Source organism: Streptomyces sp. NPDC052299, assembly GCF_040679335.1.
Lineage (GTDB): Bacteria > Actinomycetota > Actinomycetes > Streptomycetales > Streptomycetaceae > Streptomyces.
This window is the reverse complement of sequence record NZ_JBFAUP010000016.1, coordinates 114,401-170,926: the sequence shown is the minus strand read 5'-3', so window position 1 is coordinate 170,926 and position 56,526 is coordinate 114,401. Positions and strand designations below refer to the sequence as shown.

At 71.6% G+C, this 56,526-nt stretch carries 53 protein-coding genes and 1 riboswitch (2 of these 54 only partly in view); of the genes, 35 read left to right on the top strand and 18 right to left on the bottom strand.

Annotated elements, in window-relative coordinates:
- The 5 genes from AB0L33_RS26030 to AB0L33_RS26010 form a co-directional block, all read left to right on the top strand.
- Positions 1-725: the 3' portion of a PspA/IM30 family protein gene (locus AB0L33_RS26030; RefSeq protein ID WP_365685271.1), read on the top strand. It extends 52 nt beyond the left edge of the window; only the last 725 of its 777 coding nucleotides appear in the window; its start codon lies off the left edge, out of view; the stop codon is at positions 723-725.
- 9 nt (positions 726-734) lie between these two features.
- The gene (locus AB0L33_RS26025) at positions 735-1,013 is read left to right on the top strand and encodes a hypothetical protein (protein WP_018103572.1); all 279 of its coding nucleotides are present in this window, start codon (positions 735-737) and stop codon (positions 1,011-1,013) included.
- Positions 1,014-1,147: 134 nt separating this feature from the next.
- Positions 1,148-2,416, top strand: coding sequence for a histidine kinase (locus tag AB0L33_RS26020; protein WP_365685269.1), 1,269 nt, complete (start codon positions 1,148-1,150; stop codon positions 2,414-2,416).
- Positions 2,413-3,108, top strand: a complete 696-nt coding sequence (locus AB0L33_RS26015) for a response regulator transcription factor (protein WP_365685267.1) — start codon at positions 2,413-2,415, stop codon at positions 3,106-3,108. The genes AB0L33_RS26020 and AB0L33_RS26015 overlap by 4 nt, the downstream gene beginning before the upstream one ends.
- 174 nt (positions 3,109-3,282) lie before the next feature.
- Positions 3,283-6,432 (top strand): efflux RND transporter permease subunit, encoded by a 3,150-nt coding sequence (locus AB0L33_RS26010; protein WP_365685265.1) that lies wholly within the window; start codon positions 3,283-3,285, stop codon positions 6,430-6,432.
- An 88-nt stretch (positions 6,433-6,520) separates the two neighbouring features.
- On the opposite strand, the gene AB0L33_RS26005 is transcribed toward AB0L33_RS26010, so the two are convergent.
- The 4 genes from AB0L33_RS26005 to AB0L33_RS25990 form a co-directional block, all read right to left on the bottom strand.
- Positions 6,521-8,746, bottom strand: coding sequence for a tetratricopeptide repeat protein (locus AB0L33_RS26005; RefSeq protein WP_365685263.1), 2,226 nt, complete (start codon positions 8,744-8,746; stop codon positions 6,521-6,523).
- 150 nt (positions 8,747-8,896) lie between these two features.
- A complete protein-coding gene (locus AB0L33_RS26000) occupies positions 8,897-9,091 on the bottom strand; it encodes a DUF397 domain-containing protein (RefSeq protein WP_365685261.1) in 195 nt (64 codons plus the stop codon).
- Between the two features lie 13 nt (positions 9,092-9,104).
- Positions 9,105-9,299 (bottom strand): DUF397 domain-containing protein, encoded by a 195-nt coding sequence (locus AB0L33_RS25995; protein WP_365685259.1) that lies wholly within the window; start codon positions 9,297-9,299, stop codon positions 9,105-9,107.
- Entirely contained in the window at positions 9,278-10,123 is an 846-nt protein-coding gene (locus AB0L33_RS25990; protein ID WP_365685257.1) for a helix-turn-helix transcriptional regulator, read from the bottom strand. The genes AB0L33_RS25995 and AB0L33_RS25990 overlap by 22 nt, the downstream gene beginning before the upstream one ends.
- A 177-nt stretch (positions 10,124-10,300) precedes the next feature.
- Here AB0L33_RS25990 and AB0L33_RS25985 point away from each other — a divergent pair, with 177 nt between their 5' ends.
- Positions 10,301-10,639, top strand: coding sequence for a hypothetical protein (locus AB0L33_RS25985; protein WP_365685255.1), 339 nt, complete (start codon positions 10,301-10,303; stop codon positions 10,637-10,639).
- Positions 10,640-10,722: 83 nt separating this feature from the next.
- On the opposite strand, the gene nadA is transcribed toward AB0L33_RS25985, so the two are convergent.
- The gene (nadA, locus tag AB0L33_RS25980; RefSeq protein WP_365685254.1) at positions 10,723-11,931 is read right to left on the bottom strand and encodes a quinolinate synthase NadA; all 1,209 of its coding nucleotides are present in this window, start codon (positions 11,929-11,931) and stop codon (positions 10,723-10,725) included.
- A gap of 234 nt (positions 11,932-12,165) precedes the next feature.
- Between nadA and AB0L33_RS25975 the strand changes: the two genes are divergently transcribed.
- On the top strand, positions 12,166-12,522 hold the full coding sequence (locus AB0L33_RS25975) for an iron-sulfur cluster assembly accessory protein (RefSeq protein ID WP_018103583.1): 357 nt from the start codon (positions 12,166-12,168) through the stop codon (positions 12,520-12,522).
- 78 nt (positions 12,523-12,600) lie between these two features.
- On the opposite strand, the gene AB0L33_RS25970 is transcribed toward AB0L33_RS25975, so the two are convergent.
- Positions 12,601-14,016: a hypothetical protein gene (locus AB0L33_RS25970; protein WP_365685252.1), complete on the bottom strand. Its 1,416-nt coding sequence runs from the start codon at positions 14,014-14,016 to the stop codon at positions 12,601-12,603.
- 113 nt (positions 14,017-14,129) lie between these two features.
- A complete protein-coding gene (locus AB0L33_RS25965; RefSeq protein ID WP_365685250.1) occupies positions 14,130-14,324 on the bottom strand; it encodes a hypothetical protein in 195 nt (64 codons plus the stop codon).
- A gap of 156 nt (positions 14,325-14,480) precedes the next feature.
- Between AB0L33_RS25965 and AB0L33_RS25960 the strand changes: the two genes are divergently transcribed.
- The gene (locus AB0L33_RS25960; protein WP_365685249.1) at positions 14,481-15,455 is read left to right on the top strand and encodes a carbohydrate kinase family protein; all 975 of its coding nucleotides are present in this window, start codon (positions 14,481-14,483) and stop codon (positions 15,453-15,455) included.
- A gap of 8 nt (positions 15,456-15,463) precedes the next feature.
- Here AB0L33_RS25960 and AB0L33_RS25955 read toward each other — a convergent pair whose 3' ends face one another.
- Positions 15,464-16,846 (bottom strand): aminotransferase class V-fold PLP-dependent enzyme, encoded by a 1,383-nt coding sequence (locus tag AB0L33_RS25955; protein WP_365685247.1) that lies wholly within the window; start codon positions 16,844-16,846, stop codon positions 15,464-15,466.
- A 267-nt stretch (positions 16,847-17,113) separates the two neighbouring features.
- Between AB0L33_RS25955 and coxB the strand changes: the two genes are divergently transcribed.
- From coxB to AB0L33_RS25935, 4 genes are all read left to right on the top strand, one after another.
- Complete coding sequence (gene coxB, locus AB0L33_RS25950) at positions 17,114-18,076, top strand: cytochrome c oxidase subunit II (RefSeq protein ID WP_365685245.1); 963 nt, start codon at positions 17,114-17,116, stop codon at positions 18,074-18,076.
- The gene (ctaD, locus tag AB0L33_RS25945) at positions 18,073-19,809 is read left to right on the top strand and encodes a cytochrome c oxidase subunit I (protein WP_365685243.1); all 1,737 of its coding nucleotides are present in this window, start codon (positions 18,073-18,075) and stop codon (positions 19,807-19,809) included. Before coxB ends, ctaD begins: the two co-directional genes overlap by 4 nt.
- The gene (locus AB0L33_RS25940; protein ID WP_161211143.1) at positions 19,806-20,204 is read left to right on the top strand and encodes a cytochrome c oxidase subunit 4; all 399 of its coding nucleotides are present in this window, start codon (positions 19,806-19,808) and stop codon (positions 20,202-20,204) included. The genes ctaD and AB0L33_RS25940 overlap by 4 nt, the downstream gene beginning before the upstream one ends.
- A 125-nt stretch (positions 20,205-20,329) precedes the next feature.
- Positions 20,330-21,586: an Ig-like domain-containing protein gene (locus AB0L33_RS25935; RefSeq protein WP_365685242.1), complete on the top strand. Its 1,257-nt coding sequence runs from the start codon at positions 20,330-20,332 to the stop codon at positions 21,584-21,586.
- A gap of 23 nt (positions 21,587-21,609) precedes the next feature.
- On the opposite strand, the gene AB0L33_RS25930 is transcribed toward AB0L33_RS25935, so the two are convergent.
- Positions 21,610-22,011 carry a hypothetical protein gene (locus AB0L33_RS25930; RefSeq protein ID WP_365685239.1) on the bottom strand — a complete coding sequence of 134 codons (402 nt, stop codon included), beginning with the start codon at positions 22,009-22,011 and terminating at the stop codon, positions 21,610-21,612.
- Positions 22,012-22,213: 202 nt separating this feature from the next.
- Between AB0L33_RS25930 and AB0L33_RS25925 the strand changes: the two genes are divergently transcribed.
- From AB0L33_RS25925 to AB0L33_RS25900, 6 genes are all read left to right on the top strand, one after another.
- Positions 22,214-22,834, top strand: coding sequence for a heme-copper oxidase subunit III (locus AB0L33_RS25925; RefSeq protein ID WP_026171689.1), 621 nt, complete (start codon positions 22,214-22,216; stop codon positions 22,832-22,834).
- 62 nt (positions 22,835-22,896) lie between these two features.
- Entirely contained in the window at positions 22,897-23,706 is an 810-nt protein-coding gene (locus AB0L33_RS25920) for a c-type cytochrome (protein WP_365685236.1), read from the top strand.
- A complete protein-coding gene (locus AB0L33_RS25915) occupies positions 23,703-24,758 on the top strand; it encodes a Rieske 2Fe-2S domain-containing protein (RefSeq protein ID WP_365685234.1) in 1,056 nt (351 codons plus the stop codon). The genes AB0L33_RS25920 and AB0L33_RS25915 overlap by 4 nt, the downstream gene beginning before the upstream one ends.
- Positions 24,755-26,401, top strand: a complete 1,647-nt coding sequence (locus AB0L33_RS25910; protein WP_365685233.1) for a cytochrome bc complex cytochrome b subunit — start codon at positions 24,755-24,757, stop codon at positions 26,399-26,401. The genes AB0L33_RS25915 and AB0L33_RS25910 overlap by 4 nt, the downstream gene beginning before the upstream one ends.
- A 122-nt stretch (positions 26,402-26,523) precedes the next feature.
- Positions 26,524-27,588: an anthranilate phosphoribosyltransferase gene (gene trpD / locus AB0L33_RS25905; protein ID WP_365685231.1), complete on the top strand. Its 1,065-nt coding sequence runs from the start codon at positions 26,524-26,526 to the stop codon at positions 27,586-27,588.
- A gap of 82 nt (positions 27,589-27,670) precedes the next feature.
- A riboswitch (SAM riboswitch) is annotated at positions 27,671-27,788 on the top strand.
- A 176-nt stretch (positions 27,789-27,964) separates the two neighbouring features.
- Entirely contained in the window at positions 27,965-29,341 is a 1,377-nt protein-coding gene (locus tag AB0L33_RS25900) for an aminotransferase class V-fold PLP-dependent enzyme (protein WP_365685229.1), read from the top strand.
- A 54-nt stretch (positions 29,342-29,395) separates the two neighbouring features.
- On the opposite strand, the gene AB0L33_RS25895 is transcribed toward AB0L33_RS25900, so the two are convergent.
- Together AB0L33_RS25895 and AB0L33_RS25890 are read right to left on the bottom strand one after the other, a co-directional pair.
- Positions 29,396-29,677: an Lrp/AsnC ligand binding domain-containing protein gene (locus AB0L33_RS25895; RefSeq protein ID WP_143622607.1), complete on the bottom strand. Its 282-nt coding sequence runs from the start codon at positions 29,675-29,677 to the stop codon at positions 29,396-29,398.
- A complete protein-coding gene (locus AB0L33_RS25890) occupies positions 29,674-30,420 on the bottom strand; it encodes a rhomboid family intramembrane serine protease (protein ID WP_365685227.1) in 747 nt (248 codons plus the stop codon). Before AB0L33_RS25890 ends, AB0L33_RS25895 begins: the two co-directional genes overlap by 4 nt.
- Before the next feature lie 159 nt (positions 30,421-30,579).
- Here AB0L33_RS25890 and AB0L33_RS25885 point away from each other — a divergent pair, with 159 nt between their 5' ends.
- The 5 genes from AB0L33_RS25885 to AB0L33_RS25865 all read left to right on the top strand — a co-directional run bounded on the left by AB0L33_RS25885 (position 30,580) and on the right by AB0L33_RS25865 (position 36,070).
- Positions 30,580-30,822: a hypothetical protein gene (locus AB0L33_RS25885; protein WP_018104398.1), complete on the top strand. Its 243-nt coding sequence runs from the start codon at positions 30,580-30,582 to the stop codon at positions 30,820-30,822.
- A 38-nt stretch (positions 30,823-30,860) separates the two neighbouring features.
- Entirely contained in the window at positions 30,861-32,222 is a 1,362-nt protein-coding gene (locus AB0L33_RS25880; RefSeq protein WP_365685310.1) for an NYN domain-containing protein, read from the top strand.
- Between the two features lie 285 nt (positions 32,223-32,507).
- Entirely contained in the window at positions 32,508-33,533 is a 1,026-nt protein-coding gene (locus AB0L33_RS25875; protein ID WP_365685225.1) for an NlpC/P60 family protein, read from the top strand.
- A 235-nt stretch (positions 33,534-33,768) separates the two neighbouring features.
- Positions 33,769-34,800 (top strand): NlpC/P60 family protein, encoded by a 1,032-nt coding sequence (locus AB0L33_RS25870; RefSeq protein ID WP_365685223.1) that lies wholly within the window; start codon positions 33,769-33,771, stop codon positions 34,798-34,800.
- 28 nt (positions 34,801-34,828) lie between these two features.
- Positions 34,829-36,070 (top strand): hypothetical protein, encoded by a 1,242-nt coding sequence (locus tag AB0L33_RS25865; protein ID WP_365685221.1) that lies wholly within the window; start codon positions 34,829-34,831, stop codon positions 36,068-36,070.
- Here AB0L33_RS25865 and AB0L33_RS25860 read toward each other — a convergent pair.
- A complete protein-coding gene (locus AB0L33_RS25860) occupies positions 36,027-37,289 on the bottom strand; it encodes a glycosyltransferase family 87 protein (protein WP_365685220.1) in 1,263 nt (420 codons plus the stop codon). The genes AB0L33_RS25865 and AB0L33_RS25860 overlap by 44 nt on opposite strands.
- 108 nt (positions 37,290-37,397) lie before the next feature.
- Here AB0L33_RS25860 and AB0L33_RS25855 point away from each other — a divergent pair, with 108 nt between their 5' ends.
- The gene (locus AB0L33_RS25855) at positions 37,398-38,540 is read left to right on the top strand and encodes a glycosyltransferase family 4 protein (RefSeq protein ID WP_365685218.1); all 1,143 of its coding nucleotides are present in this window, start codon (positions 37,398-37,400) and stop codon (positions 38,538-38,540) included.
- Positions 38,541-38,597: 57 nt separating this feature from the next.
- Here the strand turns inward: AB0L33_RS25855 and AB0L33_RS25850 are convergent, their stop codons facing one another.
- Positions 38,598-40,394 (bottom strand): AMP-dependent synthetase/ligase, encoded by a 1,797-nt coding sequence (locus AB0L33_RS25850; RefSeq protein ID WP_365685216.1) that lies wholly within the window; start codon positions 40,392-40,394, stop codon positions 38,598-38,600.
- 265 nt (positions 40,395-40,659) lie between these two features.
- Between AB0L33_RS25850 and AB0L33_RS25845 the strand changes: the two genes are divergently transcribed.
- The 6 genes from AB0L33_RS25845 to AB0L33_RS25820 all read left to right on the top strand — a co-directional run bounded on the left by AB0L33_RS25845 (position 40,660) and on the right by AB0L33_RS25820 (position 45,758).
- The gene (locus tag AB0L33_RS25845) at positions 40,660-41,439 is read left to right on the top strand and encodes a metallophosphoesterase (RefSeq protein WP_328899797.1); all 780 of its coding nucleotides are present in this window, start codon (positions 40,660-40,662) and stop codon (positions 41,437-41,439) included.
- A 99-nt stretch (positions 41,440-41,538) separates the two neighbouring features.
- Positions 41,539-41,988, top strand: coding sequence for an SRPBCC family protein (locus AB0L33_RS25840; RefSeq protein ID WP_018104407.1), 450 nt, complete (start codon positions 41,539-41,541; stop codon positions 41,986-41,988).
- A 4-nt stretch (positions 41,989-41,992) separates the two neighbouring features.
- Positions 41,993-43,192, top strand: a complete 1,200-nt coding sequence (locus tag AB0L33_RS25835) for an ArsA-related P-loop ATPase (RefSeq protein ID WP_365685214.1) — start codon at positions 41,993-41,995, stop codon at positions 43,190-43,192.
- A gap of 83 nt (positions 43,193-43,275) precedes the next feature.
- Positions 43,276-43,734: a DUF5304 domain-containing protein gene (locus tag AB0L33_RS25830; protein ID WP_365685212.1), complete on the top strand. Its 459-nt coding sequence runs from the start codon at positions 43,276-43,278 to the stop codon at positions 43,732-43,734.
- Between the two features lie 74 nt (positions 43,735-43,808).
- Positions 43,809-44,750 (top strand): ROK family glucokinase, encoded by a 942-nt coding sequence (locus tag AB0L33_RS25825; RefSeq protein WP_365685210.1) that lies wholly within the window; start codon positions 43,809-43,811, stop codon positions 44,748-44,750.
- 249 nt (positions 44,751-44,999) lie between these two features.
- A complete protein-coding gene (locus AB0L33_RS25820) occupies positions 45,000-45,758 on the top strand; it encodes an endonuclease/exonuclease/phosphatase family protein (RefSeq protein ID WP_365685208.1) in 759 nt (252 codons plus the stop codon).
- Here AB0L33_RS25820 and AB0L33_RS25815 read toward each other — a convergent pair.
- Both AB0L33_RS25815 and AB0L33_RS25810 read right to left on the bottom strand, forming a co-directional pair.
- Entirely contained in the window at positions 45,755-46,426 is a 672-nt protein-coding gene (locus AB0L33_RS25815; RefSeq protein WP_365685206.1) for a hypothetical protein, read from the bottom strand. The two genes, AB0L33_RS25820 and AB0L33_RS25815, sit on opposite strands and share 4 nt — an antisense overlap.
- Positions 46,419-47,210 (bottom strand): alpha/beta fold hydrolase, encoded by a 792-nt coding sequence (locus tag AB0L33_RS25810; protein ID WP_365685204.1) that lies wholly within the window; start codon positions 47,208-47,210, stop codon positions 46,419-46,421. The genes AB0L33_RS25815 and AB0L33_RS25810 overlap by 8 nt, the downstream gene beginning before the upstream one ends.
- A 240-nt stretch (positions 47,211-47,450) precedes the next feature.
- Here AB0L33_RS25810 and AB0L33_RS25805 point away from each other — a divergent pair, with 240 nt between their 5' ends.
- The 4 genes from AB0L33_RS25805 to AB0L33_RS25790 all read left to right on the top strand — a co-directional run bounded on the left by AB0L33_RS25805 (position 47,451) and on the right by AB0L33_RS25790 (position 51,200).
- Entirely contained in the window at positions 47,451-48,176 is a 726-nt protein-coding gene (locus AB0L33_RS25805; RefSeq protein ID WP_365685309.1) for a lysophospholipid acyltransferase family protein, read from the top strand.
- 30 nt (positions 48,177-48,206) lie between these two features.
- The gene (locus AB0L33_RS25800) at positions 48,207-49,433 is read left to right on the top strand and encodes a DUF5931 domain-containing protein (RefSeq protein WP_365685202.1); all 1,227 of its coding nucleotides are present in this window, start codon (positions 48,207-48,209) and stop codon (positions 49,431-49,433) included.
- The gene (locus tag AB0L33_RS25795; RefSeq protein ID WP_365685200.1) at positions 49,430-50,122 is read left to right on the top strand and encodes a response regulator transcription factor; all 693 of its coding nucleotides are present in this window, start codon (positions 49,430-49,432) and stop codon (positions 50,120-50,122) included. Before AB0L33_RS25800 ends, AB0L33_RS25795 begins: the two co-directional genes overlap by 4 nt.
- 73 nt (positions 50,123-50,195) lie before the next feature.
- Positions 50,196-51,200 carry a 2-hydroxyacid dehydrogenase gene (locus AB0L33_RS25790; protein WP_365685308.1) on the top strand — a complete coding sequence of 335 codons (1,005 nt, stop codon included), beginning with the start codon at positions 50,196-50,198 and terminating at the stop codon, positions 51,198-51,200.
- Positions 51,201-51,209: 9 nt separating this feature from the next.
- Here the strand turns inward: AB0L33_RS25790 and AB0L33_RS25785 are convergent, their stop codons facing one another.
- The 3 genes from AB0L33_RS25785 to AB0L33_RS25775 all read right to left on the bottom strand — a co-directional run bounded on the left by AB0L33_RS25785 (position 51,210) and on the right by AB0L33_RS25775 (position 56,154).
- Positions 51,210-53,078 carry an anthranilate synthase family protein gene (locus AB0L33_RS25785; RefSeq protein WP_365685198.1) on the bottom strand — a complete coding sequence of 623 codons (1,869 nt, stop codon included), beginning with the start codon at positions 53,076-53,078 and terminating at the stop codon, positions 51,210-51,212.
- 97 nt (positions 53,079-53,175) lie between these two features.
- Positions 53,176-53,232, bottom strand: a complete 57-nt coding sequence (locus AB0L33_RS25780) for a trp operon leader peptide (protein WP_073735655.1) — start codon at positions 53,230-53,232, stop codon at positions 53,176-53,178.
- A 93-nt stretch (positions 53,233-53,325) separates the two neighbouring features.
- Positions 53,326-56,154, bottom strand: coding sequence for an N-acetylmuramoyl-L-alanine amidase (locus AB0L33_RS25775; protein WP_365685196.1), 2,829 nt, complete (start codon positions 56,152-56,154; stop codon positions 53,326-53,328).
- A gap of 168 nt (positions 56,155-56,322) precedes the next feature.
- Between AB0L33_RS25775 and AB0L33_RS25770 the strand changes: the two genes are divergently transcribed.
- Positions 56,323-56,526 carry the 5' portion of a class II 3-deoxy-7-phosphoheptulonate synthase gene (locus AB0L33_RS25770; protein WP_365685306.1) on the top strand. Its footprint extends 1,143 nt past the window's final position, so only the first 204 of its 1,347 coding nucleotides appear in the window; the start codon lies at positions 56,323-56,325; its stop codon lies off the right edge, out of view.

Sequence of the window (56,526 nt, the reverse complement as noted above, 5' to 3'; positions counted from 1 at the left end):
GGGCCGAGGATCCGCGCGAGACCCTTGATTACTCGTACCAGAAGCAGCTGGAGCTGCTTCAGAAGGTGCGCCGCGGAGTCGCCGACGTGGCGACCTCGCGCAAGCGGCTGGAGCTGCAGCTGAATCAGCTGCAGGGCCAGTCCTCGAAGCTGGAGGACCAGGGACGCAAGGCGCTCGCGCTCGGCCGCGAGGACCTGGCCCGCGAGGCGCTGTCGCGCCGCGCCGCCCTCCAGCAGCAGGTCACCGACCTGGAGACGCAGCACACCACGCTCCAGGGCGAGGAGGAGAAGCTCACTCTCGCGGCCCAGCGGCTTCAGGCCAAGGTGGACGCCTTCCGCACGAAGAAGGAGACCATCAAGGCCACCTACACCGCGGCCCAGGCGCAGACCCGGATCGGGGAGGCGTTCTCCGGCATCTCCGAGGAGATGGGCGACGTCGGCCTGGCGATCCAGCGGGCCGAGGACAAGACGCAGCAGCTCCAGGCCCGCGCCGGTGCCATCGACGAGCTGCTGGCCTCCGGCGCCCTGGACGACCCGACCGGCACGGCGAAGGACGACATCGCCGCCGAGCTGGACCGGATCTCCGGTGGTACGGATGTGGAGCTGGAGCTTCAGCGCATGAAGGCCGAGCTGGCCGGCGGGTCCTCCTCGCAGCAGGCGATCGAGGGCGGCCGGCAGGACGCCCAGCAGCAGAACAGCCAGTCGCACAAATTCGACAAGAACTGAGGCGGCGTCATGATCGTACGGATCATGGGGGAGGGCCAGGTGGTCCTGGCCGACAGCCATCTCGCCGAGCTCGACAAGCTCGACGACGCCCTGCTGGCCGAGATGGAGCGCGGTGACGGGCCGGGCTTCCGCACCACGCTCCACGCGCTCCTGGCCCGGGTCCGCGAGCTCGGCTCACCCTTGCCGGACGACTCCCTGGAGCCGTCCGAGCTGATCCTCCCGTCGCCGGACGCGACCCTCGAAGAGGTGCGCGCCATGCTCAGCGACGACGGCCTGATCCCCGGCTGACGCCGACCGCACTCCAGCACCCGCACCCGTGCCCCGCGCCCGCCCGACGGACGCGGGGCACGGGCGCGTTCCGGGCCCTCCCGCCGATCACGGCCGGACCGGGCCGCGTCCGGCACGCCGTAACGTAGCCCGACGTGACCACCCTCGGAACCGGGGTCCTGCGCGTCCGCCACTGGCTGCGCGCCCACCCCCTCGCGCTGGACGGCGCGCTCGCCCTCGGCGTGCTCGTGGCCATGGTCTTCGCGTCGTTCGTGGACCCCGGCGGCCACGACGGGCCCACCTTCGGCGCCCGCACCCCCGCCGCGAGCAGCCTGCTGCTGATGCTGCTCAGCGCGCTGGCCCTGATCCGGCGGCGCCGCGAACCGATGGCGGTGCTCGCCGCCACCGGGGCGCTGACCGTCGTGGAACTGGTCACCGCGGACCCGCCGGCCCCCGTCGTGATGAGCTCCGTCATCGCGCTGTACACCGTCGCCGCCCGCACCGACCGGCCCACCACCTGGCGGGTCGGGCTGCTCACCATGGCCGCGCTCACCGCCGCCGCCATGCTCTTCGGCTCGCCGCCCTGGTACAGCCAGGAGAACCTGGGCGTCTTCGCCTGGACCGGGATGGCCGGGGCGGCGGGCGACGCGGTCCGCTCACGGCGCGCCTTCGTCGACGCGATCCGGGAGCGCGCCGAACGGGCCGAACGGACCCGCGAGGAGGAGGCCCGCCGCCGGGTCGCCGAGGAACGGCTGCGCATCGCCCGCGACCTGCACGACGTCGTCGCCCACCACATCGCCCTGGTCAACGTGCAGGCCGGGGTCGCCGCCCACGTCATGGACAAGCGCCCCGACCAGGCCAAACAGGCCCTCGCCCACGTCCGCGAGGCGAGCCGGTCCGCGCTCAACGAGCTACGGGCCACCGTCGGCCTGCTCCGCCAGTCCGGCGACCCCGAGGCGCCCACCGAACCGGCCCCCGGCCTCGCGGTCCTCGGCCAGCTCGTGGAGAGCGTGCGCCAGGCGGGGCTGCCCGTCGAGGTGGCCTGCGCCGCCGAGGGCGAGCCGCCGCTGCCCTCGGCCGTCGACCTGGCCGCGTACCGGGTGATCCAGGAGGCGCTGACCAACGTCCGCAAGCACGCGGGCCCGGGCGCCAAGGCGGAGGTGAGCGTCGTACGGGTCGGGACCACGGCCGAGGTCATGGTCCTGGACAACGGCCGCGGGAACGCCGCGGGCGCCGACTCCTCCTCCGGCGGCGGCCACGGCCTGCTCGGGATGCGGGAACGCGTCACCGCCCTGGGCGGCACCCTCACCGCGGGTCCCCGCTACGGGGGCGGATTCCGGGTCCATGCGATCCTGCCCGTCGAGGCCCGCGCGCAGGAGCCCGGTCGGCCGGGCACGGCGGGCCGGACGGGGGAGAACGCATGACACCGGCCATCAAGGTCCTGCTCGCCGACGACCAGGCGCTGCTGCGCAGCGCGTTCCGGGTGCTGGTCGACTCGGAGCCCGACATGCGGGTGGTGGGCGAGGCGGCGGACGGGGCCGAGGCCGTGGAGGTGGCCCGCGCCGAGCGGCCCGACGTGGTGCTGATGGACATCCGGATGCCCGGCACGGACGGACTCGCCGCCACCCGCATGATCAGCGCCGACCCGGACCTCGCGGACGTCCGCGTGGTCATGCTCACCACCTTCGAGGTGGACGAGTACGTGGTGCAGTCGCTGCGCGCCGGGGCCTCGGGCTTCCTCGGCAAGGGCGCCGAGCCGGACGAACTCCTCAACGCGATCCGGATTGCCGCGGGGGGCGAGGCGCTGCTCTCACCGGCCGCGACCAAGGGCCTGATCGCCACGTTCCTCGCGCAGGGCGGCGGCGGGGCGGGCGAGGGGCCGGGGGCGGCTGCGTACGCGGAGCGGCTGGCGGCCCTCACCACCAGGGAGCGCGAGGTGCTGGTCCTGGTCGCGGGCGGGCTGTCCAACGACGAGATCGCGGAGCGCCTGGTCGTCAGCCCCCTCACCGTGAAGACCCACGTGAACCGGGCGATGGCGAAGCTGGGCGCCCGGGACCGCGCACAACTCGTGGTAATCGCGTACGAATCGGGCCTGGTGCGCCCACGGGTGGAGTGAGGGTGCAGCCGGGGCGTACTCCACCTGCGGTATGCGCGGCGTGAGAAAGCGACCCTGGGGCCGAGGACTTTCGTCCCGGGCATCGGCGATCGTATAGGCGGGCGGGATCTGTCCCCCGGGCACGACCCGGCATCCCGCCCGCCTGCCGCGTAAGCCACAGAAAGAGACCCACCCATGTCCTGGCTGTCCAGATTCAGCCTCGCGCAAAGGGCCCTGATCGGTCTGATCTCGATCGTCGCGCTCGTCTTCGGAGCGATCGCGATCCCGCAGCTCAAGCAGCAGCTGCTGCCCACCATCGAACTGCCGATGGTGTCGGTGCTCGCCCCCTACCAGGGTGCGTCCCCCGATGTGGTCGAGAAGCAGGTCGTCGAACCGCTCGAGAACTCCATCAAGGCCGTCGACGGCGTCACCGGCATCACGTCGAAGGCCAGCGAGGGCAACGCCGTCATCATGGCGACCTTCGACTTCGGTGACGAGGGCACCAAGCAGCTCGTCGCCGACATCCAGCAGGCCGTGAACCGGGCCCGCATCCAGCTGCCCGACGACGTCGACCCGCAGGTCATCGCCGGTTCGACGGACGATATCCCGACCGTCGTCCTCGCCGTCACCTCGGACAAGGACCAGCAGGCGCTGGCCGACCAGCTGGACCGCACCGTCGTCCCCGCCCTGGAGGACATCGACGGCGTCGGCCAGGTCTCCGTCGACGGTGTGCGCGACCTCCAGGTCACGGTCACCCCGGACGACAAGAAGCTCGCCGCGGCCGGACTCAACGCCACCGCGCTCTCCCAGGCCCTCCAGGCGGGCGGCGCGACCGTCCCCGCCGGTGCCTTCTCGGAGTCCGGCAAGAGCCGCACCATCCAGGTCGGCGGCGCCTTCACCACGCTGAAGCAGATCGAGGACCTGCGGGTCACCGGTCAGAACCCGGCCACCGGCAAGCCCGGCAAGCCGGTCCGCCTCGGTGACATCGCGACGGTGAAGCAGGAGCCCGCCACCGCGGACTCCATCACCCGCACCAACGGCCGCCCGAGCCTCGCCGTGATGGCGACGATGGACAAGGACGGCAGCGCCGTCGCCATCTCGGACGCCGTCAAGGACAAGCTCCCGGACCTGCGCCAGGACCTCGGCTCCGGCGCCGAGCTGACCGTCGTCTCGGACCAGGGCCCGGCCGTCTCCAAGGCGATCTCCGGCCTGACCACCGAGGGCGCGCTCGGCCTGGTGTTCGCGGTCATCGTGATCCTGGTCTTCCTGGCCTCGCTGCGCTCCACCCTGGTCACCGCGGTCTCCATCCCGCTCTCCGTGGTCCTCGCGCTGATCGTGCTCTGGACCCGCGACCTGTCGCTCAACATGCTGACGCTGGGCGCGCTCACCATCGCGATCGGCCGGGTCGTGGACGACTCGATCGTCGTCCTGGAGAACATCAAGCGCCACCTCGGCTACGGCGAGGAGCGCCAGTCGGCGATCATCACCGCGGTCAGGGAGGTGGCCGGAGCGGTCACCTCGTCCACCCTCACCACCGTCGCCGTCTTCCTGCCGATCGGTCTCGTCGGCGGCATGGTCGGCGAGCTGTTCGGTTCGTTCTCGCTGACCGTCACCGCGGCCCTGCTGGCCTCGCTGCTGGTCTCGCTGACCGTGGTCCCCGTCCTGTCGTACTGGTTCCTGCGCGCCCCCAAGGGCACCGCCGAGGACCCGGAGAAGGCGCGGCGCGAGGCCGAGGAGAAGGAGGCGCGCAGCCGCCTGCAGCGGATCTACGTGCCGGTGCTGCGGTTCGCCACCCGGCGCCGTATCACCAGTATTGTCATCGCCTTCGTCGTCCTCTTCGGCACGTTCGGCATGGCGCCCCTGCTGAAGACCAACTTCTTCGACCAGGGCGAGCAGGAAGTCCTGTCCATCAAGCAGAAGCTCGACCCGGGCACCAGCCTCGCGGCCTCCGACGAGGCGGCGAAGAAGGTCGAGAAGCTCCTCGCCGACGACGAGGGCGTCAAGGACTACCAGGTCACGGTCGGTTCGTCCGGCTTCATGGCCGCCTTCGGCGGCGGCACCGGCTCCAACCAGGCGTCCTACCAGGTCACCCTGAAGGACTCCGCCGAGTTCGAGGCCACCCAGGACCGCATCGAGAAGGGTCTCGCCGAGCTCGACGGCATCGGCGACACCACCATCAGCGCGGGCGACGGCTTCGGCAGCCAGGACCTGAGCGTCGTGGTGAAGGCCGCCGACGCGGACACCCTGAAGAAGGCGTCCGAGCAGGTCCGCGCCGAGGTCGCCAAGCTCAAGGACGTCACCGACGTCCAGAGCGACCTGGCGCAGAGCGTCCCGCGGATCGCGGTCAAGGCCAACGAGAAGGCCGCCGACGCCGGTTACACCCAGGCCACGCTCGGCGCGGCCGTCGCCGGAGCGGTGCGGGGCACCCCCTCCGGCAAGGCGATGATGGACGACACCGAGCGCGACGTCGTCGTGAAGTCGGCCCACCCGGCCACCACCATGCAGGAGCTGAAGGACCTTCCGCTCGGCAAGGTGAAGCTCGGCACCATCGCCGACGTGAAGCTGGTCCCCGGCCCGGTCTCCATGACCCGGATCGACGGCCAGCGCGCGGCGACCATCACCGCCCGGCCCACCGGCGACAACACCGGTGCGGTCAGCACCACGCTCCAGACGAAGATCAAGGCCCTGGACCTCCCGGACGGCGCCACCGCCACCATCGGCGGTGTCTCCGAGGACCAGGACGACGCCTTCAAGAACCTGGGCCTGGCCATGCTGGCGGCCATCGCGATCGTCTTCATGCTGCTGGTCGCCACCTTCCGGTCGCTGATCCAGCCGCTGATCCTGCTGGTCTCCATCCCGTTCGCCGCCACCGGCGCGATCGGCCTGCTCGTCGTCACCGGCACCCCGATGGGCGTTCCGGCGATGATCGGCATGCTGATGCTGATCGGCATCGTGGTCACCAACGCGATCGTGCTGATCGACCTCATCAACCAGTACCGGGCCCGGGGCCTGGGCGTGGTCGAAGCGGTCGTGGAGGGCGGGCGCCACCGTCTGCGCCCGATCCTGATGACGGCCCTGGCGACGATCTTCGCCCTGCTCCCGATGGCGCTCGGCGTCACCGGCGAGGGCGGCTTCATCTCGCAGCCGCTGGCCGTCGTCGTCATCGGCGGTCTGATCACCTCGACCCTGCTGACGCTCCTCCTGGTGCCGACGCTGTACGCGATGGTGGAGCTCCGCAAGGAACGCCGCCGGAACAAGAAGGCCGCCAAGCGGGCCGCGAAGGCCGGCGTCCCGGCCCCGGCGGAGGCGCGGGAGTCCGGCGAACCGGAGCCGACGAGGGCCTGACCGGCCCGGCCCGATTCACCCGGCGACACCAGGGGCCCGGCCCGCACGCTCGTGCGGACCGGGCCCCTTCGCGTGGTGCGGATGACCGTCAGGCCGCCCCGCCGAGCGCCTTGATCATGCGGAGCCACAGCTCCCCGTACGGCTCGGCGTACCGGACGCTGAGGTCCGCGATCTCCCGCACCAGCCGGGCCCGGATCTCCTCCGGCGCACGCGGGATCAGCTCGGCCAGCTCCTCCGGCTCGATGCCCTGGACGGCCCCCGAGAGGACCATGCTCACCTGGGCGTGCGTGAAGGAGGACAGCCGGTCCTCGAAGACCTGCCCCTCGATGGCGGCCGCGTGCATCAGGGACGTGCCGTCACCGGCCTCCAACGACCGCTCCACGTAGGCCTGGAGCGCGTCCCGGTCCTCCACCAGCGCATAGGCGGCGTCCATCCCCTCCGTACGGGAGACGTCCAGGACGGCGACGTGCGACAGCGGGGTGTCCGGGGACGGCCGGACCTGGAGCAGGCGCGGGTGGTCCTCCAGGTAGGCCCGCGACTCGGCCCAGGACGCGCAGCCCACCCACTCGGTGAGCTGCCCCGAGAGGATCAGCGGATCGTAGGCGGAGGTCACGCCGTGGTCGAGGACGAACTCGCGGAGCGCGGCGTGCTGCTGGGCGGTGGCCGGGTCGAGGAGCGCCAGTTCTTCGAGCGCCGCCGCGGCCTCCTCGCTGCCGAGCGTGTCGGCGTACCGGGACCAGAGATCGCGCGACGCGGTCCAGTCGGGCGCGAACATCCAGGTGCCCACCGCCTCCAGCGTCGCGGCGGACAGCGAGAGCCAGTCGGGCGCGGGGCCGTGCGTCTCCGCCTCCCAGGCCGCACGCACCGCCTCCCGGTCGCCGTGGGCGCGCAGTGCCCGCCGGGCCCGTACGGTGACCAGGTCCGGGCCGTCCTCCGGTTCGAGACCGGCGTCCCGCCCGAGGAACGACACGAGTGCGCGTACGCCCTCCGAGGGCAGCGGGTCGGGGCAGTCCAGCAGGAAGATGCTCCGCTCGACGCCGAGGCGCCGGGTGGTCACGGGATGGGTCCCGGCGAACTCGGCCGCGGTGCTCGTGTACGCCTCGGCCGCCGAGGCGTGGTCACCGGTACGGGCGAGCGCGCGGGCCAGGTCCCCGACCGTGTGCGCCAGGTCGTCCGCGAAGGCGCGCGGGTTCTCCACGGTCACGGCGCGGTACGCGGCGACCGCCTCCCGTGCCGTGTCCACGGCGCCTTGGTGGTCCTCGTTCATCCCGCGCAGCTTGGCGAGGTTCCGCAGGGCGAGCGCCAGCTCGGGGAGGTGGGCGCCGCTCTGCTCCTCCGCGAGGAGGCGCCAGAGGTCCACCCCTTCCCGGGCGGCCGGCAGAGCCTCTGCCGGGCTGCCGGTGTCGGCGAGATTCTGGGCCAGGGCGCCGAGGGCTCCCGCGAGGGTGGGGCGCAGGCCGGGCGCTTCCGGGACGAGTTCACGCAGGAGCGCGACGGCCTCCCTCGCGACCGACAGCCCTTCGTCCGGCTCCCCGACCCGGTTCAGGTGGGCGGCGAGGTCGGCGAACGCGGTGGCCAGCTCCGGGCGGTGGACGGCGGGTTGCAGCACGGCGAGTTCCCGGCGGCAGGCGACCGTCTTCAGGCCCGCCGAGACCGCCCCCGACAGATCGCCCAGGTGTGCGCGGTGGTTGCCGACGGTGCGGAGGACCGTCGCGTACTCCGGGAGGAACGCCTCCCGGTCCTCGGCGACGAGGCGTTCGTAGAGCCCGGCGGCCTCCTCGGCGTGCGTCAGGGCCTCCGCGGGCTCACCGTCGGCGGTCAGATGCGTCGCCAGGCCGCTGAGCATCGCGGCCAGCCCGGGGAGGCCGGCCGAGGGCGTGCTCTTGACGACTTCGCGCTGGAGCTGGATGGCCTGGCGCGCGAAGAGCACCGCCGTGGTGCGGTCCCCGGTGGCGGCGGTCTTGTCGGCCATGGACGTCAGGGACCGGGCGAGATCCGGGCGGAAGAGCTCCGGGTCCTCCTGGGAGAGTGCGGCGAACGTACGCGCGGCCTCGCGTGCGTGGGCGAGCGCGCCCTCGTGGTCCCCGGTGGCCGAGAGCCGGTCGGCCAGATCGTGGAGTGCCGTGGCCAGTTCCTGCCGGTGCGCGGCGGCCGGGTCGCGCGCGGCGAGCTCCCGGCAGATCTCCACGGCCTCCCGCGCGGGCGCCACGGCTCCCGCGAGATCGCTCCGCGCCGTTCCTACGGGCTCGCGCTCCCCGCCATCGACCGTTCCCACCTCATACGCCATCCCGGCGCCCGCCTTTCCGTGACTCATGCCGCCGAAGAGGACAGCAGCGTAGGCACGGATGGGGCGCCTCGGGGCCGGTCCGGACAAACGTGGCTCTTTCCGGTGCTCGGGTGATAAGGAGACGGCCTGTCCCGCACGCGCGTGTGGGACAGGCCGCCGATGTGCTTTTCCAGGGCCCTACTTGAGGGACGAGACGAACCCGCTCCAGGCGGCGGCCTTGACGACGAGCGCGGGGCCGGTTGGGTTCTTGCTGTCGCGGACGGGGACGAGGCCGGGGAAGTCGTCGCTGATCTCGACGCATTCGCCCCCGTTGGAATTGCTGTAGCTGCTGCGGCGCCAGTGGGCGGAACTCAGCTCGGGGGAGTGAGTCATGGTCCGAAATCCTCTACTTCAGAGACGAGACGAACCCGCTCCACGCGGCGGCCTTGACGACGAGCGCGGGGCCCTGCGGGTTCTTGCTGTCGCGGACGGGGACGAGGCCGGGGAAGTCGTCGCAAATCTCGACGCATTCGCCCCCGTTGGCGTTGCTGTAGCTGCTACGGCGCCAGCGGGCGGAACTCAGCTCGGGGATGTGTCGCACGGTTCGTAGTCCTCCATGATGGTCCGGATCATCTGCGCCGACTCGCGGAGCGAGAGGGCGTTGGCGCGCTGGACCTCGTAGTGCCGCTGCCACTGTGCCACCTTCTCACCGTCCTCGTAGAGGTGCCCTGCCTCGATGCCTTCCTCGTACGCCACTTTCGTGCCGTCGGCGAGGGTGATCAGCGTCAGTGCGCTGCCCATGAGGTAGTGAAGGCCCGCGCTGAACGGCATGACCTGGATACTGCTCTTCGGCGTATCGGCCTGTGCGAGCAAGGAGGCCAGTTGCTCGCGCATCGCGGCAGGGGAGCCCATCCGCCGCCGTAACGCGGCCTCGTCGATGATCGCCCATCGGAAGGGGGCCGAGGCCGACTTCAGCCTCTCCTGCCGCGACATCCGTGCGGCTACACGTTCCTCCACCTGCTCGGTGGTCAAGTCGCGTTGGCAGCGCAGGAATTCGCGCGCGTACGCCTCGGTCTGGAGTAGCCCTGGCAGAGCCTGTGCACCGTACTGCTCTATGAGTACTGCCTGGGCCTCGAAGTTCATGTACCGCCTGTACTTGTCGGGGTGGATCTCCTGCTTGGCGAGCCCGTAGAGCCCCGTGAAGTGCCGGTCCGTCCCGAAGGCGACGTCCAGACAGCTGGGCATGTCCGGCGGGGGCATGAGTTCCGCCGTCTCGATCCGGGCGAGCGTGCTCTTGCTGGAGTTGACGATGTCCGCCAACTGCACGAGGGAGAGGTTCGCGCGCTCGCGATGGCGGCGCAGCTCCGAGCCGAAGTAGTGGCGTGCGGAGGTGAAGGGGGAAAGCGGCTGGGGCCTGAACGTCATGGAGCGGGCCTTCCGTGTGTCCCGGGTTGAACGTCGGGACGCGGCGGCCCTGTTGGGAGGTCCCGCCACAGCGCGACGATTGCGGCACACACCGTAACCAGCGGGTGCGGCCGGGAGCCAGAGTGCTCCCCGAACGGAGGCGGAGACGAGATGATGTTCGATGCGCAGGGGGGCCCGATGCGGTTGCTCCCCTGGGTCGGCGAGAGCGGGACGCCGTGCTACCTGAGCAGCGACGACCCCGGCGGCCGGATGTCGCGGCTGGCCGACGAGGTGGAGACGGACCTGCTCGACTCGGCCCAGTACGTGTTGCGCGAGGCGCGGGCGCTCCTGGCCGAAACGGCCGTGGGCACGCGCGAGTTGAGGTTCACCGGGGTCCGGCTCGCGGAGTCGTTGCAGGACGCCCTGCGGATCGCGGAGAGCCGGGGATACCGATTGGCTCCCGCCTTCACGCCTGCGGAGGCCGGGGAAGCCAGGGCGTGCACGGCGGGCCCGGGGGCCGGTACCGGCGGGGCTTGAACCACTGGCGGCGGAGGCGGCCCGCCTCCGAGGCCGCCGCGCCGGTGTCCCGGGCGCGGCGGCCGTCCGGGCGGGGGCGGCCGTTACGGCAGCGCCAGCATCCGCTCCAGCGCCAGCTTCGCGTACTTCTCCGTCTCCGGGTCCACCACGATCCGGTTGACCTGCTTGCCCTCGGCGAGGGATTCCAGCGTCCAGACCAGGTGCGGCAGGTCGATGCGGTTCATCGTGGAGCAGAAGCAGACCGTCTTGTCGAGGAAGACGATCTCCTTGCCCTCGGGGGCGAAACGGTTCGCCAGGCGGCGGACGAGGTTCAGCTCGGTGCCGATCGCCCACTTCGATCCGGCCGGGGCCGCTTCCAGGGCCTTGATGATGTACTCCGTCGAGCCGACGTAGTCCGCCGCGGCCACGACCTCGTGCTTGCACTCGGGGTGCACCAGCACGTTGACGCCCGGTATGCGCTCGCGGACGTCGTTGACCGAGTCGACCGAGAAGCGGCCGTGCACCGAGCAGTGGCCGCGCCACAGGATCATCTTCGCGTTCCGCAGCTCCTCGGCGGTCAGGCCGCCGTTCGGCTTGTGCGGGTTGTAGAGGACGCAGTCCTCCAGGGACATGCCCATGTCCCGCACGGCGGTGTTGCGGCCCAGGTGCTGGTCGGGCAGGAAGAGCACCTTGGCTGCCGAGGGCTCCCCCTGCTCGAAGGCCCACTCCAGGGCGCGCTTCGCGTTGGACGAGGTGCAGATCGTGCCGCCGTGCCTGCCGGTGAACGCCTTGATGTCGGCGGACGAGTTCATGTACGAGACGGGCACGACCTGCTCGGCGACACCGGCCTCGGTCAGCACGTCCCAGCACTCGGCGACCTGCTCGGCGGTGGCCATGTCGGCCATCGAGCAGCCCGCCGCCAGGTCCGGCAGCACGACCTTCTGGTCGTCGGTGGTCAGGATGTCCGCCGACTCGGCCATGAAGTGCACACCGCAGAAGACGATGTACTCCGCCTCCGGGCGGGCCGCGGCGTCCCGGGCGAGCTTGAAGGAGTCACCGGTCACGTCCGCGAACTGGATGACCTCGTCGCGCTGGTAGTGGTGACCCAGGACGAAGACCTTGTCGCCCAGCTTCTCCTTGGCCGCGCGGGCGCGGGCCACCAGGTCCGGGTCGGACGGGGAGGGCAGGTCGCCGGGGCACTCGACACCGCGCTCGCTCCTGGGGTCGGCGTCGCGGCCCAGCAGGAGCAGGGCGAGCGGCGTCGGCTGGACATCGAGATCCTGGACGGGGTGGGCCGTGGTCACGTCACGCACCCTTTCTTCTGCGGACTTCTCTGTGGAGAAAGCCTTTTCGTCTAATTGACGCTATCTATCATAGCCGCTTCACGTCACTTTGACGATGCCGAAAGCGTCAATGTGACGCATCCGCCCACAGGACGGGTGTGCGAGCATGAAGGGAACAGGCAAGCGCTCGGCCCGGAATGAATCCGCGGCCCCGACGGTTGCAACGTCGGCAAGCAGTCTCCGTACAACCCGGGAGAGAAGCAGATGTCCGTATCGGACGAGACCACCACCGTGAGCGACGGCATCCTCCTGTCCGACGCCGCCGCAGCCAAGGTCAAGGCCCTGCTGGAGCAGGAAGGCCGTGACGACCTGGCGCTTCGCGTCGCCGTCCAGCCCGGCGGCTGCTCGGGCCTGCGCTACCAGCTCTTCTTCGACGAGCGCTCCCTCGACGGCGACGTCGTCAAGGACTTCGACGGCGTGAAGGTCGTCACCGACCGCATGAGCGCCCCGTACCTGGGCGGTGCCTCGGTCGACTTCGTCGACACCATCGAGAAGCAGGGCTTCACCATCGACAACCCGAACGCCACGGGTTCCTGCGCCTGCGGCGACTCCTTCAGCTGAGCCGCGCCACGGCCTCACGACGGCGGCCCCGGGACCTCGGTCCCGGGGCCGCCGTCGGCGTATGTCCTACCGGGCGGCTCAGGCGCGCGGCACCACGGAGCCCGACGCCTCGTCCACGACCTTCCGGCCGTCCAGCGGCCGTTCCAGCGTGACCGTGCGGGTCAGCTCCTTCGCGATCATCACGCAGACCTTGCCCGGGTCCTTCTTCTCCGTCACGGTCACCCGGACCGTGTTTTCGTCCTCACGCGCCGCGGCGGTGTAGGTGCTGCACACCCCGCCCCAGAACGTCACCGCGAGCGTCCGCCCGTCCGCGCTGTACGACTGGACCGCCCGGTCCTTCGTCGTACCGCCGCCGCCCGTGGACTCGCCCGGCACCGGCTCCGGCTTCAGATACTGCGGGTCCACCGCCACCTGCGTGACTGTGTCACCGACGCCCCCGGCCGGCTTCACCGAGAAGATCCAGGACGGTACGAGCAGCTGCTCGCCGCCCGTCGTGTGCACCGCCAGGCCGAAGACCGCCTTCTCCACCGTCACCGTCGTCGAGGGCCGCTCCGCGCCGGTCTTCGCCCCGCAGCCGACCCCGTCCGACAGCGGGGCCGGCGAGGCGCACCCGCCGATCTCCCCGGCCGGTGGCTGCGCCGCGTTGAGCCGCTCCAGCGCCTCGGCCGCGCCGATCACCGGATAGGCGTCGCCCTTCTCCAGGGCCTTCAGCTTTCCGGCGCCCCCGGCCACCTGTCCGTCCGGTCCGACCTGGATGCCGGTCGCCCAGCCGTACGTGGGCAGCCCGTCCACCACCGGATCCGCGTTGACCACCCGGGCCGAGCCCATGACCTGACCGGCGTCCAGCGACGCGCCGCCCTGGCCCGCCGCCTTCAGGACCGGCGCGGCGGCGGCCTTCGCGGTCTTCTCGTCCACCGGCTGCCCGGAGCCGCCCGGGGCCACCGAGCACACGGCCCCCTTCTTGCAGTTGTCCGTCCCGCCGGAGCCGTACCGGGTGAAGGTCCAGCTCCCCGGCGCCTGCTTGTTCACCCGCAGCACCGGACCCGAGCCGTCCCCGTCGGACCCGACCTTCCAGGAGGTGGCCTCGGACTGCGGGGTGCCCGAGAGGCCGAGCGCCTTCGCCAGCCGGGTGACCTCGGCGGCCGTGACCGTGCCCCCGGCGCGCTGGACGGCGGCCTTCTCCGGCCCGTCCGGCAGCTTGCCGGACGCGCGGTAGACCAGCCGCCCGCCGTGCGGATCGGGCTCGCCGGGGGCGATGCCCTCGCGGGAGGGGGCGGTCGGCGTTCCGGCGTCGTCCAGGGCCAGGGGCGGGGGAGTGGAGCCGCCGTCGGCCGCCGTGCTCCGCGTCCCGTCGTCGCCGCCGTCCGCCGCGGTCGCGGCCCAGTACGCTCCGCCGCCACCGGCCAGCAGGACGGCGGCCGCCACCGAGGCCGCGACCAGCGGGGAACGCCGCCGGGTGGTGGTCACGTCGTTGTCGGGTCGCTCGGTGCTCACCGGATCGCTCCTTCGCCTGCTTCGCCGTCGTACGCCCGGCCGGCGCACGGCCCGCCGCGTGGGGCGGACAGAGCTGGGACGGATCAACGAGCCAGCTGGTTCCCGGAGTCTCCCTAGGGCCTCTCCTCCATCGCGTCGAGCAGCCGGGCGGAGGCGGGCGGCACGGTGACGCCGTTGATCAGGGCGGGCGCGACGCGGGCAGGTGCGATCCTCGCGGGGGCCACCCAGTGCGGGGCCATCCGGGCGCAGTCTCCGCGCAGCTCGGCCAGACCGGTCTCGGAGTCGCGCGGGGCGATGTGATTCGGCATACGGCACCGTAGGCACCACGGAGCCCGCGAAGAAAGCCCTACTATCGGGTAGTTTTTCCGCTTCGGGCCGAGCGGGAGCGGGTAGCGTGAACTGTCACGTCACCCCTGGGACGCGGACATCCGTTCCCCTTCGACCTCCGCAGGAGACGTCTCCCCGTGCGTATCGCAGTCACCGGCTCCATCGCCACCGACCACCTCATGACCTTCCCCGGCCGCTTCGCCGACCAGCTGGTCGCCGACCAGCTGCACACGGTCTCGCTCTCCTTCCTGGTCGACAACCTGGACGTACGCAGGGGAGGCGTCGCCGCGAACATCTGCTTCGGCATGGGCCTGCTCGGCACGAAGCCGATCCTGGTCGGAGCGGCCGGCTCCGACTTCGACGAGTACCGCGCCTGGCTCGAACGGCACGGCGTCGACACCAGCGGTGTGCGGATCTCCGAGGTCCTGCACACCGCCCGCTTCGTCTGCACCACGGACGCCGACCACAACCAGATCGGCTCCTTCTACACCGGTGCCATGAGCGAGGCCCGCCTCATCGAGCTCAAGGCCGTCGCCGACCGCGTGGGCGGCCTCGACCTGGTCTCCATCGGCGCCGACGACCCGGAGGGCATGCTCCGCCACACGGAGGAGTGCCGGACGCGCGGCATCCCGTTCGCCGCCGACTTCTCGCAGCAGATCGCCCGCATGGACGGCGACGAGATCCGCATCCTCCTCGACGGCGCCACGTACCTCTTCTCCAACGAGTATGAGAAGGGGCTCATCGAGTCCAAGACCGGCTGGACCGACGAGGAGATCCTCGGCAAGGTCGGCCACCGGGTCACCACGCTCGGCGCCCAGGGCGTGCGCATCGAGCGGGCCGGCGAGGAGCCGATCGAGGTCGGCTGCCCCGAGGAGAACGTCAAGGCCGACCCGACCGGCGTCGGCGACGCCTTCCGGGCCGGATTCCTGTCCGGCCTCGCCTGGGGCGTCGGCCTGGAGCGCGCCGCGCAGGTCGGCTGCATGCTCGCCACCCTCGTCATCGAGACCGTGGGCACCCAGGAGTACACCCTGCACCGCACCCACTTCATGGACCGCTTCACCAAGGCGTACGGCCACGAGGCCGCCGCCGAGGTCCACGCGCACCTCGCCTGAGCACCCCGTCAGGAGAGCCGGCGGACCACATAGGCCGCGCCCCGGTCCGCCGGCTCCTCGCCCACGTACTCCTGCTCGCGCATCGCGCACCAGGCCGGGATGTCCAGCCGGGCCGCCTCGTCGTCGGAGAGCACCGTCACCGTGGCGCCCACCGGCACCCCTCCGATCACCTTTGCGAGCTCGATCACCGGGACCGGGCACCGCTTGCCCAGCGCGTCGACCACCAGCGAGTCGTCCGGGGCGGGGGAGGAGGCCGGGGCCACCGGCGCGTCCAGCTTCTCGCGGACCCCGGCGACCAGGCCCGGCAGCAGCTCCAGGAAGCGGTCGACGTCCTCCTCCGCGGTGCCCCTGGGCAGCGACACGCGGACGTTCCCCTCCGACAGCACGCCCATCGCCTTGAGCACATGGCTCGGCGTCAGCGTGCTGCTCGTGCAGGACGAACCGGACGACACGGAGAAACCGGCCCGGTCCAGCTCCCCGAGCAAGGTCTCCCCGTCGACATAGAGACAGGAGAAGGTCACCAGATGCGGCAGCCGCCGCACCGGATCGCCGACCACCTCCACATCGGGCACCAGGGCGGGCACCCGGGCCCGGATCCGGTCCACCAGCGCCCGCAGCCGGGCCCCCTCCGCCTCCGCCTCCGCCCGCACCGCGCGCAGGGACGCCGCCGCCGCGACGATCGCCGGCAGGTTCTCGAACCCCGGCGCCCGCCCCGACTCCCGCTCGTCCGCGGGCCCCTGGACCGCGAACCGGACCCCCTTGCGCACCGCGAGCAGCCCGACCCCGGCAGGCCCGCCCCACTTGTGCGCGCTGCCCGCCAGCAGCGACCAGCCCTCCGGCACCGGGCCCCAGGCCAGCGACTGCGCCGCGTCCACGAGGAGCGGCACTCCGGCCGCCCGGCAGAGCGCGGCCGCCTCGGCCACCGGCTGCTCGGTGCCCACCTCGTGGCTGGCGGACTGGAGGCAGGCCAGCGCGGTGTCATCGGTGAGCGCCCGCCCGAACGTCTCCGCGTCCACCGCGCCGGTCCGCTCCACCGGGACCCGGGCGACCGTGCCGCCCCGGTCCTCGTGGTCCGCCGCCGCGTGGAGGACCGAGGAGTGTTCGACCGCCGACACCACCAGACGGCGTCCGACACGCCGACGCCCGGCGAGCGCGCCGGAAATTCCGGAATGCACCGCCCGGGTGCCCGAGGAGGTGAAGACGAGCTCGTCGGGACGGCACCCGACGGCCTCGGCCGCCGCCTCCCGGGCCGCGTCGAGGAGCAGCCGGGCACGGCGTCCCTCGCGGTACAGCCGGGCCGGATCGGCCCAGCCCTCGTCCAGTGCGGCAAGCAGCGCCTGGCGGGCGACGGGGTGCAGGGGGGCGGCGGACGCCGCGTCGAAGTAAGGCACCCGGTCACGCTAGCCCGGAGCGCGCCCGCCGCCCCCCACCGCCCGCTCCTCCAGGTGGAGGGGGCGTCAGATGGCGGCCGGAGGCGCGAATTCCACCCCTTCGGGGAGTCGGGCGGCGCGTTGGGCACCCTCCCCGCGCGACCCCAAATAGCGTCCAGTAGGGTTTGGTCCGCATAAACATCCAAACCCCTGCCCGTACAGGGTCGGCGACCGACCAGCGAGACGGCCGCGCCGACCGTGCGGGCGAGACTCTCGGGAAGGCGCTACGTGAGTCCCAACGGCTCCGACCGCTCGTCGCGGCGCCCGATGCGGCGGAAGCTGCCGCAGGTGCTGACTGCGGGCCTGATCCTGGCGACCGCCACCGGTTGCACGTACAAGGACTTCCCCCGCCTTGGTATGCCCAAGCCGGTAACGGAAGAGGCCCCACGGATCCTTTCCCTCTGGCAGGGCTCGTGGGCGGCAGCGCTCGCCACGGGCGTCCTGGTCTGGGGCCTGATCCTGTGGAGCGTCATCTTCCACCGGCGCAGCCGCACCAAGGTGGAGGTACCTCCGCAGACCCGGTACAACATGCCCATCGAGGCGCTGTACACCGTGGTCCCCCTGATCATCGTCTCGGTGCTGTTCTACTTCACCGCCCGGGACGAGACGAAGCTCCTCACGCTCTCCCCGAAGCCCGCCCACACCATCAACGTGGTCGGCTACCAGTGGAGCTGGGGCTTCAACTACATCGAGAACGTGGACGGCTCCGCCGCCACGGGCAACGAGGTCCCCAAGGAGCTCGACGCCATCCCGAACAGGTTCCGCAAGGACTTCCCCAAGGGTGCGGACGGCGTCTACGACGTCGGCATCCCGGGCGACAAGGACGTGGACACCGGTAACCCGGGTCCCACCCTGTGGCTGCCCAAGGGGGAGAAGGTCCGTTTCATCCTGACTTCCCGTGACGTCATCCACTCCTTCTGGGTGGTGCCGTTCCTCATGAAGCAGGACGTCATTCCGGGCCACACCAACGCCTTCGAGGTGACCCCCACCGAGGAGGGCACCTTCCTCGGCAAGTGCGCCGAGCTCTGCGGCGTCGACCACTCGCGCATGCTCTTCAACGTCAAGGTGGTCTCCCCGGAGCAGTATCAGGCGCACCTCAAGGAGCTGGCGAAGAAGGGCCAGACGGGCTACGTGCCGGCCGGCATCGAGCAGACTGACCCGGCCAGGAATGCGGAGACGAACAAACTGTGAGCATCCTCAACGAACCTCAGGGTGCCGCGGCAGCAGACGACTCGTACGAGGACGAGCTGCCGGTCCGGCGCAAGCAGCCGGGAAACGTCGTCGTCAAGTGGCTGACCACCACTGACCACAAGACGATCGGCACGATGTACCTGGTCACATCGTTCGCCTTCTTCTGCATCGGCGGCCTGATGGCGCTCTTCATGCGCGCCGAGCTGGCCCGGCCGGGCACGCAGATCATGTCGAACGAGCAGTTCAACCAGGCGTTCACGATGCACGGCACGATCATGCTGCTGATGTTCGCGACGCCCCTGTTCGCCGGCTTCGCGAACTGGATCATGCCGCTGCAGATCGGCGCGCCCGACGTGGCGTTCCCGCGGCTGAACATGTTCGCGTACTGGCTGTACCTCTTCGGCTCGATCCTCGCGGTGGCCGGCTTCCTCACCCCGCAGGGTGCCGCCGACTTCGGGTGGTTCGCCTACTCCCCGCTCTCGGACGCCGTCCGTTCGCCGGGTGTCGGCGCCGACATGTGGATCATGGGTCTGGCCTTCTCCGGCTTCGGCACGATCCTCGGTTCGGTCAACTTCATCACCACGATCATCTGCATGCGCGCGCCCGGCATGACGATGTTCCGCATGCCGATCTTCGTCTGGAACGTCCTGCTGACCGGTGTGCTGGTCCTGCTGGCCTTCCCGGTCCTGGCGGCCGCGCTGTTCGCCCTGGAGGCGGACCGCAAGTTCGGTGCCCATGTGTTCGACGCGGCCAACGGCGGCGCCTTGCTGTGGCAACACCTCTTCTGGTTCTTCGGCCATCCAGAGGTGTACATCATCGCCCTGCCATTCTTCGGGATCATTTCCGAAGTGATCCCGGTCTTCAGCCGCAAGCCGATGTTCGGTTACATCGGCCTGGTGGCCGCGACGATCTCCATCGCCGGCCTCTCGGTGACCGTGTGGGCGCACCACATGTACGTCACCGGCGGTGTGCTGCTGCCGTTCTTCTCCTTCATGACGTTCCTCATCGCGGTGCCCACCGGGGTGAAGTTCTTCAACTGGATCGGCACGATGTGGAAGGGCTCGCTGTCCTTCGAGACGCCGATGCTCTGGGCGATCGGCTTCCTGATCACCTTCACCTTCGGTGGTCTGACCGGCGTCATCCTGGCCTCGCCGCCGATGGACTTCCACGTCTCCGACTCGTACTTCGTGGTCGCGCACTTCCACTACGTCGTCTTCGGCACCGTGGTGTTCGCGATGTTCTCCGGATTCCACTTCTGGTGGCCGAAGTTCACCGGCAAGATGCTGGACGAGCGGCTCGGCAAGATCACCTTCTGGACGCTGTTCGTGGGCTTCCACGGCACGTTCCTGGTGCAGCACTGGCTGGGCGCGGAGGGCATGCCGCGGCGTTACGCGGACTACCTCGCCGCGGACGGCTTCACCGCGCTGAACACCATCTCGACCATCTCGTCGTTCCTGCTCGGCCTGTCGATCCTGCCGTTCTTCTACAACGTCTGGAAGACCGCCAAGTACGGCAAGAAGATCGAGGTGGACGACCCGTGGGGCTACGGCCGTTCGCTGGAGTGGGCGACTTCCTGCCCGCCGCCGCGGCACAACTTCCTCACGCTGCCCCGTATCCGCTCCGAATCCCCGGCGTTCGACCTGCACCACCCGGAGATCACCGCGCTGGAGCAGCTGGACCACGCCTCCGAGGGTGACAAGGCCCTCGCGGGCGGCAAGGAGGCGGGCAAGTGAAGATCCAGGGCAAGATGTTCCTCGGTCTGGCGCTGTTCATCCTCATCATGGCCATCACGTACGGCGTGTGGTCGAAGGAGCCCGTCGGCACCACCGCGCTGCTCCTGGCGTTCGGCCTGAGCGTCATGATCGGCTTCTACCTGGCCTTTACGGCCCGGCGGGTCGACGCGATGGCGCAGGACAACAAGGAGGCCGACGTCGCGGACGAGGCCGGCGAGGTGGGGTTCTTCTCCCCGCACAGCTGGCAGCCGCTCTCGCTGGCGATCGGCGGTGCCTTCGCCTTCATGGGCGTCGTCTTCGGCTGGTGGCTGCTGTTCTTCTCGGCGCCGCTGCTCCTGGTCGGCCTCTTCGGCTGGGTATTCGAGTACTACCGCGGTGAGAACCGCACCCAGTGAGACCGGTCCGCCGGTAGCACACCGCTCCACCTGACGGGGGGCCGACACTTCGACACGAAGTGGCCGGCCCCCCGTTTGCAGTCGTCCCGCGCGCTGAAACGGACGAATGTTCTTAGCGTGATTCCATGAACCAGACGCCGCGCTTCCGTCCCGTAGTGAGCTGCACTCTGCTGGCCGCGACCTTGGTCGCCGGGGCGGCAGCCTGCGGGAGTTCCGACGATCACCCCCTGTCGTCCCAGCCGTTCGACGCGGCCGACGAGGTGTCCTTCAACACGCCCGACGGCGGCAAGAAGGTCGACCCCGACAAACCGCTGGAGGTCCGGGTCGACGCCGACGACGGCCGGATCACCGACGTATCGGCCGTGGACGCCGCAGGACGGCACCTGGCGGGCGAACTCGACGCCGACGGACACCGGTGGCACTCCACCGCCCCGCTGGCCGCTGGGACCCGTTACACCGTCAAGGTCCGCATGGAGGACGGCGACGGGGCCCCCGGCACCCGCACGATGTCCTTCGACACCGCCAAGGCCACCAAGTTCCTCAAGGTCACCTTCGGCCCCCAGGCGGGCACCTACGGCGTCGGCCAGCCCCTCGTGGCCACGCTCAGCGCCCCCGTCACGGACAACGCCTCACGCGCCACCGTCGAGCGCGGCCTGCGGGTCCGCTCCACGCCCTCGGTCACCGGCTCCTGGTACTGGGTGGACGACAAGACGCTCCACTACCGGCCCAAGGAGTACTGGCCGGCCAAGGCCAGCATCGAAGTCAGCTCCAACCTGACCGGCATAAAGGTCACCAACTCGCTCTACGGGGCCCCCGCCAAGGCGTTGAAGATCACCACGGGGGACCGCATCGAGGCCATCACGGACGCCTCGGAGCACTCCATGACGGTGCTCCGCAACGGCGAGGTGATCAACACCATCCCAGTCACCACGGGCAAACCCGGGTTCGACACGCGCAACGGCGTCAAGGTGGTGCTCGGAAAGGAGCAGTACGTACGTATGCGCGGGGAATCCATCGGGATCGCCGCCGGGTCCTCCGACTCGTACGACCTCGACGTCTACTGGGCCACCCGGGTGACATGGAGCGGCGAATACGTGCACGCCGCGCCGTGGTCCACCGGCTCGCAGGGGTACGCCAACGTCAGCCACGGCTGCACCGGCATGAGCACCAGCGAGGCCGAGTGGTTCTTCAACACCGTGCGCGAGGGCGACATCGTCAGCGTCGTCGGCAGCGACGGCGAGACGATGACGCCCTTCGACAACGGCTACGGCGACTGGAACCTCTCCTGGGCCAAGTGGCAGAAGGGCAGCGCCCTCAACAACGACACCACCGCACCGCGGGTCGACACGGTCAAGGCGGCGCGGCTGCGCCCCCAGGTCTGACCGTGCGGCCGGTCCGTGGGGGCTCAGGCTCCCACGGACAGCCGTGTCCGCAGCAGGGCGGCCAGGGAGTCCGCGAACTCCACCGGCTCCACCGGCAGCGTCACCGCGGCGTCCGCACGGCTCCAGGTGGCCAGCCAGGCGTCCTGCGGGCGCCCGATGAGGACCAGGACCGGCGGGCAGCGGAAGACCTCGTCCTTGATCTGCCGGCAGACGCCCATGCCGCCCGCCGGAGCGGTCTCGCCGTCCAGCACGCAGACGTCGACGCCCCCGTGCTCCAGGGCGTCCAGAACGGCGGGCAGGGTGGCGCACTCCAGGAACTCCACCGGTGGCACGTCCGCCGCGGGCCTGCGCCCTGCTGCCAGCCTCACCTGCTCACGGGTGTGCGCGTTGTCGCTGTAGACCAGGACCGTGGCGGTCGGCTGCATGGTTCCTCCGTGACATCCGTGTCTTCGGGGCACTCGGGGCCCCCGGGGAACGAGAGCCGTCCGATGCGCGGATCGTACTCCGCCCGACAGCGTGTCAGCACCGGTTCGCACAGCCCTTCCATGGGCCGTTCGGGCAGGACACACCCCTCTGACACACCGAACGGCACCCCCCGGAGTGAGGGCGGGATAAGCGACCGACATAATGTCGGTCGTGGCGACAGCAACGACAGTAGAAACCGGGCACGCGCACCCGTCGGTCAATCGACCGAACCTCACCAGCGTCGGAACCATCATCTGGTTGAGCTCCGAGCTGATGTTCTTCGCGGCCCTCTTCGCGATGTACTTCACCCTGCGATCGGTGACCGGACCGGAACACTGGAAGGAAATGGCGTCCGCCCTGAACTTCCCGTTCTCGGCGACGAACACCACGATCCTGGTGCTCTCCTCACTCACCTGCCAGCTCGGCGTCTTCGCCGCGGAGCGGGGCGATGTGAAGAAGCTCCGTGCCTGGTTCGTGATCACTTTCGTGATGGGTTCGATCTTCATCGGAGGCCAGGTCTTCGAGTACACCGAGCTGGTGAAGAAGGACGGCCTCTCGCTGTCCTCCGACCCGTACGGCTCGGTGTTCTACCTGACGACCGGCTTCCACGGTCTGCATGTGACGGGCGGTCTCATCGCCTTCCTGCTCGTTCTGGGCAGGACATACGCGGCCAAGAGGTTCACCCATGAACAGGCGACCGCCGCCATCGTCGTGTCCTATTACTGGCACTTCGTCGATGTCGTGTGGATCGGCCTCTTCGCCACGATCTACATGATCAAGTAACCGGGCCCGAGCCCGAACCACATCCAGCATCGACGCAGAAGATCCTGACACCGGGGTAATCCGTGAAAAAGCTCTCCGCACGACGACGCCATCCGTTGGCGGCGGTCGTCGTACTACTCCTCGCGCTGGCGGCCACCGGGGGGCTGTACGCCGCGTTCGCGCCCGCGAGTAAGGCGCAGGCCGACGACACCGCCCAGTCCCTCGCCATCGACGAGGGCAAGAAGCTGTACTCCGTCGGTTGCGCCAGCTGCCACGGAACCGGCGGTCAGGGCACCTCCGACGGGCCGCAGCTTGTCGGCGTGGGCTCCGCCGCCGTGGACTTCCAGGTCGGTACGGGCCGCATGCCCGCGCAGCAGCCGGGCGCCCAGGTACCGAAGAAGAAGGTCATCTACAGCCAGGCCGAGATCGACCAGCTCGCGGCCTACGTCGCGTCGCTCGGCGCCGGTCCGGTCGTCCCGACCAAGAGCCAGGTCAGCCCCGAGGGCGCCGACATCGCCAAGGGCGGCGACCTGTTCCGTACCAACTGCGCGCAGTGCCACAACTTCACCGGCAAGGGTGGCGCACTGACGCACGGCAAGTACGCGCCCGACCTGGACGGCGTGAGCCCGAAGCACATCTACGAGGCCATGCTGACCGGCCCGCAGAGCATGCCGTCCTTCCCGGACTCGACCATGCCCGAGAAGCAGAAGCGGGACATCATCGCCTACGTCAAGACCGTGAACGGCTCCGAAGCGGAGTCCCCCGGCGGCCTCAGCCTCGGTGGTCTGGGTCCGGTCAGCGAGGGCCTGTTCGGCTGGATCTTCGGTCTGGGCGGTCTGATCGCAGTTGCCATTTGGGTCGCGGCCCACACCGCTAAGGCCAAGAAGTCATGAGTAGCCAAGAGATTCCAGAAGAGAACCTGCCCGAAGAGCAGGGTGCCGCGCACGGCGCGGTGGACCAGGCGCACGACGACCCGTTCGCCGACCCGGGGCTGCCGGCCCACAAGCCGCGCATCCAGGACATCGACGAGCGGGCCGCGAAGCGCTCCGAGCGCACCGTCGCGACCATGTTCCTGTTGTCCATGCTGGCGACGGTGGGCTTCATCGCCTCGTACGTCATCTTCCCGGTCGACAAGATCGTCTTCATCTTCCCGTTCGGTCATGTCAGCGCGCTCAACTTCTCCCTGGGTCTGACCCTGGGGCTGGCGCTCTTCCTGATCGGCGCGGGTGCCGTCCACTGGGCGCGCACCCTGATGTCCGACGTCGAGGTCGCCGACGACCGGCACGCCATCGAGGCGACGCCCGAGGTCAAGGCGAAGGTGCTGTCCGACTTCGCGGACGGCGCCCGGGAGTCCGCGCTCGGCCGGCGCAAGCTGATCCGCAACACCATGTTCGGCGCGCTGGCCCTGGTGCCGCTCTCCGGTGTGGTGCTGCTGCGCGACCTCGGTCCGCTGCCGGAGAAGAAGCTCCGCAAGACCCTGTGGGCCGAGGGCAAGCAGCTCGTCAACATGAACACGATGGAGCCGCTGCGTCCCGAGGACGTGGTCGTCGGTTCGCTGACCTTCGCCATGCCCGAGGGCCTGGAGGAGCACGACGAGGACTTCCAGACGCAGATCGCCAAGGCCGCCCTGATGATCATCCGCATCGAGCCGGACGACATCAAGGACAAGCGCGAGCGCGAGTGGGCGCACGAGGGCATCGTGGCCTTCTCGAAGATCTGCACGCACGTCGGCTGCCCGATCAGCCTGTACGAGCAGCAGACGCACCACGTGCTCTGCCCGTGCCACCAGTCCACCTTCGACCTCTCCGACGGCGCCCGCGTCATCTTCGGTCCGGCCGGCCACGCCCTTCCGCAGCTGCGGATCGGCGTGAACAGCGAGGGCAACCTCCAGGCGCTCGGTGACTTCGAAGAGCCCGTCGGTCCTGCATTCTGGGAGCGCGGATGAGTACTGCGACGAACACACCCGGCGCAGCGGCGCCGGGCAACCGCAAGGCGCCCGCCGGTGAGCGGGTGGCCGACTGGGCCGACGGACGGCTGGGGATCTACTCCCTCGCCAAGGCCAACATGCGCAAGATCTTCCCGGACCACTGGTCCTTCATGCTCGGTGAGATCTGCCTCTACAGCTTCATCATCATCATCCTCACGGGTGTGTACCTGACGCTGTTCTTCCACCCGAGCATGAACGAGGTCGTCTACCACGGCCCGTACGAGCCCATGCAGGGCATCCGGATGTCGGAGGCTTACGCCTCGACGCTGGACATCAGCTTCGACGTCCGCGGTGGTCTGCTGGTCCGGCAGATCCACCACTGGGCCGCGGTCATCTTCCTGGCCGGCATGTTCGTGCACATGATGCGCGTGTTCTTCACCGGCGCGTACCGCAAGCCGCGCGAGATCAACTGGCTGTTCGGCTTCCTGCTGTTCGTCCTCGGCATGTTCACCGGTTTCACCGGTTACTCGCTGCCGGACGACCTGCTCTCCGGTACCGGTGTCCGCTTCACCCAGGGCGCGATCCTGTCGACGCCGATCGTGGGTACGTACATCTCGATGTTCCTGTTCGGCGGGGAGTTCCCCGGCGGCGACATCATCGCGAGGTTCTACTCGATCCACATCCTGCTGCTGCCGGGCATCATGCTCGGGCTCGTGGTCGGCCACCTCATCCTGGTCTTCTACCACAAGCACACCCAGTTCGCGGGTCCCGGACGCACCAACAAGAACGTCGTCGGCATGCCCCTGCTGCCGGTGTACATGGCGAAGGCCGGCGGGTTCTTCTTCCTGGTCTTCGGCTTCATCGCGATCATCGCGGCGATCGCCTCGATCAACCCGATCTGGGCCATCGGCCCGTACCGCCCCGACCAGGTGTCCACGGGCGCCCAGCCGGACTGGTACATGGGCTTCGCCGAGGGCTTCGTCCGTGTGATGCCGGGCTGGGAGATCAACCTCTGGGGCCACACGCTGGTCCTGGGTGTCTTCATCCCGCTCGTCCTGTTCGGTGTGGTGCTCGGTGCGCTGGCCCTGTGGCCGTTCATCGAGTCCTGGATCACCGGCGACAAGCGCGAGCACCACATCCTGGACAAGCCGCGCAACGCGCCGACCCGGACGGCCCTCGGTGTCGCCTGGGTGACGATCTACTTCGTCATGCTGATCGGTGGCGGCAACGACATCTGGGCGACGCACTTCAGCCTCTCGCTCAACTCGATCAGCTGGTTCGTCCGTATCGCCTTCTTCGTCGGCCCGGTCATCTCGTTCATCGTGACCCGGCGGATCTGCCTCGGCCTTCAGCGCCGCGACAAGGAGAAGGTGCTGCACGGCCGCGAGTCCGGGCTCATCAAGCGCCTGCCGCACGGTGAGTTCGTCGAGGTCCACGAGCCGCTGTCGCCGGAGGCCCGGTACAAGCTCACCGCGCACGAGCAGTACAAGCCGCTCGAGATCGGCCCGACGGTCGACGAGAACGGCGTGGAGCGCAAGGTCTCCGCGGTCACCAAGGTTCGGGCGCGGCTCAGCAAGAGCCTGTACGGCGAGAACAACCAGATCGCCAAGCCCACCGCCGAGGAGTACAAGGAGATCACCAGCGGCCACGGCCACCACTGATCACCCGTTCTGATCGCCACGGCGAGAGCCCCGTCCATCCGCTGGACGGGGCTCTTTGCCGTCTCCGGGGCTCGATAGGGTGGAGCCGATCCCTTATCGGCTGTGGACCCCAGGAGCGGACCATGAACGTTGTGACCCCGGACGGCGGCGACAGCGTGGCGGCCTTCTCCTGGCCCAGCGTGCTGACCCCCCTGCTGCGCGGCGAGGACCTGAGCGCCGACGCCACCGCGTGGGCCATGGACCGCGTCATGAGCGGCGAGGCGACCGACGCGCAGATCGCCGGATTCGCGGTCGCCCTGCGCGCGAAGGGCGAGACGGTCACCGAGGTCACCGGCCTGGTCCGCGCGATGTACGAGCACGCCACGACCATCGAGGTCCCCGGCCGCACCGTCGACATCGTCGGCACCGGCGGCGACATGGCCAAGACCGTCAACATCTCGACCATGTCCGCCATCGTGATCGCGGGGACGGGCGCCAAGGTCGTCAAGCACGGCAGCCGCTCCGCCTCGTCGGCCAGCGGCTCCTCCGACGTGCTGGGCAAGCTCGGCGTGAACCTGGAGCTGTCCCCGCAGCGCGTCGTGGAGGTGGCCGAGGAGGCGGGCATCACCTTCTGCTTCGCGGTGAAGTTCCACCCCGCCCTGCGCCACGCGGCCAAGGCGCGCGCGGAGCTCGGCGCGCCGACCACGTTCAACATCCTGGGCCCGCTCACCAATCCGGCCCGGGTGCGCTCCCAGGCGATCGGGGTGGCCGACCTGCGCATGGCCCCCATCGTCGCGGGCGTCCTTGCCGAGCGGGGCAACTCCGCCCTGGTCTTCCGCGGCGACGACGGGCTGGACGAGCTGACCACCACCGCGACCTCGCGGGTCTGGGTGGCCCGGGACGGCGTGGTCCGCGAGGAGACCTTCGACCCGCGCGACGTGGGCGTCGAGCTGGTCCCGGTGGAGGCGCTGCGCGGCGCGGACGCCTCGTACAACGCGGACGTGGCGCGCCGGCTGCTGGCCGGGGAGACCGGTCCGGTGCGGGACGCCGTGCTGCTCAACTCGGCGGCGGCGCTGGTGGCGCTGGACCCGGGCGAGGGGTCGCTCACCGAGCAGATCCGGGCGGGTATGGAGAAGGCCGCCGAGGCGATCGACTCGGGTGCGGCCGGGCGGGCGCTGGAGAGATGGGTCGTCGCCAGCAACGCCTGAGCGCGTCGGTGTGCGGCAGGGCGCAGTCCGGATCGCGGACTGCGCCTTGCGCGTTCCCGTACGTATGGCAAGATGCTGCGCAGGTCATGAGTGACAGCGACTACGGCCCCGGCCCGCTGTCCGGCAACCCTCCGTCCGTGGCGGGGTGCCCCGGGTGAAGACCAGGCCGCAGGCAGCGAGGTCTGCGGCAAGCGCGGACCCCTCGACGTCGCGAGACGTCCACCCGTGGGGTCCTTGGTCCTCAGGGAGCCTCTTGTGAGCAAGCGAATGCGTTAGGGCCCGAGGCCCTTCTCCGCACACCCTTCTTCTCTTCCTCTCCGTGCCGCCACGTCTGCGTCGGCGCGCGGAATTCGCCTGCCTGTTACGGGAGTTCGCCATGTCTGTCTTCACCGCTGCCGCCGACCAGTCGCTTTGTGCCCCGCTGCCGGTTCTGGGCGAGGATGTCCTCGTCCCGCTGGTCACCGGTGGTGAGGTCGGCTACGCCGCGCTGGACTACGCGGCGAGCGCCCCGGCGCTGAAGCGGGTCTGGGACGACGTGGCCGCGTACGCCCCGTACTACGGCAGCGTGCACCGGGGTGCCGGATACCTCTCGCAGCTCTCCACGGACCTCTTCGAGTCGAGCCGGGCCACGGTGGCGGAGTTCCTGGGCTGCCGCCCCGAGGACCAGGTGGTCTTCACCCGGTCCACCACGGACTCGCTGAACCTGCTGGCCGCCGCGCTGCCCGCCGACTGCCAGGTCTTCGTCTTCGAGACCGAGCACCACGCCTCGCTGCTGCCCTGGCGCGACGCCCGCGTCACCTACCTGAACGCCCCGCGCACCCCCGCCCAGGCCGTCGCCACACTGGAGCGGGCCCTCGCGGACCGTGAGCCCCACGGCCCCGCGCTGGTCTGCGTCACCGGCGCCTCCAACGTGACCGGCGAGCTGTGGCCGGTACGGGAGCTGGCCGCCGCCGCGCACGCCCACGGTGCGCGGATCGTCCTGGACGCCGCCCAGCTCGCCCCGCACCACCCCGTGGACATCGCCGAGCTCGACGTGGACTGGGTCGCCTTCTCCGGGCACAAGCTGTACGCGCCCTTCGGCTCGGGCGTGCTGGCCGGCCGGGCGGACTGGCTGTGCGAGGCCGAGCCGTACCTGGCGGGCGGCGGCGCCTCCCGCACGGTGGCCCGGCGGGCGGACGGCGGCGTGGACGTCGAGTGGCACACCACGGCCGCCCGCCACGAGGCCGGCTCGCCCAACGTCATCGGCGTCTACTCCATCGCCTCCGCCTGCAAGGCGCTCACCGAGGCCGGATTCGACCGGCTGGTCGCCCGCGAGCAGCACCTCGTCCGCGAGGTCCTGGCGGGGCTGGCCGAGGTCCCCGAGGTGAAGGTGCTCTCGCTGTTCGGGGACGACGCGCCGAGGGTCGGCGTGATCTCGTTCGTGGTGGAGGGCTGGAACAGCTCCCACTTCGCCGCCGCCCTCTCCGCCGAGTACGGCATCGGGGTGCGCGACGGCCTCTTCTGCGCCCACCCGCTCGTGCGCACCCTGCTCGGCAGCGACCCGGGCGAGGCAGGGGAGTGCGGTGCGCCGGAGGCCCGGCCCGGCGAACGGTCCCTGAACGCGATCCGCGTCAGCTTCGGCGCCGGGACCCCGGACGAGCACGTCGAGCGCTTCCTGCGCGCGGTCCGGGAGCTGGTGAGCGACGGGGCCCGCTGGAAGTACCGCACCGAGGACGGCCGTTGCGTGCCGGACCGGGGCGCCGCTCAGGTCTGACGCGCCGGTGGGTCCGCCGGGTACGGGGTCCGTACCCGGCTTCGGCGTACGCCGTTACGCGTCCAGGCCGATGGAGAACGCGGCCTCCAGGTCGTGCTGCGAGTACGTACGGAAGGCGACGTGGGTGTCGGTCGCCTCGACGCCCTGGATCTTGCTGATCCGGCCGGGGATGACCTCGGCCAGGTCGTCGTGCTTGGCCACCCGGACCATGGCGATCAGGTCGTAGGTGCCGGTGACCGAGAAGACCTCGCTGACGCTGTCCAGCGCGGCGATGGCCTCGGCGATCTCGGGAATCCGGTCCACGCTGGTTTTGATGAGCACGATCGCGGTGATCACGGCTGTGTTTCTCCCTCGGTGGCCGTGGCTGGAGCCTTCACTCTAGGGCCTCCGGTGTCGCGCCTGTAGCGACCCCAGGCGTAGAGGAAGCCGGTCGCGAAGCCGACGACGTGGGCCAGGTACGCCACGCCCGGGCCGCTTCCCGCGCCCTCGGCCGCCAGCCACTGGAGCACGAACCAGAAGATCAGCACCACCCACGCGGGGAAGCGCAGCGGCAGGAACAGCAGGAACGGGAAGACGCTGGTCACCCGGGCCCGGGGGAAGAGGTAGAGGAACGCCCCCAGCACCGCCGAGATCGCCCCCGACGCGCCGACGAGCGTCTGGTCGGACGTGGCGTGCGCGGCGGCGTACGCGAGCAGCGCCAGATAGCCGCAGCCCAGGTAGAACAGCGCGAACTCGGTGTGCCCCATGCGTTCCTCGGCCATCGCGCCGAACACGTACAGGAACAGCATGTTGCCCAGCAGGTGCAGCCAGCTGCCGTGCACGAACAGCGCGGTGAAGGGGGTGAGCAGGGCGTGCGCCGAGCCGTCCCACAGCTCGCTCGGGATCACGCCCCACCGCTCGAAGTAGCCCGCCTGAGCGGCGAGCAGCGCGTCGGCCCCGCCGCGCACCGGAACGAAGCCGGAGAGCGGGCTGATCACGAAGACCGCGCAGCACAGGGCGATGAGGGCGTACGTCACCGGTGGCCCGCCCGAAGTGGCCGCGCGCAGGAGCCTGCCCGCGGCGGCCCGCCGATCGATCATGAACAGAGCATGACGCAAACGGAGCGAACGGGACAGACCGCCTCGCCGTGCCGGGGAGATGCGCCGAGGCCGTAGGGTGACGGGTGGACATCCGCAGTTCGACGGCGCACCGCGAGACCCTTGTCCGGCAGCTCTCGGCTCGACGAAAGAGGACGCACGATGACGACCGTTCCCCAGCCGACCGACACGACCCGCTGGCGCTGCACGCTCTGCGGGAACCTCACGCGCTTCGACGTGACGCGGTCCTCGAAGGTCGTGGAGTACGTGCACCTCGACCTGGCCGGTGAGTCGAGCGTCGAGGAACGCGAGGTGGTCAGTGAGACCATCGAGTCGGTCCGTTGTCGTTGGTGCAACGCGGTGGACCAGATCGAGCTCGTCGACAGGCCGGGTGCCGACTCCTGACGGGGCCGTGCGGAGACAACACAATGGGGTGACGGATGGTGGAGCAGCCCGAGGGCGGCGCCGCGTCGGCCAACGGGGCCGACGACGCCGTGGAGGCGCTCGACCGCCCGCTGCCCGAAGGGGTAAGGCGCCGGGTCGTCGCACTGGTCTCCGACGCGTTCGGCGGCCTCACGGTCGCCGAACTGCCCGCCCAGCTGAGGCAGTACGCCCGCTTCACGGCCTCCCGGCGCGCCAAGTTCGCCGGGACCGCCATGGCGGCCGCGGTGGCGAACGACGACGGGTTCCGCCGCCGCATCGGTGACCGGTTCCGGGAGGCCCAGCCCGAGCTGGCGGCTGCCCTGGAGTCCGGCGCGCCGCCCGCCGCCGCCGACCCGGTGGACGTGGCGGCGGCGGCGTACGTGCTGCGCCCGGACGGCTGGGTCAAGCTGGTCGCGGCGGCCGGCGAGGAGGTCCAGCGCGCGGACGCCGAGCGGGCCGGCGAGGAGAACCGGCGCGAAGTGGCGCGGCTGCGCGCGGAGCTGGCCGAGGCCAGGGCCCACACGAAGAGCGAGACGGAACGGCTCCGCGCCGAACTGGACGCCGCCCGCAAGGAGGCGGACTCCCTCCAGCGCAAGCTGCGCAGTGCGCTCAGCGAGGTCAAGCGCGGTGAGGCGGCGCTGCGCAAGGCCAGGGCCGAGACCGAGTCCGTACGCGCCGAGACGGCCGCCCAGGTGTCCGCCGCCGAGAGCGAGACCCGGCGGCTGAGGGCGCGGCTCGGGGAGGCTGAGGCGTCCGTCGAGGCGAGTCGCAGGGCGGCCCGGGAGGGGCGCTCCGTCGAGGACATGCGGCTGCGGCTGCTGCTGGACACGGTGCTCGAAGCGGCCGGCGGGCTGCGGCGCGAACTGGCGCTGCCGCCTTCCACGATGCGGCCGGCGGACAGCGCGGACGCGGTGGAGCCGGGCCGGATGTCGCCCAAGGACATCGCGGCCAGGGCCCTTTCGGAGACCGACCCGGCGCTGCTCGACCAGCTGCTGGCGCTGCCGCAGGCCCATCTGATCGTGGACGGCTACAACGTCACCAAGACGGGTTATCCGCAGATGCCGTTGGAGAAGCAGCGGCTGCGGCTGCTCGGCGGGCTCTCGGTCCTCGCGGCGCGCACGGGCGCGGAGATGACGTGTGTGTTCGACGGGGCGGAGCTGGCCGCTCCGGTGCTCCTCGCGCCGCCGCGCGGGGTGCGGGTGCTGTTCAGCAAGCCGGGGGTCACCGCCGACGAGCTGATCCGCCAACTGGCGCGCGCGGAGCCCCCGGGCCGGCCCGTGGTGGTGGTCTCCACCGACCGCGAGGTGGCCGACGGAGTGGCGAAGGCGGGGGCGAGGCCCGTTGCGTCCGCCTTGCTCCTGAAGCGGCTTTCGCGGGTTTAGCGCTCCTTGCGGAGAGTTCGCCCGAGATCAGGGAACGGACCGTCAAGTCGCCGCTACGCGCCGTGGGGTGTGGGTAAAGAAGTGCCGTGTGTGACGAGATTTTTCCTGCGAGGATTTGAACTGATCACAAGATGGTCACTAGGGTCGGGCCTCGAACCTTCGCGCGGTCGATCACCCATCCGGGGTGGCGGCGAAGGAACCGCCGAGTCCGTGACGTGCACGGAGCCGGGGACCTCCTCCCCCACAGATCCGGTAGGCGGCTCGAGGAAGAAGGAGCTCGCCTTCGTGGCGTCCCACCGTCGTCCCAAGCAGCCGAGCCGCACTCGTGTGACCGTGCTCACCGCGACCGCAGCCGCGGCCGTCGCCCTGTCCTCCCAGGCCGCCCACGCCGACCCCAAGCCGACCAAGAGCGAGGTCAAGGCGAAGGTCGACAAGCTCTACCACGAGGCCGGTGCCGCCACCGAGCAGTACAACGGGGCCAAGGAGAAGCAGGAGAAGCTCGAGAAGCAGATCGGCGCGATCCAGGACAAGGTGGCCCGCGGCCAGGAGGAGCTCAACCAGCTCCGGTCCGGCCTCGGTTCCCTCGCCGCCGCGCAGTACCGCTCCGGAGGCATCGACCCCTCCGTGCAGCTCTTCCTCTCCTCCGACCCGGACAGCTTCCTCGACCAGGCGTCCGCGCTCGACCAGCTGACGGCCAAGCAGACCGAGGCCCTGTCGAAGGTCCAGGAGAAGCAGCGGGCCCTCGCGCAGCAGCGCAAGGAGGCCCAGGACAAGCTGAGCGACCTCGCCTCCGTCCGCAAGACGCTCGGTGAGAAGAAGAAGCAGCAGCAGGAGAAGCTGGCCGAGGCCCGCCGCCTGCTGAACACCCTCACCGCGGCCGAGCGCGAGAAGCTGCGCCAGGACGAGGCCCGCGCGAGCCGCGACGCCGGCAGCCGCGTCGAGCTCGGCAACGAGGTCCCCGCCTCCGGCCTCGGCGCCGCCGCCCTCAACGCCGCCGCCACCCGGCTGGGCAAGCCGTACGTGCCCGCGGCCACCGGCCCCAACTCCTTCGACTGCTCGGGCCTGACCATGTGGGCCTACGCCCAGGCCGGCGTCAACATCACCCGCACCACCTATACCCAGGTCAACCAGGGGCACCGGATCGGCGTCAGCCAGCTGGCCCCCGGCGACCTGGTCTTCTTCAACGGCAACGAGCACGTGGGCCTCTACGCCGGCAACGGCCAGGTCCTGCACGCCCCGTACCCCGGCGCGTACGTCCGCTACGAGTCGATGAGCACCATCGGCAGCATCTACGCCGCAGTGCGCATCTGAACCGCGCCCGAACGGGCGAATTCGCGCGCCCCGTACTGACGCCCGCCCCGCCGGAGACCACAGGTCACCGGCGGGGCGTCACTGTGTGTGGCCCCCGCCGGTCCGGCGCGTCTTTGTCCGCTCCGTGATCGCGCGGCTACTGTCTGCCGTCTGTCGCGGCTCCCGTGCGTCGGTCCGCCCGCCCGGGCGGCAGGGGCCGCGCGTCTGCGTACAGCGGAAGGGAGCGCGGCGTCCTGTGGGGTCCCATCGCCGTTCCACACAGCCCGGTACCGGTCGGGGTGCCCGGGCCACCGTCCTGACGGCGGCCGCCGCGACCGCGGCCGCCACGCTCGGCGCCGCCCCCGCGCACGCGGAGCCGCACGACACCCCGCAGTCCGCCGGGGCGCGCGTCGACCGCCTCTACGCCGAGGCCGAGCGCGCCACCGAGCAGTACAACAGGGCCGGTGAGGACGTGGCCCGGCTGCGCGGCGAGTACAGCCGGGCCCAGGACCGGGCCGCCCGGGGCCAGGAACGCATCAACCGGATGCGCGAGGAGCTGGGCTCGGCAGCCCGGGCGGAGTACCGCGCGGGCGGCATCGACCCCTCGCTGGCCCTGCTGCTCACCTCGGACCCCGACAGCTACCTCGACCGGGCCTCCGCCGTCACCATCGCCGACGCCCACCGGGCCACCGCCCTCGCCGAACTGCGCAGGGCCCAGCGGGCGCTCGCCCAGACCCGGGCCGAGGCCGCCCGCTCACTGGCCGGCCTGGAGAGCCGCCGGGAGGCCGTCAGCCGCCACAAGCGGACCGTCGAGCGCAAGCTCGCCCGCGCCAGGCAGCTGCTGAAGTCGCTGCCGGCCTCCGAACGGGCCGCCCTGGCCCGCGCCTCCCGCGACGGCCGCGATCCGGGCGCCGGACTCCTGGCCGGGCTCCCGGTGGGTTCCGCCCGCGCCGCGGCGGCCGTCCTGGCCGCACAGCAGGCGCTCGGCCGGCCGTACGTGTGGGGCGCCAACGGGCCCTCCGGCTTCGACTGCTCCGGGCTGATGCAGTGGGCCTGGGCCCAGGCCGGGGTGAGCCTGCCCCGGACCTCGCAGGCCCAGCGGTACGCCGGGCACATGGTGCCGCTCTCCGAGGCCCGCCCCGGGGACCTCGTCGCCTACCGGGCGGACGCCAGTCACATCGCGATGTACGTGGGGAACGGCCAGGTCATCCACGCCCCGTACCCGGGCGCCCCGGTCCGCTACGACCCCGTCGGGATGATGCCCGTCTCCTCGGTCACCCGGGTCTGAGCCCGGCGACAGCCCGTACGCTCGTCATGTGGTCGAACGGGTGCGCATACGTGGCGGGCGGCGGCGGGCGGAGGGGGCCGTCCTCGCCGCGCTGCTGTGCGCCGCCGCCTGCTCCGCCCCGGCCGACCGGGCGCCCGACAGCACCTCCCGGGGCGTCCGCGCCACCCTGGACCGGCGCGCCGCCGCCGTGCTGCACCACGACCCGGCCGGCTACGCCGCCGCCGTCGACCCGGACGCCACCGCGCTGCGCACCGCCCAGCGCCGGGAGGTCGCCCGGCTGGCGGACGTGCCGCTCGGCTCCTGGGCGTACCGGCTGACCCGCCTTACCCCGCACGGGGCGGACCGGGTCACCGCCGACGTCACGCTCGGCTACCGGATCGCCGGCTACGACAGCGCCCCCGTCTCCGTCGACCGGGTCGTGGACCTGGCCCGGAACCCGGCGGACGGCCGCTGGTACGTCACCGCGGACCGGGCCGCCGACGGCAGCGCCGGGCAGCTGTGGGAGCAGGGCGACATCGAGGTGGTGCGCGGGAAGCACAGCCTGGTCATGGGCGTCGGCCGCTCACGGGACGAGCTGGCCGCCATCGCGGCGACGGCGGACGAGGCGGTGCCCGCGGTCTCCGCCGCCTGGCCGGAGCGGTGGGCGGGGCGCGTGGTCGTGCTGGTGCCGGACAGCGTGACGGAGATGGGCCGGCTGCTCGGGTCGCCCGCCTCGAACTACAAGGGCATAGCGGCCGTCACCACCGGTGAGACCGGCTCCACCGGGAAGGCCCCCGCCGACCGGGTGATCGTCAACCCGGAGGCGTACGCCCTGCTCGGCGGGTTCGGGCAGCACGTCGTCCTCACCCACGAGACCGCCCATGTGGCCACCCGCAGAAGGACCTCCTCGGCCACCCCGACCTGGCTCTCCGAGGGCTTCGCGGACTGGGCGGCCTACCGGGACCAGGACCGCACCGCCGAGGAGATCGCGCCCGAGCTGGCCGACGCGGTCCGGGCCGGTGACGTACCGGCCGGGCTGCCCGAGGACGAGGACTTCGCCTTCGCGGGGGAGGCGGACCGGCTGGCGCAGGCGTACGAGGGCGGCTGGCTGGCCTGCGAGCTGATCGCGGACCGCTGGGGCGAGGAGAAGCTGTTCGCCTTCTACCGGGCCGTCGGCGCCCACCACGGGCGCGACGGGGCGGTCGAGGACGCCCTGCACGAGGTCCTCGGCACCACCCCGCAGGACTTCACGGCGCGCTGGCGGGTGTATCTGCGCGACCGGCTGGGCTGAGCGCGGGCTCCGCCGCCTTCGCCGTCGCCCCGCCGCTCGGCACCCGTACGGTGTCGCGCCACAGCCGCACCGCCGCCAGCACGGACGCGGCGACCAGCAGTCCGTTGCGCAGGAACATCAGCGTCAGCCCCTGCGCGTCGCTCGTCACCACGTGGACGAAGCCGATCGGGAACTCCAGCTGCGTCACCCCCGTGGCCGCCACCACCAGCACGGCCGGCCACATCATCCGGCTCTCCCGCAGCACCAGGCACACCGCCGCGAGACCGACCAGCCACAGCATGTACTGCGGGCTGATCACCCGGCTCGTCGTGGTGAACAGCAGCACCGCCGTGAACGCGGCGTCCGCCGGCGTACTCACCCCGAACGTCCGCGCCCGCAGCCGCCACACCAGCAGCCAGCCGAAGGCGGCCACGCTCAGCCCCAGCGCCAGCGTGCTCACCAGCGGGACGTGCGGCCCCAGGAACTCCAGCGAGCCGTAGTGCAGCTCCACCCGGCCCTCCCAGCCGAACTGCCGCCACACGTGGAAGACCAGCGCCCCCAGCGACTCGACCTCGGTGCCCCGGTCCCGCTGGAAGCCGAGGAACGCCAGCGCGCCCGGCGCCGCCGCCACGCACACCAGCAGCAGCCCGGCCGCCACCGCGGCCGCCGTCCCCCAGGCCAGCCGGGTCGCGCGCCCCCGGGCCGTCCCGGCCAGCAGCAGCGCCGGCCACACCTTCAGCAGCGCCCCGAACGCGGCCAGCGCCCCCAGGATCCGGGGGTGCCGCAGCCCGGCCAGCAGCGCCGCCACCGCCACGGCCGTCACCATCACGTCGTACCGGGCGTACGCGGTCGTGCCGAGCAGCGGGACGCCCGCCACCCACACCCACACCCCGGCGGCCCGGCGGCCCGGACCGTCGCTCGCCCGCAGCAGCAGCCCCAGGACCAGCGCGTCGCACAGGAACGCCAGCACGAAGAAGGCCGTGGCGTAGTCCAGGAACGGCAGCAGGGCGGGGGAGAGGATCGCCAGGGCGGCCACCGGCGGGTACTGCCAGGTGACGTCGGACTCCGGGTAGGTGCCGGAGCGCAGCACCTCGGACCAGCCGTGGTAGATCACCGACACGTCGCTCGTCACGTCGAGCCCGGGCGGGGTGACCACCTTCGTCACCCAGAGCAGCAGCACCGCCCTGGTGAGCGCCCACACCGCGAAGGCCGCCGGACGCGTGCCGCTGGAACCCGTCATGACCTGCCCTCACCCGTCCTGTACGCCGTACGAAACAGCCATGATGCCCGTACGCCCTGTGCGCGGGCCATCAGGCACGGCCGCCGGGGCCCGGTACTGTCGGCGGCGATGGACAAGACCTTGATCGTGACCAACGACTTCCCGCCCCGCCCGGGAGGCATCCAGGCGTTCCTGCACAATATGGCGCTGCGGCTCGACCCCGACCGGGTCGTCGTCTACGCCTCCACCTGGAAGCGCGGGGCCGAGGGCGCGGCCGCCACCGCCGCCTTCGACGCCGAGCAGCCCTTCACCGTCGTCCGCGACCGCACGACGATGCTGCTGCCGACCCCGCGGGTGACCCGGCGCGCCACCGAGCTGCTGCGCGCGCACGGCTGCTCGTCCGTCTGGTTCGGCGCCGCCGCACCGCTCGGCCTGATGGGCCCGGCGCTGCGCGAGGCGGGCGCCCGCCGGCTCGTCGCCACCACGCACGGCCACGAAGCGGCCTGGGCCCAGCTGCCCGCGTCCCGGCAGCTGCTGCGCCGGATCGGCGAGGGCACCGACACGCTGACCTACCTCGGCGAGTACACCCGCTCCCGGATCGCCGCCGCGCTGAGCCCGGCCGCCGCCCGCCGCATGGTGCAGCTGCCCCCCGGGGTGGACGAGAAGACGTTCCGCCCCGACTCCGGCGGCGACGAGGTCCGGGCCCGGCTCGGGCTCACCGAACGGCCCGTCGTGGTCTGCGTGTCCCGGCTGGTGCCCCGCAAGGGCCAGGACACCCTGATCCTCGCGATGCCCGCGATCCTGGCCGCCCAGCCGGACGCGGTCCTGCTGATCGTGGGCGGCGGGCCCTACGAGGACGACCTGCGGCGGCTCGCCGCGCGCACCGGTGTGGCGGACTCCGTGCGGTTCACCGGGCCGGTGCCCTGGTCCGAGCTGCCCGCGCACTACGGGGCCGGCGACGTCTTCGCGATGCCCTGCCGGACCCGGCGCGGCGGCCTGGACGTGGAGGGCCTGGGCATCGTCTACCTGGAGGCGTCCGCGACCGGGCTGCCGGTGGTGGCCGGCGACTCCGGCGGCGCCCCGGACGCGGTGCTGGACGGCGAGACCGGCTGGGTGGTGCGCGGCGGCGAGCCCGGCGAGGCGGCGGAGCGGATCACCGTGCTGCTGGGCGACGCGGAGCTGCGGCGGCGCATGGGCGAGCGGGGCCGGGCCTGGGTCGAGGAGAAGTGGCGCTGGGACCTGCTCGCGGAGCGGCTGCGCGCACTGCTCTGACACGACGACGAGGGGGCCCGCACCACATCGGCGCGGGCCCCCTCGTCCTCGTACGTCTCACGAGCGGTAGATCGACTCCACCTCGTCCGCGAAGTCCTTCGCCACCACGTTCCGCTTCAGCTTCAGCGACGGCGTGATGTGGCCCGCCTCCTCGGTGAACTGGGCGCCCAGGATGCGGAACTTGCGTACGGACTCGGCCTTGGAGACCGCCGCGTTGCCGTCGTCCACCGCGCGCTGCACCTCGGCGATCAGCTCCGGGTCCTCGCGCAGCGACAGCGCGGTCGAACCGGCCGGCTTGCCGTGCTCCTCGGCCCAGCGGCCCAGGAACTCCTCGTCCAGCGTCACCAGCGCGCCCACGAAGGGCCGCCCGTCGCCGACCACCATGCACTCCGCCACCAGGGCGTGGCCGCGGATGCGGTCCTCGATGACGGCGGGCGCGACGTTCTTGCCGCCGGCCGTGACGATGATCTCCTTCTTGCGGCCGGTGATCGCGAGGTAGCCGTCCTCGTCCAGCGTGCCGATGTCCCCGGTGTGGAACCAGCCGTCCGCCAGCGCCTCGGCCGTCGCCGCCTCGTTGTTCCAGTAGCCGGAGAACAGGTGCTCGCCGTGGAGCAGCACCTCGCCGTCGTCCGCGATGCGCACCACGGAGCCGGGGAGCGGCTGGCCGACCGTGCCGATCTTCTGCCGGTCCCAGGGGTTGAAGGCGGTGGCCGCGCAGGACTCGGTCAGGCCGTAGCCCTCCAGGACGGTGAAGCCGATGCCCCGGTAGAAGTGGCCGAGGCGCTCGCCGAGCGGGGCGCCGCCGGAGATCGCGTGCTCGCCGCGCCCGCCGAGCACCGCGCGCAGCTTGCCGTAGACCAGGCGGTCGAAGACCTTGTGCCGGAACTTCAGGCCCAGCGAGGGGCCCTGCGGGGTGCCCAGCGCGCGGCTGTAGGCGATCGCCGTGTCGGCGGCCCGGTCGAAGATCTTGCCCTTGCCGTCGGCCTGCGCCTTGGCGCGCGCCGCGTTGTAGACCTTCTCGAAGACGCGCGGCACGCCGAGGATCAGCGTCGGCCGGAACGCGGCCAGCTCGTCGGTGAGGTTCTTGATGTCCGGGACGCAGCCGAGCTTGATCGGCGCCATCACCGAGGCCACCTCGACCAGCCGTCCGAAGACGTGGGCGGCGGGCAGGAAGAGCAGGACCGAGCACTCGCCGGTGCGGAACAGGGGCTTCAGGCGCTCCACCACGTTCCCGCACTCCGCGAAGAAGCTGCGGTGCGTCAGGACGCAGCCCTTGGGGCGGCCCGTTGTGCCCGAGGTGTAGACGATGGTGGCCGGGTCGTCCGCCCGCGCCGCCGCGCTGCGCAGGTCCACGGTCTCCTCGGAGACCCCTTCCCCCTCGGTCCGCAGCGTGTCGACGGCGCCCTTCTCGATCTGCCAGACGTGCCGCAGCCCGGGGAGCCGGTCGCGCACGGAGGCGACCGCGGCGGCGTGGACGTCGCTCTCGACCAGCACCGCGACGGCCCCTGAGTCACCGAGGATCCACTGCACCTGCTCGGGCGAGCTGGTCTCGTACACCGGCACGGTGACCGCGCCCGCGCTCCAGATCGCGAAGTCCAGCAGCACCCACTCGTAGCGGGTGCGCGACATCAGGGCGACCCGGTCGCCGGGCTCGACGCCCGCCGCGATCAGGCCCTTCGCGGCCGACCGGACCTCGGCCAGGAACTGCGTGGCGGTGACGTCCGTCCAGACGCCCGCCACCTTGCGGCTCATCACCGCGACGTCGGGATGCTGAGCGGCATTGCGGCGGATGAGATCCGTCAGGTTGCCGTCCGAGGGGACCTCGTACAGGGCCGGAAGGCTGAACTCGCGCAAGACTGCTGCTCCTCATCGGGCTCCGGTGCCACGGCTCTGTGTGACGCACCGGCGCGGTCCAAGATGGCGGGTGCTCAGTGGGGTGAGCACGACTGGACTGCCCGGACGTTACCCACCAGTACTCGGTTCCGGATAGGGGGTTCCGGCCAGATGTCTTATGCGTCACACATATCGGGACGTCCTTTCGCGCACAGTAGTCCACCCGTACACACACCAGGAAGTAACCGCAGGTCCGGGGCCTTGGCGCAGGCTCTAGGCTGTTTTCATGCGAGCAGGAGCGAACACCCGCGTCCATGTGGTCAGCGACGTGCACGGCAACACCGAGGCGCTGGCCCGCGCCGGGGACGGCGCCGACGCCCTGATCTGCCTCGGTGACCTGGTCCTCTTCCTCGACTACGCCGACCACTCGCGCGGCATCTTCCCCGACCTCTTCGGCGTCGAGAACGCCGACCGGATCGTCGCCCTGCGCACCGCCCGCCGCTTCGAGGAGGCCCGCGCCTTCGGCCGGGGGCTGTGGCAGGGCATGGACCGCAACGCCGCGATCACCGAAGCGGTCCGCAGGCAGTACGCCGAGATGTTCGCCGCGCTGCCCACCCCGACGTACGCCACCTACGGCAACGTCGACATCCCCGCCCTGTGGCCCGAGTACGCCGCCCCCGGCACCACCGTCCTGGACGGCGAGCGCGTCGAGATCGGCGGCCGCGTCTTCGGCTTCGTCGGCGGCGGCCTGCGCACGCCGATGCGCACCCCGTACGAGATCGACGACGAGGAGTACGCCGCCAAGATCGAGGCGGTCGGCGAGGTCGACGTGCTCTGCACCCACATCCCGCCCGAGGTGCCCGAGCTGGTCTACGACACCGTGGCCCGCCGCTTCGAGCGCGGCAGCCGGGCGCTCCTCGACGCCATCCGCCGCACCCGTCCCCGCTACTCCCTCTTCGGCCACGTCCACCAGCCGCTGGCCCGCCGGATGCGGATCGGCGCCACCGAATGCGTGAACGTCGGCCACTTCGCCTCCACCGGCCGGCCCTGGGCGCTGGAGTGGTGAACCGCCCCACCCTGGGACGGGCCGCCGGGCGCACGCGATAGCCTTCTGGCGGCAGGCTCCTGCCGACGTACCGGTACACCGCACTGGAGGGCCACAGCGATGGCTGAACACACCAGCTCGAGCATCACGATCGAGGCGGCGCCGGCCGACGTCATGGGTGTGATCGCCGACTTCGAGCGCTACCCGGAGTGGACCGGAGAGGTCAAGGAGGCCGAGGTCCTCGGCACCGACGAGCACGGCCGCGCCGAGAAGGTCCGACTCGTCCTGGACGCCGGCGCGATCAAGGACGACCACACCCTCGCCTACACCTGGATCGGCGACTACGAGGTCAGCTGGACCCTGGTCAAGTCCCAGATGCTGCGCGCCATCGACGGCTCCTACGCGCTCGCGCCGCTCGGCGACGGCGACCGCACCGAGGTCACCTACCGGCTCACCGTCGACGTGAAGATCCCCATGCTCGGCATGATCAAGCGCAAGGCGGAGAAGGTCATCATCGACCGCGCCCTCGCCGGCCTGAAGAAGCGCGTCGAGTCCGTCCCGAAGGGCTGAGCACGTGCGTACGGTCCTGGTCACCGGACCCGGCGGAGCCGGCCGTACCACCGTCGCGGCGGCCACCGCGCTCGCCGCGGCCCGCGACGGCGCCCGCACCCTGCTGATCTCCGCCGACCCGATACCCGGCTTCCCCGACGCCGCCGCCCCCACCCCGGTCACCGAGCGGCTGCGGTCCGTCCGGACCGACTCCGCCGCCCACTTCCGCGACGAACTCCTCGCCCTCCAGGAGCAGTTGTCGTCCGTCCTCGAACTGCTCGGCGGCAACCCGCTGGACGGCGAGGAGCTGACCGAACTCCCCGGCAGCGGCGCACTCGCCCTGCTCCACGCCCTGCGCCGCGCCACCCACGGCGACTGGTCCGACGAGGGGTACGACCTCCTCGTCGTGGACCTCCCGCCCCTGCGCGACGCGCTCCGCCTGCTCGCCCTGCCCGAACAGCTCCGCCGCTACCTGCGCCGGCTGCTGCCCCAGGAGCGCCAGGCCGCCCGCGCCCTGCGCCCGATGCTCGCCCAGCTGGCCGGTGTGCCCATGCCCGCCCAGTGGCTGTACGAGGCCGCCGCCCGGCGCGACGCCGAACTGGCCCAGGTCCAGGCACTGATCGAGGACCGGGCCACCACCCTCCGGCTCGTCGCCGAGCCGGGCCCGGCCGCCGACGAGGCCCTGAGCGCCGCCCGCACCGGCCTCGCCCTGCACGGGCTGCGCGCCGAGGCGCCGGTCGCCAACCGGATGCTGCCCGGCCACTCCCCGGACCCCTTCTTCGCCGCGCTCGCCGCCCAGCAGGAGAAGTCCCTCGGCCACTGGGCGGACGCGGGGGCCGCCCCGGTCCGGATCGCCCACCTCGGCCGCGACCCGCAGGGTCCGGACGACCTCCTGGCCCTGGCCGGTGACAACGGTGAACTCGCCGTCCCCGGCACCGGCGAGGAGGGCGGCCGGGCCCCGGACCCCTGGTGGACCGAGGAAGCGGGCGGGCCGGACGGCGACGGGATACTCGTCTGGTGCCTGCGGCTCCCCGGCGCCGTCAAGAAGGACCTCCAGCTCGTCCGGCGCGGCGGCGAACTCCTCCTGACCGTCGGCCCGTTCCACCGCATCGTCCCCCTGGAACCCGCGCTGCGCCGCTGCACCGTCTCCGGCGCGGCCCTCACCGACGGCGTGCTCCGGGTCCGCTTCACGCCCGATCCCGCGCTCTGGCCCCGGACGGGCTGAACGGCGTACCACCGTTCGGGTACCGTCGAAGGTACGTGTCCGGTATGCCGGGCCGCCGGCCACGAAGCCCCCTGGAGTCCGCCATGAGCGAAGCCACCGATCGCCCCGCCGACGACGACGCCTGGGCCGACGCGTGCGCCGAGGACCTCGCCGCCGAGCAGGCCCGCCGCCGCGCCGCCTACGGCCCGCCGCCCGGCTCCGCCGCCGAGGAGCTGCGCAAGCTGATGGACGCGGTGTCCGACAAGCTCGGCTCGTTCCAGGCGCCGCTCCTCGGACTGGCCGCGCAGGGTGCCGTGCAGCAGGTCATCCAGCAGGCCAAGGCGGTCGTGGAGCCCGTGATCGAGCGCAATCCAGACGTTTTCGATCACATCGCGGCGGCCGGTAACGAACTGCTCGCCGCCTACCGCTCGGCGGTCCAGGGCCAGGAAGGCCGCTGGACCCGGGGGGCGGGGGACCCCGCGGGCACCGAAAAGAAGGCGGAAGGCCCCGGAGGCCCCCGGGACGAGGGGCCCGGCGCCGGCGAACACATCGACCTGGACTGACCGGCGCCGGACAGGACGGGGCCCGGCCTCGGGTACGGTTGCCTCAGCGGGGCTCGACCGGAACTGAGGGATTCATGGGACTCACCATCGGCGTCGATATCGGCGGCACGAAGATCGCAGCTGGAGTGGTCGACGAAGAGGGCCACATCCTCTCGACCTTCAAGGTGCCGACCCCGCCGACGGCCGAAGCCATCGTGGACGCCATCGCGGCGGCGGTCTCCGGCGCGAGCGCCGGGCACCAGGTCGACGCCGTCGGCATCGGCGCGGCCGGATACGTGGACGACAAGCGGGCCACCGTGCTGTTCGCGCCCAACATCAACTGGCGCCACGAACCGCTCAAGGACAAGGTCGAGCAGCGCGTCGGCCTCCCCGTCGTCGTGGAGAACGACGCCAACGCCGCCGCCTGGGGCGAATACCGCTTCGGCGCCGGCCAGGGCCACGACGACGTCATCTGCATCACGCTGGGCACCGGCCTCGGCGGCGGCATCATCATCGGCAACAAGCTGCGCCGCGGACGCTTCGGCGTGGCCGCCGAGTTCGGCCACATCCGGGTCGTCCCGGACGGCCTGCTCTGCGGCTGCGGCAGCCAGGGCTGCTGGGAGCAGTACGCCTCCGGCCGCGCCCTGGTGCGGTACGCGAAGCAGCGCGCCAACGCCACCCCGGAGAACGCCACGATCCTGCTGGCGCTCGGCGACGGCACCGTGGACGGCATCGAGGGCAAGCACATCAGCGAGGCGGCCCGCCAGGGCTGCCCGGTGGCCATCGACTCGTTCCGCGAGCTGGCCCGCTGGGCCGGCGCCGGACTCGCGGACCTGGCCTCGCTGTTCGACCCGTCGGCCTTCATCGTCGGCGGCGGCGTCTCGGACGAGGGCGAGCTCGTCCTCGACCCGATCCGCAAGTCGTTCCGGCGCTGGCTGATCGGCGGCGAATGGCGCCCGCACGCGCAGGTCCTCGCCGCCCAACTCGGCGGCAAGGCGGGGCTCGTGGGCGCAGCGGACCTGGCCCGCCAGGGCTGAGCCCAGCCGCACGTCCAAAACGCCGGACGCCCGTCGCGCCCCGGGAGTGTCCGCGAAGTGGCGTCGTCCGCCCGAAGGGCGGGGCCTGCGGCGTCTGGTGCGTGCTCTCGCAAGGCGCCGGGGTGCCCTCGTAGCGGAGCTACTTGGGCACCCCGGCAACGCCGCGAGAGTGCGTGCCAGGCGTCGTGGGCCAGACGACACTTCGCGGACACGACCTGGAGCGGCGGGCGTCCGCCGTATCGTGAGGGCATGGCCACGATGTCGCTGCCCGATTCGCGCACCGAGCCGGACGGTTCGGCCGTCATCCGCGTGCTCAGCTACAACATCCGCTCGATGCGCGACGACCGCGCGGCCCTCGCCCGCGTCATCCGCGCCTGCGCCCCCGACCTGGTCCTCGTCCAGGAGGCGCCGCGCTTCTTCCGCTGGCGCAAGTACGCCGCCCGGCTCGCCGCCGCCACCGACCTGGTGATCCTCGGCGGGGGCGCCACCGCCGCCGGGCCGCTGCTGCTGTGCTCGCTGCGCGCCACGGTCGAGCGCACCGAGGACATCCTGCTGCCGCGCACCCCGGGCCTGCACCGCCGGGGTTTCGCCACCGCCGTGGTCCGGTTCGCGGGCGCCCGGGTCGGGGTGGTCAGCTGCCACCTCAGCCTCCAGCGGCAGGAGCGGCTGGCCCAGGCGGAGCGGCTGACGGAGACCGTGGACGCGCTGGGCGCGGAGCACGCCGTCGTCGCCGGTGACCTCAACGACGTACCGAGCGGGCGGGCCTTCCGGCGGCTGGCCGGGCGCTACCAGGACTGCTGGGAGACCGAGCCGCAGGGCGGCGAGTACACCTTCCCCGCGCACGAGCCGCGCCGCCGGATCGACGCCGTCTTCGCCACCGGCGGCATCGAGGTCCTCGGCTGCGGGGTCCCGGACGGGCTGCCCGGAGTGCGCGAGGCCGACCTGCGGGCGGCGACCGACCACCGCCCGGTACTGGCCGCACTCAGGGTCCCGGCGGACAGGTCCTAGACCACCGCGCCCCGCCCCGGGTCGTCGTCACCGTCGTCGTCGGAGTCCATCCGCGCCACCAGCGTCACGAAACCGCCCAGGAAGCCGCCGACGCAGACCGTCGTCAGCCACCAGGTCATCTCCCAGGACAGCAGCACCGCGAGCAGCATCAGCACCGGCCCGCCGACCACCGCGAGCCAGGCGAACTTCGCCGTGACGTCGGCCTCCGGCAGCGGCGGCGGCTCCGGCGGCACGAAGTGCCCCTCGTCGTCGTCCCCGGTGCCCGCGCCGGGCGCGTCGGGGTCGGCCGGCTCGTAGTCGCGAGGGCCCACGCCCGGCGCGAAGACCACCGAGCCGCCGAGCGGCCGGTCCTCCTCCGGCTTCGGCTTCGGCGGCCGCTTGCCGAGCCCCTTGTCCGCGGCCGGGGCGGTCAGCGGGCCGTCGTCCGGCATCGCCAGGTCCTCGACCGACCGGAAGGGCCGCGCGCCCGGCGGGTCCGGCGGCTCCTCCCCGTACCCCTCCACGATGGCCCGCCAGACGGCGTCCTCGTCCAGCGGTCCGTCCCCCGCACCGGCCGGTGCGTCGGGTGCCGCGCCCTTGCCGTCGTCGTCGGCGACGGCCGCCCCCTCCACGGGGAACGGCTCGCGCTCCTCCTCGCTGCCCGCGCGCTCCGCGTCGTGCTCAGCCACCGGACGTGCTCCCCTTCTTCCCGCCCTGATCCTTCTCGCTCGGAGCGAGGCGGCCGATGAACGCATGGCTCTCGTCGAAGATCCGCTTCGCATCATGGTCCAACGTCGCCACGTGGTAGCTCTGTTCCAGCAGGACCTCGCGGACATCCGTCGAGGAGACGCGGCTCAGGATGCGGGCCGAGTCCGCGGGCGGGACGACGTGGTCCCGCGGGCTGTGCAGCAGCAGGAGCGGCTGGGTGACCTGCGGCAGGTCGCCGTCGACCAGCCGGAAGAACCTGCGCACCGAATGCGCCGCGTGCAGCGGCACCCGGTCGTAGCCCACCTCCGCGACGCCCTCCAGGGCGATGTCGCTGACCAGGCCCTTAGTCGTCGGAACCAGATGGCGGACCACCGGCAGCGCGTGCGCCGCGAGGCCGTGCACCTTGTTGGCCGGATTGACGAGCACCAGACCGCTGACCGCGTCCCCGTGCTTCGCGGCCAGCCGCAGGGCCAGCGCGCCGCCCATCGAGAGCCCGAAGACGAACACCCGCTCGCAGCGCTCCAGCAGCCCGCGGAGCTCCCGGTCCACCTCCGCGTACCAGTCCTGCCAGCCGGTCACCTGCATGTCCTGCCAGCGCGTGCCGTGCCCGGGGAGCAGCGGCAGCGAGACCGTGAGGCCGCGCTCGGCCAGATACTCGGCCCAGGGGCGCAGCGACTGGGGGGAACCGGTGAATCCGTGACAGAGGAGGACGCCGACCTCTCCGCCCTCGTGGCGGAACGGCTCGGCTCCGGGAAGGACCGGCACCGGGGTCTCCTGTTCATGAGGCTCGCGGGGGAGCGAGCGGGGGGAGCGGAAGGGGAGTTCGGAAGGATGTACGGGGTACGCGAGGATTACTTCACCGTACGCGACCGGGCCGACACCGACCAGGGCCGTCGCGCCCCGGTCCGCGGACACCCGACCGCGCTTGGCGGGAGGATGGGGGACACGGCGGGTTAAGGTCTGTCGGACAGCACACAGGAGGCATCCGAGTTGATCTACGGCGCTATGAAGTTCTCCATCGGCGGGTCGCTGAAGCTCGCCTTCAGGCCGTGGGTGGAGGGCCTGGAGAACATTCCCGCGCGCGGGCCCGCGATCCTCGCCAGCAACCACCTGTCGTTCTCCGACTCCTTCTTCCTGCCGGCCGTCCTGGACCGCAAGGTGACCTTCATCGCGAAGGCCGAGTACTTCACCGCGCCGGGGGTGAAGGGCAAGCTCACCGCCGCGTTCTTCAAGGGCGTCGGCCAGCTCCCCGTCGACCGCTCCGGCGCGCGCGGCGCCGGTGAGGCGGCGATCCGCGCGGGCATCCAGGTCGTGGAGAGCGGCGGCCTCTTCGGCATCTACCCCGAGGGCACCCGGTCGCCCGACGGCCGGCTCTACCGGGGCAAGCCCGGCGGCCTCGCCCGCGTCGCGCTCGCCACCGGGGCGCCGGTCATCCCCGTCGCGATGATCGACACGGAGAAGATCCAGCCGCCCGGCCAGATCATCCCCAAGCTGATGCGGCCCGGCATCCGGATCGGCAAGCCGCTCGACTTCAGCCGCTACCACGGCATGGACGGCGACCGCTTCATCCTGCGCTCGGTCACCGACGAGGTGATGTACGAGATCATGAAGCTCTCGGGCCAGGAGTACGTCGACATCTACGCGACCGCCGCCAAGCGGCAGATCGCCGACGAGGCCAAGCGCCGGGCCGAGGCCGCGAAGAAGACGGACGGCGACGGCGACAGCACCTGAGCGGTCCGCCGGGGGACGGGGGAGAAGAGCATGGTCAAACGCGTACGCGTGGTCCGGATGTCGGTGGAGCAGCCGCTGTGGCGTGCCCTGACGGCGTACCGCGTGCTGACGATGCTCTACGCGGTCCTGCTCGCCGCCTTCGCCCGGCACGACTACGAACGGCCCTGGATAGCGATCGCCTTCCTGTCGCTGATGGCGGTCTGGACGCTCGCCACCCTGCCGAAGGTGTCCGGCGCGGCCGCCTGCACCCGGCGCTTCCTGGGCGCGGACCTGGGCATCGCCCTCATCGGGATCGTGGTCACCCCGCTCGCCGACTTCCAGGCGCAGCACGTCGACGGGCCGACGCTGCCGTCCATCTGGACCGCCGGTTCCGTCCTGGCCTTCGCGATCAAGGGCGGCTGGCGCTGGGCGGGCTTCGCCTCCAGCCTGGTCGCCGTCGCCAACCTCATCGAGCGCGGCGAGCCCAGCCGCGACACCCTGCACAACGTGATGCTGGTCTGGGTGGCCTCCATCGCCATCGGTTACGTGGTGGAGGTCGCCCGGGCCAGTGAGCGCACCCTCGCCCGCGCCCTGGAGATCGAGGCCGCCACCCGCGAACGCGAGCGGCTCGCCCGGGACATCCACGACGGCGTGCTCCAGGTCCTCGCGATGGTCCAGCGGCGCGGCGCCGCGATCGGCGGCGAGGCGGCGGAACTCGGCCGGATGGCCGGGGAGCAGGAGGTCGCCCTGCGCACCCTGGTCTCCAGTGGCCTCGTGCCGCCGACCCGGCTCTCCGAGGACGCCTCCGAGGGCGCCGTCGTCCGGACCGTCGAGACGGACGAGGACGAGCAGGACGACGGCGGCGAGACCGATCTGCGCGCCCTGCTCGCCCCGCACGCGGGCTCCCGGACCAGCTTCGCGGAGCCCGGCGCCCCGGTGCTGCTGCCGTCCGCCGCGGCGACGGAGCTGGCGGCCGCGGTCGGCGCCGCCCTGGACAATGTCCGGGTGCACGCGGGCGAGGGCGCCCAGGCGTGGATCCTGCTGGAGGACTGGCCGGACGAGGTCGTCGTCACGGTCCGGGACGACGGACCCGGCATCCCCGAGGGACGGCTCGCGCAGGCCGAGGGGGAGGGGCGGCTCGGGGTCGCCCTGTCGATCCGCGGCCGACTGCGCGACCTGGGCGGTACGGCAGAGTTGATCTCGGTGCCAGGACAGGGCACCGAGGTCGAGTTGAAGGTTCCCAAGGTTTCACGGGGGAAGGCGGGATCGGTCCGATGAGCACGACACACGAAGAGGGCACCGGGCAGCCGGCGATCAGGGTGATGGTGGTGGACGACCACCCGATGTGGCGCGACGCCGTGGCCCGCGACCTCACCGAGGCGGGTTTCGACGTGGTCGCCACCGCGGGCGACGGGCCCCAGGCCGTACGCCGGGCAGGCGCCGTCACCCCGGACGTCCTGGTCCTCGACCTCAATCTGCCCGGCATGCCCGGGGTGCAGGTCTGCAAGGAACTCGTCGGCAGCCAGCCCGGCCTGCGGGTCCTGGTGCTCTCCGCCAGCGGCGAGCACGCCGACGTCCTGGAGGCGGTCAAGTCCGGGGCCACCGGCTACCTGATGAAGTCGGCGAGCACCCAGGAGCTGACCGAGGCCGTCCGCCGCACCGCCGCCGGCGACGCCGTCTTCACCCCGGGCCTGGCCGGCCTGGTCCTCGGCGAGTACCGCAGGCTGGCCTCGGAGCCCGCACCGGCCGCGTCCGACGAGCCCAGGGCCCCGCAGCTCACCGACCGGGAGACCGAGGTGCTGCGGCTGGTGGCCAAGGGGCTCTCGTACAAGCAGATCGCGGAACGGCTCGTCATCTCGCACCGGACCGTGCAGAACCACGTGCAGAACACCCTGGGCAAGCTCCAGCTGCACAACCGGGTCGAGCTGGTGCGGTACGCCATAGAGCGCGGCCTGGACGACGCCTGAGCGGCGGGGCGGGGCGCCCGGTCGTATATTCGCGGTGACCGGCAGCGCCCAGCACGCAGACAGGGGAGACGTCGTGGAGATCCTGGCCTTCGGAGTGCAGTCCGACGAGAAGCCGCTGATCGAGAAGGCGTTCGCCGGGAAGCACGAAGTCCGCTGCCTCGACGTCTTCCTGAACCGGGACACCGCCCCCATCGCGGCGGGCTACGAGGTCATCTCCACCAGCGTCAACGCCGACCTGGGCGGCGCGGTCCTCCAGACCCTCGCGGCGGGCGGCACCCAGATGATCGCCCAGCGTTCCACCGGCTTCAACAACATCGACCTGGACGTCGCCGAGCGCCTGGCCCTGCGCGTCGCCCGGGTCTCCTCCTACTCGCCGTACTCGGTCGCGGAGTTCGCCTGGACCCTCGCCATGGCGGTCAACCGCCGGGTCATCCGGGCCGCGGGCCGCACCCGCGACTTCGACTTCCGGCTTGACGGGCTCCTCGGCCGCGACATGCACGGCCGCACGGCGGGCGTCATCGGCACCGGCAAGATCGGCGAGGCGTTCACCCGGATCGCGCACGGCTTCGGCATGAAGCTGCTCGGCTGGGACGTCGCCGAGAACCCGGCCTGCGCCGAGCTGGGCATGCGGTACGTCGACAAGGAACGGCTGCTCGCGGAGTCCGACCTGGTCAGCCTGCACGTGCCGCTGCTCCCGTCGACGCACCACCTCATCGACCAGGACGCCCTCGCCCTGATGAAGGACGACGCGATCCTGGTCAACTCCAGCCGGGGCGGCCTCGTCGACACCTCGGCCCTGGTCGGGGAGTTGCGCGCGGGCCGCTTCCTCGGCGTCGGACTCGACGTGTACGAGGCGGAGGCCGGGCTGTTCTTCCTGGACAAGTCCCTGGAGGGCGTGGACGACGACACCCTGGCCCGGCTCGTGACCTTCCCGAACGTCATCGTCACCTCGCACCAGGCGTACTACACCGAGGACGCGGTCGGCCAGATCATCGACGCCACCGTCGAGAACGTCGGCGACTACCTGGCCGGCCGCCACAGCGGGAACGTCCTGGTCCCGGCCCGCCCCGGGACCTGACCCCGCCGCTCAGCCGCGCACCGGCAGCCCCGCCAGCAGCTCGGACACGATCGCCGCACCGCGCAGCGTCAGCACCGACTCCGGGTGGAACTGCACCGAGGCGAACCCGGCCCCGCGCAGCGCGTGCAGCTCCCCGGACACCTCGTCCCTGCTCGCCTCGATGCCGTGCGCCGCCAGCTCCGCCGCCCCGGAGTCGTCGCAGCGCGCGGTGAAGCTGTTGTAGAAGCCCACCGTCTCGGGCCGCCCGAACAGGTCGATGCGGGTCTGCGCCCCCTGGTACGGCACCGCCTTCCGGACGATCTCCAGGCCCAGTTCGGCCGCGATCAGCTCGTGGCCCAGGCACACCCCGAGCAGCCCGTGCCGGTGGTCCCGGACCAGCTCGGCGGCCATCGCGCGCAGCAGCCGCATCTTCGGGTCGGCCGCGTCCCCCGGATTCCCCGGCCCCGGACCGAGGACCACGGGCCCCTCGTGCGCCCGCACCACGTCCCGCAGCCCCGGCTCGTCGTAGCGGCGCACGGTGACGTCGAGCCCCGAGGCGCGCAGCAGGTGCCCGAGCATCGCGGTGAACGTGTCCTCGCCGTCCACCACCAGGGCGTGGCCGGTGCGGTCGGCGGCGCGCTCCTGCATCCGCAGCCAGAACGGGGCGAGCCCGTCCCGCCGGGCGTCCAGGGCCTCCCGCACCCGGGGGTCGGCGGCCAGCCGGGGCCGCTCCCGCTCCGCCTCCGGGCGGGCCGGGCGCACGCCGAGGGCGGCGAGGACCCCGGCCGCCTTGGCATGGGTCTCCGCGACCTCGCTGTCCGGGTCGGAGTGGCGCACCAGCGTCGCCCCGACCGGCACCCGCAGCGTGCCGTCCGCGTCGATGTCGGCGGTCCGGATCAGGATCGGCGAGTCCAGGGTCTGGCTGCCGTCGGCCGCCCGGCGCAGCAGGGCCAGCGCGCCCGCGTAGTAGCCGCGCCCGCCGTCCTCGTACCGCTCGATGACCCGGCAGGCGTTCTGCACCGGGGAGCCGGTGACGGTCGCCGCGAACATGGTCTCCTTCAGCACCTCCCGCACGTCCAGCGAGGAGCGGCCGCGCAACTCGTACTCGGTGTGCGCGAGATGGGCCATCTCCTTGAGGCGCGGGCCGATCACCACCCCGCCCATGTCGCCGACGGTGCACATCATCTTCAGCTCCTCGTCGACCACCATGGAGAGCTCCTCGGTCTCCTTGCGGTCCCCGAGGAAGGCGAGCAGGCTCTCCGGGGTGGGCCCCTCGGCGGGGTAGCGGTAGGTGCCGCTGATCGGGTTCATCACGACGGTCCCGCCGGACATCCGCACATGCACCTCGGGGCTCGCGCCGACGAGCGTCCTGTCCCCGGTGCAGACCACGAACGTCCAGTACGCGCCCCGCTCGCCCGCCAGCAGCCGCCGGAACAGGGCCAGCGCGTCCGCCCGGCCGAACCCGTCGATCCGGCCCCGGAACGTCCGCCGGATCACGAAGTTCGCGCCCTCGCCCCGGCCGATCTCGTCCTCGATCACCCGGCGCACGGTGTCGGCGTACTCCTCGTCGCCGACGTCGAACGCCCCGTCGTCCACGCGGACTTCGTGGCGGGGGAGCGCGTCCAGCGCCTCGTCCAGGGACATCGTGTACGTCTCGTCCGCGACCAGGACCGAGAGCGGCGTGCCGTCGTCGCGCACGTCGAAACCGCGCTCCGCGATCTGCCGGAACGGCACCAGCGCCAGCGACGGCAGGTCACCGACGGGCACGTCGGCGAGCCGGTCCGCCTCGTGCACCCGGCCGATCAGCACCTCGACGGTGTCGTGGTCGTGGCCGGGGGTGCGGCGGCGCAGCAGGGCGAACGGCGGGCAGTCGTCGCGCAGGAGTCGGTCGAAGCTCATGAGTGGGTTCCTTCCAGGGAATCAGCTGGGAGGAACGGCCCGCGGACACGGAAAAGGCCGCCCCTCGGGCGGCCTCTGCGTCAGTGTGTACGCGCGATCAGTGGGCCGCCGGATGAGCGGTCCACCACCAGTTACGGGTCGAGTGCGCGAACATGCCCCGTACCCTAACCCACGCCGGACGACGGCGGGGCCCTTTCCCACCCGGCCGGATGGGAAAGGGCCCCGCGCGCTGGGGACGTCCTGTCGGCTAGAACAGGGTGTCGTAGATCTGCCAGCCGTCCCCGACCTGCGACTTCGTCGCGAACGGGGCCGTCACCGTGCCGGTGGAGTGGTAGAACCAGAAATCGCCGGCCGAGTCCACGCCGACCAGGTCGCCCCGGCCGTCACGGTCCAGGTCGCTCGGGCCGAGCAGCAGCTTGTACTTGCCCCAGCCCGAACCGATCTTGACCCGCTTGTCGTACGGCTTGGTGGCCGAACCGGTGCCCGTGTAGATCCAGAGGACCCCGGACTTGTCCCGGGCCACGAAGTCCGCCTTGCCGTCGCCGTTGAGGTCGCCGGTGGAGACGATCTGGTCGTAGATCTGCCAGCCGTACCCGATCTTCGCCTTGGGCTCGAAGGGCTTCGACGGCTCGCCGGTGCCCTTGTAGAAATAGATGTCGCCGACGCTGTTGCGGGCGATCAGGTCGGCCTTGCCGTCACCGTCGAGGTCGCGCATGCCGTTGAGGCTGCTGTACTGGTTCCAGCCGCTGCCGACCTTGAGCCGGGCCATGTACGGCTTGTCCGGGTTGCCGCTGCCCCGGTAGTACCAGAGGACGCCGTCCTTGTCGCGGGCCACGAAGTCGCCCGTACCGTCGGCGCGCAGCGCGGTCATCGCGGTGATCGCCGTGTAGCCGCCCCAGCCGTAGCCCGCCTGGTAGCGGCGGTAGTACGGGGAGGAGGCGCTGCCGGTGCCCTGGTACTGCCAGATCCGGCCCGCGCTGTCGCGGCCGATCATGTTGTAGCGGTCGGTCCCGGCGTCCGGCACCGTGCTGTTCGCCTGCTCGACGTCGCTCGCCTTCACCCAGGCGATGCGGTGGTTGTAGCGGATCGGGTAGAAGAGGTTCGTGGTCCCCTTCACCAGCGTGCGGTCGTTGTCGGCCGTGCCCGCGAACGTACCCGCGAACCAGTAGTCACCCGCCTGCGCCGGCCCGGCCTGGGAGTAGGCCTGGCCCGCAGGGAGGCTGTACTTCGTCAGCGAGTCGTTGTTCTGCTTCTGCATGGGGACACCGGTGCCCTCGTAGGCGGCGTCCTCGGGGTAGGCGCGCCCGTACACGGGGACGGACGTCGCGCCGGCCCTGGCCTTCAGGACCGGCTGCGCGGTCTTGGCCACCGGCTTGGTGAACTGGCCGCCGGGGTTCTGGAACCAGGCCTTCTTGCCGCCGTACCAGATGGCGGTCCAGTCGGACTTCGACTCGGCGACCACGTACGCGCCGCCTGCCACGACCTTGTTGCCCCAGTTCGGTCCGTCGGTGGACTTCACGTTCGGCATGTACGGGTCGACGATCTTCGACGCCGTCGTGGAGGGCGAGGTGTAGAGGTAGCCGAAGTTCGCCGGCTGCTTGGCGACGTCGTTGCCGCCGTACGTCAGCGCCGGCTGGTTGGCCGTGGTGAACGGGGGCACGACCCGGACCAGCTCGCCGGCCTTCACCGGGCCGCCCGCGCCACTGGCGCCGGTCGGGGCGCCGATCAGGGACATGTAGTGGTTCCAGTCCCAGAAGGGGCCCGGGTCCCAGTGCTGGCTCGCGACATTGGCGTCCAGGACGCCCGGCACCTCGTCGTGGCCGATGATGTGCTCGCGGTCCAGCGGGATGCCGAACTTGCCGGCCAGGAACTTGACGAGCGCCGCGGAGGACTCGTACTGCGGCTCCGTGTACCAGCTGCCCGACTTGATCGCGTAGCCCTCGTGCTCGATCCCGATCGAGTGCATGTTCACGGTCTTGTTCGCCGCGTGCCACGCCTCGTTCTTCGTCTCCACCATCTGCGTGACCAGGCCGTCACTGGCCCGGATCAGGTAGTGGGCGCTGGCGTAGGAGGCCGGGTTCTGGAAGGTGGCCAGCGAACCGGCGTAGCCGCCCTCGGTGTCGTGGATGACGATGTAGCGGATGTCCTCGCCGCTGCCCGGGCGCTCCGCCTCGTTGTAGTTGCCGAAGTCGTCCGGGGTCGTGCTGTTCTGCTTGTACCCGGCCGGCTTGAAGTCGCAGTTCAGCCCGGAGGGGCACTCCGGGGTGGGCGTCGCGGTGAGGCTCACGTTCGTCGCGGCCAGCGGCATCTTCGCGGGCTTGACCGGCGTCACGGACGGGTCGGCGGGCAGGGACAGTTGCTGGCCGTCCGCCGTCACCCGGCTCTCGCCCTTCTTGACCGTCTCGAAGACACGGTTGGCGAAGAGCGTGGCGCCCTTGGTGTCCGGGGCCTGGCTGAAGCGCGCCACGGCGGGATACCACTTGCCGGCGTCCTCGGACAGGGAGCCGGTCGCTTCCTTCTGGTACTTCGCGAGCAGCGCCGCGCCCGCGCGAATGCTCTGCTCGGTGTCGTCCTGCACGGACCCGGCCGGCTCGTCGATCAGATCGGCGGCCTCTTCGAGCGTGTGCAGCACGGGCGCGTCGGTGTCGACCTTCTTCGGCAGCTCGCGCAGCGCCCGCTCGGCGTCGAAGTGCTTCGTGACGGCCGGGTCGCCGCTCATGTTGAGGTGCGCGAGCCGCTCCGCGTCGGTCGGCTGCTCGACGTCGTCCTCGGTGACCGACGTGAGCCCCATGACGTTGTACGCCCCGCTCGTGCTCGGCTCGCCGTCGTGGCTCTCCCAGCGCGTCTGCCGGTACGAGACCGCCATCAGCACGCTCGGGGGCACGTCGAACTCACGGGCCGCGTCCTCGAACTGGGCCTGGAGCACGGCGGACGGCGCGGCGGCCCCGGCGGCCCCCTTGTCCGGGTCCTGCGAGGCCACGGCCAGGGTGCCGATCGTCGCGGTCGCGACCACGGCGGCGCCGACGCCGATCAGGAGCCGTCTCTTCCTGAGGTCCCTACGGTGATTCCGCTTCAAGTCCCCACCCTCGGTGTCCACTTGTCCAACGTTGTTCAACGCTGAAAGACGCGAGGCTAGCAGGCGGTCCGGACAGCCCTCGCACCGACCGTGCCGAGACGTCCGTCTCAGTGGCTGGGAAACCGGGAAAAGGAGCGGGCGCAACCCCGTAGTGTGGACGCCGTGACCGTGAACGCCAATACCTCCGTCGCCGGTGGCAACACCTGGCGAGACCTTCCCGCGGCGCAGCAGCCCGAGTACCCCGACTCCGAGGCCCTGCGCGATGTACTCGCGGACCTCGCGTCGTATCCGCCGCTCGTCTTCGCCGGCGAGTGCGACCAGCTGCGTGACCGTATGGGAGCCGTCGCCAAGGGCGAGGCGTTCCTGTTGCAG

Bases quoted from the DNA above. Each gene is read 5' to 3' on its own strand.
- AB0L33_RS26025 (WP_018103572.1), top strand. From the start codon at position 735: ATGATCGTACGGATCATGGGGGAGGGCCAGGTGGTCCTGGCCGACAGC.
- AB0L33_RS26015 (WP_365685267.1), top strand. From the start codon at position 2,413: ATGACACCGGCCATCAAGGTCCTGCTCGCCGACGACCAGGCGCTGCTG.
- AB0L33_RS26010 (WP_365685265.1), top strand. From the start codon at position 3,283: ATGTCCTGGCTGTCCAGATTCAGCCTCGCGCAAAGGGCCCTGATCGGT.
- AB0L33_RS26005 (WP_365685263.1), bottom strand. From the start codon at position 8,746: ATGAGTCACGGAAAGGCGGGCGCCGGGATGGCGTATGAGGTGGGAACG.
- AB0L33_RS26000 (WP_365685261.1), bottom strand. From the start codon at position 9,091: ATGACTCACTCCCCCGAGCTGAGTTCCGCCCACTGGCGCCGCAGCAGC.
- AB0L33_RS25990 (WP_365685257.1), bottom strand. From the start codon at position 10,123: ATGACGTTCAGGCCCCAGCCGCTTTCCCCCTTCACCTCCGCACGCCAC.
- AB0L33_RS25985 (WP_365685255.1), top strand. From the start codon at position 10,301: ATGCGGTTGCTCCCCTGGGTCGGCGAGAGCGGGACGCCGTGCTACCTG.
- AB0L33_RS25975 (WP_018103583.1), top strand. From the start codon at position 12,166: ATGTCCGTATCGGACGAGACCACCACCGTGAGCGACGGCATCCTCCTG.
- AB0L33_RS25965 (WP_365685250.1), bottom strand. From the start codon at position 14,324: ATGCCGAATCACATCGCCCCGCGCGACTCCGAGACCGGTCTGGCCGAG.
- AB0L33_RS25935 (WP_365685242.1), top strand. From the start codon at position 20,330: ATGAACCAGACGCCGCGCTTCCGTCCCGTAGTGAGCTGCACTCTGCTG.
- AB0L33_RS25930 (WP_365685239.1), bottom strand. From the start codon at position 22,011: ATGCAGCCGACCGCCACGGTCCTGGTCTACAGCGACAACGCGCACACC.
- AB0L33_RS25925 (WP_026171689.1), top strand. From the start codon at position 22,214: ATGTCGGTCGTGGCGACAGCAACGACAGTAGAAACCGGGCACGCGCAC.
- AB0L33_RS25915 (WP_365685234.1), top strand. From the start codon at position 23,703: ATGAGTAGCCAAGAGATTCCAGAAGAGAACCTGCCCGAAGAGCAGGGT.
- AB0L33_RS25910 (WP_365685233.1), top strand. From the start codon at position 24,755: ATGAGTACTGCGACGAACACACCCGGCGCAGCGGCGCCGGGCAACCGC.
- trpD (WP_365685231.1), top strand. From the start codon at position 26,524: ATGAACGTTGTGACCCCGGACGGCGGCGACAGCGTGGCGGCCTTCTCC.
- AB0L33_RS25900 (WP_365685229.1), top strand. From the start codon at position 27,965: ATGTCTGTCTTCACCGCTGCCGCCGACCAGTCGCTTTGTGCCCCGCTG.
- AB0L33_RS25890 (WP_365685227.1), bottom strand. From the start codon at position 30,420: ATGATCGATCGGCGGGCCGCCGCGGGCAGGCTCCTGCGCGCGGCCACT.
- AB0L33_RS25885 (WP_018104398.1), top strand. From the start codon at position 30,580: ATGACGACCGTTCCCCAGCCGACCGACACGACCCGCTGGCGCTGCACG.
- AB0L33_RS25860 (WP_365685220.1), bottom strand. From the start codon at position 37,289: ATGACGGGTTCCAGCGGCACGCGTCCGGCGGCCTTCGCGGTGTGGGCG.
- AB0L33_RS25855 (WP_365685218.1), top strand. From the start codon at position 37,398: ATGGACAAGACCTTGATCGTGACCAACGACTTCCCGCCCCGCCCGGGA.
- AB0L33_RS25845 (WP_328899797.1), top strand. From the start codon at position 40,660: ATGCGAGCAGGAGCGAACACCCGCGTCCATGTGGTCAGCGACGTGCAC.
- AB0L33_RS25840 (WP_018104407.1), top strand. From the start codon at position 41,539: ATGGCTGAACACACCAGCTCGAGCATCACGATCGAGGCGGCGCCGGCC.
- AB0L33_RS25830 (WP_365685212.1), top strand. From the start codon at position 43,276: ATGAGCGAAGCCACCGATCGCCCCGCCGACGACGACGCCTGGGCCGAC.
- AB0L33_RS25825 (WP_365685210.1), top strand. From the start codon at position 43,809: ATGGGACTCACCATCGGCGTCGATATCGGCGGCACGAAGATCGCAGCT.
- AB0L33_RS25820 (WP_365685208.1), top strand. From the start codon at position 45,000: ATGGCCACGATGTCGCTGCCCGATTCGCGCACCGAGCCGGACGGTTCG.
- AB0L33_RS25805 (WP_365685309.1), top strand. From the start codon at position 47,451: ATGAAGTTCTCCATCGGCGGGTCGCTGAAGCTCGCCTTCAGGCCGTGG.
- AB0L33_RS25800 (WP_365685202.1), top strand. From the start codon at position 48,207: ATGGTCAAACGCGTACGCGTGGTCCGGATGTCGGTGGAGCAGCCGCTG.
- AB0L33_RS25795 (WP_365685200.1), top strand. From the start codon at position 49,430: ATGAGCACGACACACGAAGAGGGCACCGGGCAGCCGGCGATCAGGGTG.
- AB0L33_RS25785 (WP_365685198.1), bottom strand. From the start codon at position 53,078: ATGAGCTTCGACCGACTCCTGCGCGACGACTGCCCGCCGTTCGCCCTG.